Consider the following 57671-nt stretch of genomic DNA (forward strand, 5'->3'; position numbering starts at 1 on the left):
CTTGCTGAACAACCTGCAATTTAAAGGCAATACTGTAATCGCGCTGACTGCGCCTTGTGATACTGTTTTCCTGTTTTTTCATATTAAGTCAACTTAGCTGTCAACTTATTTCAGGACGGGACAATCTAATAAAAAAAGCCTTTTAGCTAATCTGAAAGGCTTTTTTTGCTCGGAATAACTGTTATTTAATTATCCATTCATGAATACCGGTAGCGTTATCTGCGGGTAACTGTAAAACCATCTTGATAGCTGTGGTTTTTACAGGTTCAAAGGTTACTGTATTTAATTTATCTTTTTCATTTGGGTAAGCAGATGAGTGTTTTACTTCTATCCATTCATCGCCTTTCTTGTAAAACAGCTTGTAATTGGCAGGTATGCGACAACCTCCCCAGGGGCCATCATCAAACCAATAAACACCGGATGATGATATGGTGTACTCTTTATCAAAATCATATTGCACAAATTCCGAGGTATTCTTTTTTGGCCACCAGTGCATGTATGGGTAATTAGTGTCCTTTGAGTCTTGGGGCTCATATTGATCCTTTATTGCGTTATACATCCTTGTATTTTTCAGCGATGACGAAACCTTGCTAAGGCTGGCTATGCTGGGTGATGGTTTTGGTTTTACAGCGCTGCTTGTATAAGGGATCCAAACTGTCATCTCGCTCGGGCCACGGTTGGCCCAGGCATAATAAGGTATAGCAGTAACTTCCTGTTCAGTTTTAATCAACGAATCTGAATTAAGCTGGCGCCTTGTACTAACGCCGGTAGTGGTTATTACATCAACACCATTTAAAAGATTGGCATTAAAGCTTGTTTTTACAACGGCGTTTTTATCTATCATAATATTTTGCACCAGGCTATCCTTATTATCAGGTCCTTCAAGGCAATAAATAATAGGGCCTTTTTGAAAAGCAAAGCGGTCGCGGTCATCTTTAACCTGGTTGTTGGCCAATACCTTTTGTACAGGCATCGGCAGCAAAAGAGTGATCTTGTCATCTTTCTTCCAGGTACGATTTATCACAGCATAACCTTTCTCAGTAGTAAAAGATACGGGTTTGCCATTTATCATTAAAGTAACCGGCATTTTTGGGCTATTGTCAAAAGAGTAAAGATCGCCGGAAATCGGTTGCTGTTGCGCCCAGCCGGGGATACGTACCCGCATAGTAAAGTTGCTGCTTTTAGCCGGGGTAATTTTAAGGTCAACTTTACCTTTCCATGGGTAATCTGTAGTTTGTTCAACAGTAACCTTTCCTGCTTTTAGCTGTATGTTGGCAGTGCTGGTCATAAAAAGGTTCACATATAAGTCGTTATTGTTTTTTGCATATACATAACCCGGTACCGAAGGTAAAAACCGGGTCATATTAGATATACAGCAGGCACAGCTAAACCATGCGCTACGCTGATGCTGAAATACAGACGAAAGCGGGTTAGGATAAAAGAAACGGTCGCCGGTTAATGATACGCCCGAAAGGAGACCATTGTACAACGTTTTTTCCAGTATATCTATGTATTTGGCGTCTCCGTGCAATAAAAACATCCGGTTGTTCCAGTAAACATTGCCAATAGAGGCGCAGGTTTCGGCATAAGCCGACATGTTGGGTAGCTGGAAATCTTCTCCAAAAGCTTCGCCATTACCCGTGGCGCCAATGCCGCCTGTTATGTACAGCTTTTTGGTAACTACATCGGCCCATATATCATCAATAGCTGTTAAGTATTTAACATCGCCAGTAAGGGCGGCAATATCGGCCATGCCGGTATACATATAGGCCGCCCGTACGGCATGGCCAACAGCAGCATGCTGGTCAACCACACGCTTATCAGCCTGATTATAGGCTTCGCCTTTTGGTCCCCTAACATCCAGGAAGAATTTAGCCAGGTCGAGGTATTTTTTATTGCCCGTTACGCGGTACATTTTTGAAAGGCCTATCTCCACAATTTGATGACCGGGGTATTCCTCAACTTTACCCGGTCCAAAATCGCGTACCAGTAAATCGGCGTTTTTAATGGCAATATTTAGTAAGGTGCGTTTACCGGTAGCCTGGTAATGTGCTGTTGCTGCTTCAAATAAATGCCCCGAGTTATATAACTCATGGCTTAGCTCTTCTTCTTTTTCCCACCTTTTGCTTCCTATCCAGGGATGCGGTTTTGCTGCTTTAACTGTACGGAAAGTGTATAGGTAGCCATCTTTTTCTTGTGCCGCGCCAATAGTGGTTATCAACGAATCAATGTACTTATCAAGTTTAGGGTTCTTTTTTACCTGCATAGCATACGATGCCCCCTCAATAACTTTGTAAATATCCGTATCATCAAACGGAAACTCACTCAGCTTATCACCTGCTAAACTGCCCGCGGCCCTTAAAAAATTATCAACGCGACCATTAATCTTACATTGCTGAAGTGTATAGGGAATGGTAATGTTAGCATTTACCTCCATTTTGGGTTCCCAAAAATTGTCGTGCACATGTACACTGGTAAACGCTATAGGCTGTATGGGATAATCTTTTTGAGCCAACACCGGGCTGGTAACCGCTAATAAAAGCATAATGGCTACCCCGTTAATTTTTACACTATTTATCATTGTATGTTTTTTGAGCGCTTTTAGGTATGCAGGCAATTAATCATCATGCAATTCAACACTTTAGCATGCTGGATAATTAATAAATGTATTATTTACAATTATAAATAAAAATTAAATAAAAAAGTAGTTATGTAGTATTTATGCTTTGTAAGTTTGGGCGTATGAAAGCTTTTATATTTGATCTTAATGGAACCATGATAGATGATATGTCTTACCATACATCCGCGTGGGAAGATATACTGAATAACGATTTGGGTGGAAACTTCAGCTATGAGCAGGTTAAACAGAACATGTATGGGAAAAATAGTGAAGTATTAGTAAGGATGTTTGGTGAAAACTATTTTTCTGATGAACAGATGACAGCGCTTTCATTTGAAAAAGAACGACGTTATCAAAGCGCGTTTTTACCTAAACTACAATTGCTGCCGGGGCTAAGCGAGTTTTTAGAGACTGCTTATCTGCAAAATATCCCAATGGCCATTGCCTCCGCAGCTATACCATTTAATATCAATTTTGTATTAGATAATCTTAATATACGTAAATATTTTTCGGCTGTTGTAAGTGCAGATGATGTTGAAATAAGTAAACCTCACCCCGAAACTTTTTTGAAGGCTGCCGAATTGCTTGGAATGCCGCCGGCTGAATGTGTGGTTTTTGAAGATGCACCAAAAGGCGCGGAGGCAGCCGCAAACGCGCATATGCAATGTATCGTATTAACAACAACGCACCAAACCGAAGAGTTTTCTTACCTCTCCAATATCTTAAATTTTTCATCGGATTATACGAGTGATTACCTAAAAGACTTGTTAGTATAACAAGCTGTGGCCTTCCCCTATTAGCAATTCGGTGCGTAGTTCTGCATTGCGGTTGTCATTTATATTGTGCCGGTACCCAATTGAGGTGCCGCATTTTATTAATGTAATTTAAACATTCAATTTCGTTATTTTTCTTTACATGAGGTGCCTCTATAATTGAGCAGGGTTTGGCTTTCTGATCTATTCATCCTGTTTTAACCCTATTGTAACAAACCTTTGACCTCGTATGGAAAATATTTTTCAAGTATTTATTTGAAAAAAGAAATAATAAGTGTTAATTAGACAATAATTATAAACCTATTATGGAAACCGCTTATTTGCTCGGAATTGACTACGGGTCAGATTCCGTACGTTCAGTAATTGTTAATGGCCAAAACGGCGAGGAACTTGCTTCATCTGTTTTTTACTACCCACGCTGGCGTGATGGTTTATATTGCAATCCTGCTCTAAACCAGTTCAGGCAGCACCCCTTAGATTACATTGAAGGGCTGGAAGCTACTATAAAAGATTGCATAAGTATTGCCGGAGGTGCAGATATAGCCAAATTGATTAAAGGTATCTCCATAGATACCACGGGCTCTACGCCGGTAGCTGTTGATGCCACGGGCACACCGCTTGCACTTTTGCCGCAATTTAAAACTAACCCCAATGCCATGTTTGTTTTATGGAAGGATCATACCTCCATAAAAGAAGCAGCTGAAATAAATGCGCATGCCGAAAAATTTGATACCAATTATCTTAAATACGTTGGTGGTATTTATTCGTCCGAATGGTTTTGGGCAAAGCTTTTACATGTTTTAAGGGTTGATAATGCTGTCAAAGATGCCATGCACTCGTGGGTAGAACATTGCGATTGGATCCCCTTTCTTTTAACCGGAGGCAAAAATGCGGCAGATATTAAACGTGGGCGCTGCTCTGCGGGGCATAAAGCCCTTTGGGCAGAAGAATTTGGCGGCCTGCCGCCCGATAGTTTCTTTAGCTCGCTTGACCCATTGCTAACCGGCATCACAGAAAAACTTTACACCGAAACCCATACCGCAGATAAAGCCGCGGGCAATTTGAGTGCCGAGTGGGCAGAGCGTTTAGGCCTTAGTACCGATGTTGTTGTGGGTACGGGAGCATTTGATGCACACATGGGTGCCGTTGGCGGGCAAATAGAGCCTTACTTCTTGAGCAAAGTAATGGGTACCTCTACCTGTGATATCCTGGTTGCACCATCGGCCGAGATTGATGGTACGCTGGTTAAAGGTATTTGCGGGCAGGTAAATGGCTCCGTCATCCCCGGAATGGCGGGGCTGGAGGCAGGGCAGTCTGCCTTTGGCGATACTTATGCATGGTTCAAAAGTTTAATATCATGGCCGTTAAATAACCTGCTCGATCAATCGAACGTAATAGATGCCGCTACAGCTGAAGCTTTAAAAGAAGAACTATCAGCATTAATTATACCTGAACTAAGCAGGCAAGCCGCTTTGTTACCTGTTGATGAGGATAATGAACTGGCTATCGACTGGTTTAACGGCCGCCGCACGCCGGATGCCAACCAATCGTTAAAAGGTGCTATAAATGGGTTGAATTTGGGTAGCGATGCCCCGCGTGTTTTTCGTGCTTTAGCAGAAGCTACCTGCTTTGGTGCAAAAAGCATTGTCGATCGTTTTATAAGTGAAGGTATCCCGGTTAAGGGTATTATTGGGATTGGCGGCGTAGCTAAAAAATCGCCTTACGTAATGCAAATGATGGCCGATGTTTTAGGCATGCCTATTCGCATACACCAATTTACACACACCTGTGCTTTAGGCGCGGCTATGTTTGCTGCTGTGGTAGCAGGTATTTACCCAAATGTAGAAGCCGCTATGAAGGCTATGGGCCGCGGTTTTGAAGAAAGTTATGAACCCAACCCGCAACTACATGCTGTTTACCAAAAACGCTATCAGCAATATCAGGAATTTGGTGGTTATATCGCGCAGCAAACAGCTTTAAAAATACAAAGCCAATTACAAAACGCATAATATGAGTCGATATACAAAATTGAAACAAGAGGCTTATGAGGCCAACATGCAACTGCCAAAGTTGCAATTGGTGCTTTTTACCTTCGGTAATGTAAGCGCCGCTGATAGAGAATTGGGTGTATTTGCTATAAAGCCAAGTGGTGTACCTTATGATGAACTATCGCCTGATAAAATGGTGATAGTAGATTTTGATGGTAAAACAATTGAAGGTGACCACCGTCCATCATCAGATACGCAAACGCACGCTGTTTTATACAAACACTGGCCAAAAATTGGGGGTATAGTACATACCCATTCTACCTTTGCAACGGCCTGGGCACAATCACAGCGCTGCATCCCCATATTTGGTACTACCCATGCTGATCATCTTACGGCCGATGTACCATGCGCCCCCCCTATGAGCGATGAAATGATACAAGGGAATTATGAGTACCAAACCGGTTTCCAGATCATTGACCATTTTAAGGAATTGGGCTTAAGCTATGAGGACGTTGAAATGGTATTGGTAGGTAACCATGCCCCATTTACATGGGGAAAAACTGCTGATAAAGCCGTTTATAATAGTGCTGTTTTAGAGAACGTTGCCCACATGGCATACCTTACCGAGCAGATAAACGCTAACTCGCCACGCTTAAAGGATGCCCTCATCAAAAAACATTTCGAACGCAAACATGGCCCAGATTCTTATTATGGACAATAAAATGAAGAAATTATTAGTAGCACTAATTATATGTACTTGCTTTGGCAGCACTTTATCTGCACAAAATATTATAGCCGCTAAGCCACCAATGGGCTGGAACAGTTATAACTGCTTTGGCTCGGCAGTGCACGAAGACGAAGTTAAGGCCAATACCGATTACATGGCCAAAAACCTAAAAGCTTATGGCTGGGAATATATCGTGGTTGATTTTTTATGGGCTTATGATAACCCTCCGGGTAGTAATATTGGCAATCCGTTTCAGATGCGGTTGGGCGATGGGTCTTACGTGCCATGGCTTACAATGGATAAGTGGGGCAGATTGATGCCACAGCCCAATAAATTTCCTTCGGCATTTAAGGGCGAGGGTTTTAAACCGCTGTCAGATTATGTGCATAGCAAAGGTTTAAAGTTTGGTATTCATGTTATGCGTGGCATTCCACGCCAGGCAGTATGGGCTAAATCGCCGGTAAAGGGTACTAATGGTATTACGGCAGATATGGTGGCAGATACTAATTCAACTTGTACCTGGATGAACCACATGTATGGTTTAAACATGAGCAAGCCGGGCGCCCAGGAATACCTTAATTCTATATTGGAACTTTATGCTTCCTGGGGAGTTGACTTTATAAAAGTTGATGACCTTTCGCGCCCTTACAGTGCGCCTGAAGTTGAAGGTTATCAAAAGGCAATAGCCAATTGTGGCAGGCCAATGGTATTGAGCCTGTCGCCCGGAGAAACACCTGTAGCGCAGGCAGCCCATGCCACCAAATATGCCAATATGTGGCGGATGGCCGATGATTTTTGGGATAACTGGAAAGAAATACTGCACATGTTTGATTATGCCAAAAACTGGGAAGGCGTGGGTGGTCCCGGCCATTGGCCCGATTGCGATATGATACAGATAGGTAAGCTCTCTAAACGCGGGCCGGTTGGTCAGGAGCGCTACAGCCGCTTTACCGAAGATGAACAGTATACCCATATGACTTTCTGGAGCATTTACCGCTCGCCCCTTATGATTGGCGGCAACCTGCCCGAAAATCGCGATCTGGAACTTAAATTATTCACAAATGCTGAAGTATTAGCGGTAAATCAGCAAGGCGAAAACCCCAAACAACTTTATAAAAAGGATGGGGCAATGGTTTGGTATTCGCATATACCGGGTAGCAAAGATGTGTATGCAGCGCTTTTTAACATAGGCGATAGCAACCAAAAAGTAAAGATTGACTTTGCCGCACTTGGCCTTAAAGGCAATGTAAAAGTGCGCGATCTGTGGAAAAAACAGGATGTTGGCCGTTTTAAGAAAAGCTATAGCCAGGATATTAATCTGCATGGCGCAATACTGCTCAAACTATCACCGCAATAAAAAATCACTAAATCAATAATTCACTCAATCACTAATTATTACAATGATAGATCTAAAAACCTTTGAAGTATGGTTTATTACAGGTAGCCAAAACTTATATGGCGAGGAAACCCTTAAGCAGGTAGCAACCCACTCGCAACACATTGCCGAAGGGTTAAACAATGCCGGTAACATCCCGGTTCGTGTGGTATATAAGCCTGTGGTAAAATCAACAGACGAGATTTATACTACGCTACAGGAAGCTAATATAACGCCAAACTGTATTGGTATTATTACCTGGATGCATACTTTTTCTCCGGCCAAAATGTGGATAAGGGGTTTAAATATCCTGCAAAAACCAATGCTGCATCTGCATACCCAGTACAACCGGGATATACCATGGAGTTCGATAGACATGGATTTTATGAACCTTAACCAAAGCGCACATGGCGATAGGGAATTTGGTTTTATGGTATCGCGCTTGCGCAAAAACCGCAAGGTAGTGGTTGGCCACTGGCAGGATACCGAGGTATTGAGCCAGATAGAAGGCTGGACGCGCGCGGCTGCAGGCTGGTACGATTGGCAAGGCGCAAAATTTGCCCGTTTTGGCGATAATATGCGTTTTGTAGCTGTAACCGATGGCGATAAAGTGGAGGCTGAATCTAAGTTTGGCTTCTCGGTGAATACATACGGAATTGGCGATTTGGTTGAAGTTATCAATAACATTAGCGAGGCTGATGTTACGGCACTTACTGATGAGTATGAAACCACCTATACAATGGATGCCTCGCTTAAAAAAGGAGGTGACAACTATTCATCAGTTTACGAAGCAGCTAAAATTGAATTAGGCTTGCGTAAGTTTTTGCAGGATGGTGGTTTTAAAGGATTTACTGATACGTTTGAAGACCTGCACGGGATGGTCCAACTACCAGGTATTGCGGCACAGCGCCTGATGGCCGATGGTTATGGCTTTGCCGGCGAGGGCGACTGGAAAACAACTGCGCTGGTACGTGCCTTTAAAGTAATGGGTAGCGGCCTTGCTGGCGGTAATGCCTTTATGGAAGATTACACTTACCATTTTGACCCAGATAACCAATTGGTTTTAGGCTCGCATATGTTAGAAATAGATGCATCATTGGCCAATGGCAAAGCTGCATTGGAAGTGCACCCTTTAGGTATTGGCGGTAAAGCCGATCCTACGCGTTTGGTGTTTAATGTGGCAGCAGGCAATGCGCTTAACGCATCATTAATTGACATGGGTAACCGCTTTCGCCTGCTAATTAACGAGGTTGAAGCTGTTGAGGTGCAAAACGATCTACCTAATCTTCCGGTTGCAAGGGTGCTTTGGAAACCTTTGCCAGATATGAAAACCGGTTGCGCTGCATGGATATATGCAGGCGGGGCTCATCACACGGCCTACAGCCAAAATTTAACAGCCGAACAACTGCAGGATTTTGCAGATATGGCCGGTATAGAATTTTTACGTATTGGAAAAGGCACTACTATAGAACAGTTTCGCAATGAATTACGCTGGAACGAAGTAGCTTACAGATAAATCTTTCAATAAACAGGCAGCATGATGGGAGATGGCTGCCTGTTTTATAAACTCAATTAACCTAAGTTAAAATTAAATTATGAACAAGTTTACAGGCATAGATTACACAATTTTTGTGATCTATTTTATCGTAGTATCCGGCTACGGCTACTGGATTTACAGCCGCAAAAAAATTAAAGGGGTTTCAGACAGCAAAGACTTCTTCCTTGCCGAAGGCTCTTTAACATGGTGGGCCATTGGCGCATCGCTCATCGCTTCAAATATTTCTGCCGAGCAATTTATTGGCACCAGCGGGCAAGGTTTTGCAGTTGGCCTGGCTGTTGCTGCATACGAATGGGTTGCTGCTATTGCACTAATTATTGTGGCCGTATGGTTTATACCGGTGTATCTTAAAAATAAGATATTCACTATGCCGCAATTTCTGCATAACCGTTATAATGAAACGGTGAGCTTTATTATGGCCATTTTTTGGTTGCTGTTGTATGTGCTTGTAAATCTTACCTCGATACTGTATTTGGGTGCGCTTGCCATTAATAGCTTAGCTGGCGGCGGGTATTTACATGAGATTATTATTGCACTGGCCATTTTTGCCTTGTTCATTACACTTGGCGGTATGAAGGTTATTGGTTTTACCGATGTTATACAGGTGTTGGTTTTAGTTATTGGCGGGTTGGCTACCACTTACATTGCTTTAACTTTAGTAAGCAAGCACTTTGGCCTTGGTGAAAGTGCTGTGGCGGGGTTAACCGCAATGCTTAAGGATGCGCCAGACCATTTCCAGATGATAATGGCTAAACCTAAACCCGGTGCATCACAAATAGAGATCAACAAATATTTAGCCTTACCTGGTATTGCCATGTATTTTGCCGGCCAGTGGATAGTTAATTTGAACTATTGGGGTTGCAACCAGTATATTACACAAAGGGCTTTAGGTGCCGATCTTAAAACTGCCCGCACGGGGATCTTGTTTGCCGGATTAATGAAACTGGCAATGCCCATAATAGTTGTGTTGCCCGGTATAGCAGCTTACGTGCTTTACAAGAATGGCGCACTGCAACAAGAAATGACTTCGGGCGGTAATTTTAATGCGGATAATGCTTATTCCGCTATATTGGGCTTTTTACCTACCGGGCTTAAGGGCCTTTCTGTTGCCGCGCTTACTGCAGCAATTGTTGCTTCACTTGCAGGGAAAGCCAATAGCATAAGTACTATTTTTACCCTTGATATTTATAAGAAACACATAGCTAAGGATGCCAGCGAGAAAAAAATGGTTATTGTTGGTAAAATAGTGATCCTGGCTGCTTTAGTGTTTTCTATAATGCTTACCTGGAAAGATCTTTTAGGCATAAGTGGTGAAGGTGGTTTTACCTACATTCAAAAATATACAGGTTACATTAGCCCGGGTATATTTGCCATATTTATTTTAGGTTTCTTTTGGAAAAGAACTACCGGGGCTGCGGCCATTGCAGGTATTTTAACCGGGTTTGGCATGTCGGTACTGTTTAACAACTTTGCACCGGCTTTATTTGGTCACGAAACACTATTGTACACGGCATTTCCTACTGGCGATGCTAAAGGCACCTGGCAAATCCCGTTCCTGATATGCATGGGGCTATCATTCTTCTTTACTGTTTTAGTAATGGTAGTTGTTAGCTTTGCAGGACCTAAGGTTAACCCTAAAGCTTTTGATATTCCCAAAAGCATGTTCAAGGTTGACCGCTCGACACTTGCACTTATCATAGTAACATTATTATTGCTTACTATGCTTTATGTTAAATTTTGGTAGCAGATACTAATAAAGAAAAAGCAAAGATCATTATAAAATGATCGCAAGTACCGAACCAACCCATCTCAGCATTAAAAAATGAGGTGGGTTGGGTTAGGTATAAAATTCAGGAATGATTGAAAATTTGCATAATAGTTTTGCATATTAAGCTGGTAATAAAATGCACCACGCTTAGATCCGGATTTATCCTTTTCATCCTGTTTTATAAGCAGGCCCGTAGCAAGTACCCTTTTGCTGAAATTTCTTTTATCGATAGTAGTGTTATACACACTTTCGTACAGATTTTGTAATTGTGGGATTGTGAATCGTGATGGCAGTAATTCAAACATTATAGGGTGCAGGGCAGCCTTATATCTCAGGCGTCTTTTGGCCATTTCAACCATTTCTTGCTGGTCAAATATTAGCTTGGGTAAACGCTTAAGTGCAAACCACTCGGGATGATACTCGGCGCTTATTTGCGTTTCATATTTGTTAAGATCTATCAATGCAAAATAGGCGGTAGAAATGGTCCTTTCTATCGGGTCACGGTCAGGATCGCTAAAAGTGTGCAACTGTTCAAGATACATGCCGTCGAGCCCTGTTAGCTGTTTCAAAATACGGTTTGATGCCTGGTCTAGGTTTTCATTCCCCTGCACAAACCCGCCCATTAAGCTCCATTTACCTTTCTCTGGCTCAAAGCCACGTTTTATAAGAAGTATTTTTAGGTTTTCTCCGTCAAAGCCAAAAATTATACAATCAACAGCATTAAGACCACGGCTTTGCTTATAGTATCTATTCATTTATAAATGAGGTATTCGTTTTAAACAAATTTAACATTTTTTTTAACTTACTAACGGGTCAATATGCCGGTTTACAACTAAAATACTATTTTTAATTGTTTATTATACAGTTAAAAATAATAGTACTATATTAGCTAATAATAGCAGTCAATCTGTTAACTCTTTCAATAAATAAACCAATTATAATAACCAATACATAGGATTTAAACCCCGATGTTATTTAAGTAGCTAATTATGTGCAAGAAATTTTTTAACGGTACCCTTTTTGCCGCTGGTATTTTTTTTACTGTGGCTTGCAATAACATATCAAAGCCCAAACAAACTTCAGATGTTGCTGATAGCCTGCAGAACATAATACCCGATAGCGCATCCTTTAATGCAAAAGTTGAGAATAAGCAAGTTAAGCTTTACACGTTAAAAAATAAAAACGGCGTTGAGGTTGCTATAACCAATTATGGGGGCCGCCTGGTAAGCTTGCTCGTTCCCGACAGGAAGGGCAAACTTGTTGATGTGATTCTTGGGTATGAAAATTTAAAGAACTACCGTGAGCTTAAAGAAAATTATTTTGGTGCTCTTATAGGCAGGTATGGTAACCGTATTGCAAAGGGAAAATTTACTTTGGATGGTAAGCTATATCAGGTAAATGTTAATGATGGCCCTAATTCCTTACACGGCGGAGCTAATGGTTTTTTTAAACAGGTTTGGGATGTTACAAAAGTAACCGGGCAAACGCTCGAGTTGTCCTATTTGTCAAAAGATGGAGAAGAGGGGTATCCCGGCAACCTTAAAATAATTGTTGCCTACACACTTAAAGACGATAATTCTTTAGAAATAGCCTACCAAGCAACTACTGATAAGACAACGGTAATTAACCTTACAAACCATGCTTATTTTAACTTGAATGGGGCATCAGGCACAAACGGAATTACCAATCATCTTCTGCAAATAAATGCTGATGCTTACACGCCGGTTGATAGCTTGCTTATACCAACCGGGAAAGTTGAAACGGTAAAAGGCAGTGCTTTCGATTTTACTACAGCCAAAGCTATAGGGAAGGATATTGGCTTAAAGGACCAACAACTTGCTTACGGGAAGGGGTACGATCATAACTTTGTACTTAATAAACACCGGGATAATGAAGCTGTTGTCACCTTATTAAGCCCTGTCACGGGCATACAAATGCAGGTTTTTACCACTGAACCGGGCATTCAATTTTATAGCGGAAACTTTTTAAAAGGAGATGACAAAAACGGAAAAGGTGGGGTTGCCTATAAATATCGCTCTGCTTTATGTCTGGAAACGCAGCATTTTCCTGATTCGCCAAACCAGCCGGGTTTCCCTTCAACTGTATTAACCCCGGGAAAGGCTTATAATACTGTTACCACTTATTCATTCACTACTAAATAATAGAAATCCAATCACAATTTAATATAACCATGAAAAGGATAGTTGTACTGTTTGCATTAACATTTGTTTGTTTTGCGGCTGTTTGTCAGGAAGAAAAAGTTTATACCGTAGCCGCCAATCAAATAAAGGCGCAGGTATCGCCAACAATGTATGGGATATTTTTTGAAGATATTAATATGGCTGCCGATGGTGGCGTTTATGCCGAATTGGTGAAGAACCGTTCTTTCGAATTTAATACCGCGCTGGCAGGCTGGCAACAGCAACAAAAAAATGGCGGGGCGGGTAGCATAACGGTAGTGAATAGGAGCGACGAGCGGCCCGAAAATCCTCATATCATCAAAGTAAATGTTACATCTCCTGTTGGATATTTTGGTTTATCTAACGAAGGTTTCCGTGGTATGGGTATTAAAAAGGGCGAAACATACAGTTTTTCTGTTATGGCACGCAACCCATTAAAAAGCAAAACTACCATAGTTGTTGAGCTGCATAGTGCTAAAGGCCAGATTATTGGCAAGGCCCAATTAATACCTGTGGCAATAGGTTGGCAAAAATATAACATAAAGTTCGTAGCAAGCGCTACCGAAAATAAGGCATCTTTATTTGTTTGGCTTAAAGGCAAAGGGGCTATAGATCTCGATATGATCTCACTATTCCCAAGCCATACTTGGAAGAACAGACCGGGCGGCTTGCGGGCAGATCTGGTACAAAAACTGGCCGACCTTAAACCCGGCTTTTTGCGGTTCCCTGGTGGTTGTATAGTAGAAGGCCGTGACCTTGCAAACCGTTATCAGTGGAAAAAAAGCATTGGTGATATTGATAAGCGCGAGAACATTATTAATAGATGGAACACCGAATTCGGCCATCGCCTTACTCCGGATTATTATCAAACATTCGGGTTAGGGTTTATGGAATATTTTTTAACTGCCGAAGATATAGGTGCAACACCTTTACCCATATTAAATTGTGGTATGGCTTGTCAGTTTAATACAGGGCAGTTGGTGGCGATGGATAAGTTAGACCCTTATGTGCAAGACGCTCTGGATCTTATTGAATTTGCAAACGGCGGCTTAGATACCAAATGGGGGAAACTGCGCGCGGAGTTAGGGCATCCAAAACCTTTTAATTTAAAAATGTTGGGTGTAGGCAATGAGCAATGGGGAGAACAATATATTGAAAGGTGGAAAATATTCACCAAAGCTATAAAAGACAAGTATCCGGATATTAAAATAATTTCGAGCGTGGGGCCTTTTGCCGGGGGCAAGGAATTTGATTTGTTAAACAAGACCTTTAGGGAGCTAGATGCAGATATTTTGGATGAGCATTATTATAATGGGCCTAAATGGTTTTTAGAAAATGCAAAGCGCTATGACAACTATGACCGCAAAGGGCCTAAAATATTTGCCGGTGAATATGCGGCACAAAGTGTTACTACAGGTAGCCCTGATAATAAAAATACCCTGGAATGCGCCCTTGCTGAAGCCGCTTTTATGACCGGGCTTGAACGTAATGCTGATGTAGTAACCATGGCTTCGTATGCGCCGTTATTTGCCCATGTAGATGCATGGCAATGGACGCCCGACCTGATATGGTTTGATAACTTACGGTCATACGGTACTCCTAATTATTACGTGCAGCAACTTTTCTCACTAAACAAGGGGACAGATGTTGTACCACTTTTAGAAGGTACCGAAATGATTAGCGGCCGGGATGGTTGTTACGCTACAGCATGTTTGGATAAAAACAAGAAAGAACTGATTATTAAGTTTGTAAACAGCGGGGCCAAAAGTCAGTCGGTAGTATTTAACATTGAAGGAATGGATATTAAAAACCAGGCTACGGTAACTTCATTAGGCAATACAGATAAAACGATTGTAAATTCGTTAGATAAGCCTAAGGCCATAAGTCCTGTTGATAGTACGCTTGCTGTGAATGGTAAGGCCGTAAAACTTACCGTTGAGTCTTACACCTTTAAGGTAATAAAGCTTAAGAGTATATGATTATTCCTGGGTTGCAAATTAGAGAAGGCGTTTTGAAGCATATAATCCTTAGCTGGCTGAACTGATAAGTCAAATGCCAGTTTGCTGAAACGCTGTTTTCATAAACTGACGTTTGGTAAACGCTGCCAAATGTATTAATTGCTAATTTTGCCACAGATAAAAACCTCAAAATGTCTATAACTACCGAATACGAAAGAATTGGAATGCAACAAGCGAGTGATGCTGTTGCCATCACTCTTAAAAAGATGCGTGAGTTTGCCAAACCGGGCATTTCAACCAAGGAACTTGATGAGTACGGCGGCGAATTGCTAACGCAGATGGGCGCGCGTTCTGCCCCTAAGTTAACCTATAGTTTCCCCGGGTATACATGTATTAGTATTAATGAGGAAGCTGCGCATGGCATACCATCAGTGGATAAAATTCTAAAAGAAGGTGACCTGGTAAATATTGATGTATCGGCAGAATTAAACGGCTATTGGGCCGACAATGGTGGCTCGTTTGTATTGGGCGAAGATATCCACGGCCATGGCAGGCTGGTAGAAGCATCGAAAGAGATATTGAAGAAGGCGATAAGCAACATTAAAGGTGGCGTAAAAATATCAGAAATAGGCAGGTTGATAGAAACTGAAGCCAAAAAAGCTGGCTACACGGTAATAAAAAATCTAACCGGGCATGGTGTTGGTCGCAGTTTGCACGAAGAACCCCATGAGATAGCCAACTACTGTGATAGGTATAACACTACGCGTTTCAAAAAGAATTCGGTAGTAGCGATAGAGACATTCATTTCAACACGATCAACATTTGCCGATACACAGGCAGATGGCTGGACGCTAAGCGGTAATAAAGGCGGTTTTGTTGCGCAGCACGAGCATACCATTATGGTAACGGGCGGCGAGCCGGTGATATTTACAGCGCAGAACGGCATTTGGGAGTAAAGTAAACGTGTCAGTAACCCATTGTGTTCATTTTGTCAAACACGTTTTAACGCTTACTTTAGGGGAAATTAATATCGGATGAAAACTTTAACCGAATTTAAAGAGTCATTGAATTTAGAACAGCCGATTAGTGGGCTCTCTGCGCAATTAAAAAGCCTTTGGTATGATGGCAAGGGCGACTGGCATCAAGCGCATGCCCAGGTTGATCATTTAACAGACAAAGAATCGGCGTGGGTGCACGCCTACCTGCACCGTAAAGAAGGTGATATTTGGAATGCTGATTACTGGTATAAAAAAGCACAGCAAGTGCGGCCAAACCTCTCTTTGGAAGAGGAATGGAAGCAGTTGGTATTACAATTACTTTGATTGAATAAGGCATGGCCTCACTGTGGGAGTTTATAACTTTGGACCACTACAGCTGTGGCCCGCATCTACAGTAAATAAAAAGCCTTAAATCTTTCGACTTAAGGCTTCTGAATTAAATGTAGAAGGAACCGGCAAAAGTTCTAACTTTTATGCTGATGTACAGGCAATTGCAGATGCTAAAAATATAATCGATTGCAGTTGAATCTCTAAATCGAAGCTATTGATCAAAACTATTACAAAATTTACGAATTCAATCCAGATCAGCTGCGGCGATAAAGCTAGTTTTTATTTGCCTCAATAAAGTTTATGATATTTTGGTAAGCAGTTTTTTCCTGTTCTTCGATCGTATTAGTAATCATATCTGCTATGCCAGATAGAAAGTCACTGATATCCTGATGGATTTGTTTAGCTATCCGCAACTTTTTAAGCTCTTCGATAGCGTTTGTGGGATCAATACCATCAAGCATCTTTTCACGCTCTTTAACTTGTGTTTTCCAAAATTCAACATATTTAATTCTGTCGGCAGTCTTGAAAATTTTCACGTCCTCGTGCCGGATAGGGAGAATTTTATTTTTGCTATTCCTATCTTTTAAAACATGCAGGACTTCAATCATGCAATTTTCTGATTTGAGGTATTCGTCACTAATGATCAATACAGCAAAATCAGAAGCCCGGATGGACTCCATAAAAGTCGATATGCTATCTTTATAAGTTAATTGATGATCGTCCATCGCGGGAACGTACCCATTAGCTTTTAAAAACGCATAAAGATTATTTGCTGCGACTTTATGATGCCATTGGTATGATATAAAAATGCTTTTGCCACTAGCCTGCAGAATATGATTGTTTTTTAAACCAGTGTATTTGCCATTAGTCAAAATTATACCCGCATTCGTATCTGATCCCAATGCTTGGCTGAGCTTGTATATTTTCTTCGATTTGATTCCATAGGCCGTTTGGTTGTAAGCGATAGTCTGATCAGACTTTTCCACCTTAATGACAAACAATTGTTTTTCCTGATAGGTAACAAATCCACTTTGAACAGAAGGTGCAGGTGATAACTTGGAAATAGCGTTAGCTAAAACAACGTTTACCTGGAAATCGGCGCTTAAACCCTTAACTGATATTTTATTGTTTTTGCTCAGCATACCCAACATGATTATGCCACCGTTTGTATTGGAGAACGCACAAATCAATCGTCCCAATTCACTACTGGAGGGCAATAGTGCCTCATATTTCAAACGGTCGCTCTCCGGTAAGCCTATTTGATTTGTTACATATTCTTCAAACAGCATCTTTAAATTTTAAATTTCTTTATGTTATTTTTCTTTATAATATAACCAAGGCTGACCTGCCATATCTCAATTCCATCATCTACCCACAATTCCGTGTCCGCATAATCCAGGGTGTCTTTTTCCGCACCATAATAAACAATAACCTCTTTTGAGTATGCGGGGCGAAAAACGATCTTTATTGGCCGGCCATGTTTCAACACGCCTGCTAAAACTGTGGGAGCAGTATAAATATCCAAATCGTCAAGGTTGTAGTCGTCACTCAAGGTTTCCAGGTATTGAATAACCCTTGTTCTCGCCCTGTCAATATGGGCATGGGCAAGCACATACATTTCTTTTGACGGGACAGAACGGTGATCGAACAAGGCTTTTAAATCTGTATCGCGCATAGCTTCTTCCCATTCCTCGACATTGGTGATGCCCATAGCCACCAATATTTCCTCAGTGATCGGCAACATTGATCTTTCCGCGCTGACCGCCTGCCCCTCTAAGACTTCTCTGAGTTGCTCTATCGTACGCACATTATATTCTTTCATCAGTGAAAATAGGTTCTTAGCCTGCTCCATATTTTCAAAAAGCATCGGGTTATTTTCCATCGCTGCCGCCACCTGTGATAAATTTGTCGCGCTTTTCATTACTTTGTAAAGGCTTTCTTTATCCTCAATGGTATTCATAAATAATTCGGCGCGTCTTCCATAGGTTTCCGCAAACAACTCCCGACCCTCCTCCGCATGGTTATCAAACCATTCCGACAAAATGCTGATTGCCCTAACCGTATCGTGATCTGTATTGTCCACTTTTTTCAGCTTTTCACTTATTTTTAAGGCGATGTCTTTCTTTTCTTTAAAATGATATTCACCAAAGTCGACACTGTGATGGATGAGAATATCATTCCAGTCTTCTCCTAGTAACTGGAGCACTTCGATCAAATCAGCATCTTCTATTTTGTCAATATAAATCTGATTCTTAAGCAAGAAATTGCCATTTTCGTTTGGTAGGATCGCATGTTTATCGAAAAGTGGCAGGTTCTGCTCGTCACTAATCAGAAAGGCGCCAAGTTCGTTATACCATTCAAAGGTTCTTATTTCATTTAACCCGAGATCCTCACTGAGTTGCCCGATGTTGCGTGTCTTTGCGATGTCCTGCATCAGTTCGTTGACAGATAATCTTTTAATATCATCCCATATCACGTCTATCCATTGATGCAAATCTTCTTTACGGCAAACCGCCTGGGAAAAAAGGTCATAATTAAACTTCCATATCTTTTCCCTTGAATCTTTTGAATAGCTCCTTAGTGGGAACCAAGATTCCTCCAACTTACCGTTTGTGCCATCTTCATGCTCAACGAGCGGCTGACTTAACAGGAATGCTCTTAAAGGCGTCTGAATATTTGTTACATACCAGTTCTTTTCAAAGTACCTTTCGTCTGTTAATGGTAATTGTGAAACCGCAAAATAATATAGCTGCCTGAATGTGGGATTTGCGGAAGCGGACACCAGGGTTTTATAAAGACTAAATGCCTGTTGTAATAAATCCTTATTTTCCAATACTTCAGCGTTCGTATCACCCATGAGCCAGATACCATCCCGTTCCGTCTGAGGATTAAAATGAAAGCTATTGACCACTATGGGGAAATAAAAGTTTTCCGTTCCAATAAGCGGAAAGTCGCAAAATAATTTGGGGATCTTATCCAAGCTCAATACCTCAAATTTGTCGTCCACTTTTTTAACCCTGACGGCGATGGTAACGGTACCATTCGTTGCATAAAGAAGCCTTATAACGGTATCCGTCCCATTTTCTGTTTTCGCAATCACTTTAAACCCATCGGCCGTTTTTGGCTTAACCTTAAACTTGGTATTGACCTTGCGGGTATTGTCTATGATCTCGACAGTATTAATTTCTGGAATAAAAGTCAACACATAGGGAATCAGTTTTATGAATTCGTCAACGCCTGTTTTTGCGATTTCCTTCTGTTCCGATGTAAGCAAATCATAGGAAAAAGAAGTGTTAAACGACTCAGCGTCATACTCATCGATTTCGCCGTTCTCTGTTGAAAGGTGAAATTGACGCCAAGCATTTTCAATTTTGGGTATCAGGACTGTTGTACTTTTGCCGTCCCTGTCCAGCGGGAAATTGAATTTAAAAAACCTGCCTTCTTTTGTTTCTATAATCCCTTTTATTGTAACTACTTTTGAAAGCAGGTGGGTAGTTAGAAACCCTGTCCCAAATTTTCCGGTGCGTGTTGATACCTCGCCTTCTTCTACTTCCTTGGAAGAGATCTGGTTGATCAACCCCCTAATATCCTTTTCGGTAAAATGGTTGCCATTGTGACGGAATTCAATTTTGCTTTTGTCAAAAATAATCTGAACAGAAACATGTCTTTTGGTGTCAGCAACACTATCTTTCGCATTTTGCAGCAGTTCCCAAGCCCAGCGACCAAAATTGGTCTGAACAGTCATTTCCAAATCATGTAGCCGCTTTATAATTTTATCAGCTATGGACCTGTTGCCATCCTCTTTGCGGCCTTCTTCGATTGATTGAATCATTTTATTATATATACCCTATGATATCATCCTTGTAAATAAACAAAAATACAAATAAGTGGAGTGTATTTTAATAACACTCTACCAGCAAGGAAGAGACCTGGCGTTTCGCCAACTAGTTTTCCATTTTTTACTTAATACAATGCGGCCGATATGGCCTCACCTTTATATTAGGCGGTCCTTTTCCCCTCAATTTTCCCGGAGTAGCCCCTTCTTAATTGAAGATTAGGCGGGCGTCGCTATTAAACTGGGCTTTGTATTCATTATCTTTTGTGATCAGCGCCGCCCTTTCCGATTCCGGTAAACTTTGTAAGTGCTTATAAAACTCCGGTTGCTCACTCTTAAGCTTACTGATAATTGATTTTACAATAGGATCAGCTGTAACGCTTTTCTTCAAAATTTGAAAAATAACAAATGCTACGACACCTAAAACAACGGGCAGGGCGAGAAAAAATGGATTCATGGACGATAAGGAGTTAAGCTTGATTGATAATTTAAACGAATAAAAACTCATCTAAAGATAGTTAAGTATTAATATTTTTTGCTTATTCGTGATCAATCATGTATAGGTTATTACATATATTTTTTCTTAAACTTGCATGAACAACCTAATCTATTGTCCGTCTGTGTATTTAGCATGCATTCAAATAAAAAACTATCGCGGTATTTCATCGCTGACGGTTCCTTTTGACCCTAACATAAGTATTATTATAGGTGAAAACGGATGCTGCAAGACAGGGGTCATCGACGCCATCAGATTACTATATAATCTCGGTAACCCACGAAAGGATATCTATCTCGCGAATGATGATTTTTATATCGACAGCAAAACCGGCAATCAAACCAGTCAGATCGTAATCAAATATGTTTTTCGCGGGTTAACCGGCACAGAAAAAGGCGCTTTATATGAATATATAGTGCTTGACCCGGTGGATTCAAAAAATGATTATGCGCAGATCACCTTGATTTACGAGCGCCGTTCGAAAGGATATCCAAAGTTTTCTTACTACACGGGTGCTACCGAGGAACAGAAAGCAGACAGCGGATCTTTTGAGATCTTCCAACATTATTACCTCGGCGCGTTACGCGACAGCACGACTGACCTGCTAAACATTAAAACCAATGTGCTGGGCTCAGTGATCAAGCGTTTGGTAGAGCGAGGCAAAACGGAGGCCGAGTTCCAGAAAATCATTAAAGACGCTAATACTGAACTTCTGAAAAGGCCCGAAGTATTGTCAACCAGAACAGGTGTAAACCTTCATCTTGACGATATTTTTAAAATTTCACAGGATAATCAAATTGGGCTCCGTATAGAGGAATCATCAAAAATCGAAAGTATCGTCAATGTCATCAAGCCTTATTTGCCACATGACAAAAAACTGTTGGAGAATGATGGTTTTCAGCTTTATCAAAACAGCCTTGGGTTTAATAACCTAATCTATATTGCGATCATCCTCGGCGACATCAAAGAGCGGCTGGCGGATAACGCCAACCAGCACTTTGTACTGCTGATTGAAGAACCGGAAGCACATTTGCATCCGCAGCTTCAGTTGAACCTCTATAACTTTCTTAAAAATGCCAGCGCACCGGCTAATTGCCAGTTGTTTATTACCACCCATTCACCAACGCTCACTTCGAAGTCACAGCTAGATAATATCATCGTGCTTAAGGGCTCGGCGGTAAACATCGGGGGATGCTTTAAGGATCGGGCGTCGGAAAATATCGTTGAACAGGTCACAAAAAAAATTACTTTAACAGATGCAGACTTTCTTAAGCGGAAAAAGCAACTTGAACGGTATCTCGATGTCACCAAAAGCCAGTTGTTTTATGCGCGGGGGATCTTATTTGTTGAAGGTATTTCTGAAAAATTACTCATCCGGGCTTTTGCCGACATCCTTGAATCAAAGGTGGATGACCACCGTTGCGAAATTGTGAGTGTCGACGGCCTTTCCTTTTATTCTTTTATCCATCTTTTTAATTCCATCAACCCGGATAAAAAGCTGATGCACAAAGGGTCGGTTATTACTGATGATGACCGGTTGGCGAAAGTGAAAAACACTTTCAAAAACCTAACCGCATCCAGTTACAAAAACCTGGACGGCTTTCATAAAAAGCTCTACGCGGCCGGTATTGGCAATCGCATGGGCAATCTCCGGTCAACGCTACAGGCGCATACCACGGAAGTGAAATTATTCCCTGCGTTTAAAACCCTTGAATATGAAATCGCGCTTGCCAATATTCCAGCCGATAAAAAAGATCTCGCAGAGAACTTTTTTATCAAGTATCTACGGACGATTGAGGGAAGGAAAATGGCGATAATCGACGGGTATGTTAATACCCTACCCAACCCCGGCCTGACCGTTCCCGAACGCCAGAAGATTGCGATCCTGGCATGGAAGGCGCTACCCACAAAGGCGGAATTTGCTCAGAATTTCTCGCTTGCGTTAGATGAAGAGCTTATCAGGGCTGCGGCAGCCGGTGAAAAGGTCAATTTCGTTGTGCCTGACTATATCCGTAAAGCCGTAAAACATGCGATTTGATGATGGAGTTCGAGATCAACGATGATAACAGGCCTTACCTGGAAGCCAGGGGCAAAATAGTCCTTAATGCCTGTCCGGGCAGTGGTAAAACCACGGCGGTTGCCTATAAATTGACCGAACTGAGCAAAGAATGTGCCGCTGCTTACGGTGACTTCGCAGGTATAGCCTGTTTGTCTTTTACAAATGTCGCCAAAGAAGAAATTGCGGAGAAGTTTCACCGCTTGACCGGCAGCCACTTCGACTACCCTCATGAAGTGGCCACATTGGACAGCTTCGTTAACCAATATATCACCCTCCCTTTTTACTACCTCTTAGGAAAACCAACCCAACGCCCGATCATTATGAACGTGGTTTCATTTCTTGATGAGATGAACCTTGGCAATTTCAAGGCGGTATCAAAGCAGCCGCTTACCAAAATCCTCGCGCCGTCCAAACTTAAAATCGAAATGGACGGCACGGTCACATGGAAAGGTACGATACCCAAACCGCAAACGGTCGATGCAGCGACATTTATCCAGTACGGCAAAGCTTTTAAATCATGGCAGATAAACAATGGTTACCTAAACAACGACGACTCCACTTATATCGCTTATAAGCTTTTAAAAAAGCACCCGCAGATTTCCAAAAGCTTGATTGCGCGCTTTCCCTATATGATCATAGACGAAGCGCAGGATACCTCCGAAATACAATATGCTATATTGGATTTGTTAGCGTCCGCGGGTTTATCGAATATCGAGTATGTCGGCGATCCGTATCAAAGTCTTTATGAATTCCGTGAAGCCCGCCCAGATCTCTTTTTAGACCGGTTCCGGGATACCGCGAACTGGCAACCGTTCAGGCTTAAAGATTGCCGCCGCACTTCTCAAAAAATCATCGACACCTATAGCATATTCCGCGATGCAGCTGAAATAAATATAGTATCGACCTGCAAGCATACCAGTGACCACCAGGTAAAAGTCCTGCGCTATGATCCGGCTGACCTTGATGACTTGATAGCCCGTTATGAAACGTTAATTGACCCGGAACTAAAAAATCATATCCTTGTCAGAGGGACTACTCACCTGGAGATGTTCGGTGCTAAGCCATCTTCGGAAGAACCCTGGAAAAACGGCGCGGCAAAAACATTGATAGAGGCTCAAACCTATTTCAACGCGGGCGATACCAAAGGGGCAGTAGGTGCCATCAGAATGTTCCTTGCTGAGATCCAAATCCCGGCTGGCACCCACCGCCAAAAGCGAGACCAGCGGGATCAGCTCAAAATTGATACAGATTTAAATATCCTGTTATTTGATTTTTTGCGGGGCATGCCGTCGTTAAATAATACGTTAAAAGACTGGACCCAAAAGGTCACTGATCATGTTCTGGCTATATTTAAAATCAGCGTCAATTTAGGGCTTAAACAAAAAGGCCAGGCATTTCATCAACAGAACCTTCAATCATTGCTATCACCCGCAACCAATGTACCTTATCCGGTCAGCACCATACATAAAGTAAAAGGCATGACTTTTCAATCGGTCTTATTGGTGCTGAGCGAGGATAGCACGGCTGCCCGATTGTCCTTAAAAGATTTCAGCAAACCCGTTAGTTTGCCAAGCGAAAAGCAACGGATGATTTATGTTGCTTTATCAAGGCCGGAATTACTGGCTTGTATAGCAGTACCTAATGTAATTACCGAAGACGAAATCATCACTGTTTTAGGTAATAATATCGATTTTGTTTAAGGGGAAAGCCTTCGATGATTGTTTGAAGAAGGCAGGACTAACTGAACTGAGTGAGAAGGTAAAGTCCCTGCAATCCAAATAAGGGCAAAACAGACCTGTCATCAGCAGGTCTGTTTTGTTTTAAGATCGAAAGCCTATGTGCGCTACTTCAGATTATTTTTATGGCGAAAGTGTACTTATCTTTGTTAACACCGGATCCGGCTTAACCTAAAATGAGCAAAAAACAGCACAAAAAGAAACCTGCACAACCTGTCGCAGCTGCAACGAAACTGCCAATTGATAACCTGAACGCAATTGCCGATAAGCGTACCGGAGGTGCGATAAATATCAGCGGTATTACTTATCAAACCCTTTATGCCACCTATACCTTGCTCAAAGAATTTGCCGGGGAATATTCGGATGCGGGGGTTCGACTGGAAGGCCTGGAAGATATCGATCTCAACAAAGGCCGGTTAGATTTAAACGGCCAAGAACTCATACAACTAAAGTCTTCGATCAATTCGCTGGATGCGGCGGGTTTTGTAGAAATGGGTGTGCTCAGGAATTTCCTCGAAGTTTACAGGCTCGACAAAGCTTACAAGTACAGGTTCGTTTACAATATGAACATTGCTGCCGGCAACCTGGAAAGCCTGGTAGCCCAGAAATTAAAGGGCAACTCCCTTGATTATTGGCAGCAAAAGATCGGTGCCATTGCCAAAGATATCCCAGATTTCCGGTTGGAGGACTTCCTTGCCAGGGTTTCGTTTGAGAAAGTAACTGCGGAAATGCTGTTCACCCGCTCCGTCAGTTTGCTGCTGGATAAATACAAGGTTAACCCCGGCACAGAACTGCAATACCTGAAAAGTATTTTCTACCTCGCATTAGAATGGTCAAAGGACCGGTCAAGCGTTAATCACCGCATTTTCTGGCAGGCAATGCAACAAGTTACGGACGCTTTTTATAAGGGGCCCATCAACCAGGCCGTCGTTAACGGGTGGATTGTCCCGGTAAAGTTCCTGCCCGATACCAACACCGATGCCGCTGCTTACTTTGATGGCAAGGCTGCTCGGCCGGAACACATTACATCGCAACTCCCGGCCCGGCGTCCAGTGTGGGAACGGCATTTGCAGGAACAACTGGAACGCGTTGATGTCGCTTTGATCAAGTCGTCCAGCGGCCAGGGCAAATCGACGCTGGCCTGGCAGACAGCGTTCAACCTGACGCCAAAATATACAGTTTATCAACTACTCCATGTTCAACTAGCGGAATATACAGAACCCATCGTGGACTTTATCAAAAGCCGGGTACAAATCGGCGAATCGCCGCTGATCGTTCTCGACGGCCTTGATCAGCAGTTACAGCACTGGACGGCGGTTGTCCTCCGGTTAACAGCCTTTCCAGTAAAATTTCTGCTGACCGCAAGGGAAGAGGACTGGTATTCCTTCAGTAACGACCTGTCCAAAATAAATATCCAGATCACCAATATTGCACTGAAAGAAGACGAGGCGAAAAGCATTTATCAGCAGTTGAAGGAAAAGAAAAAAGTCCACGTGGGTAATAAAAATTGGCAAACTTCCTGGGAACAGATCAGGGAAAAAGGCTTACTCATCGAATTTACCTATTTGCTGACCAAGGGGGAAATGATTGCGGAACGACTAACCGCCCAGATCAAAAAACTGAACGCAGAGGGAAGGAACAGCGCGGCGAAAATAGAGATGCTCCGGATGATCGGTTTTGCCGACATACTGGGCATCAGATTGAAAAGTAAAACTTTGCTGAAACATATCCAGGACACGACGGGCATTAGTGGTGACCGGGGCGAATTGCTGAAAGAACTTGAGCTCGAATACTTCGTCAAATTTGGTGAACAATATGTGGAAGGTCTGCACCCGGTGAGGTCTGCGCATTTGGTCAAACTATTACATGAATATGTAGCGGCTGAGGATAGCCTGATGAGCCTGCTCGGCATCATCGGGCCGGAATATTACGCCCAGTTCGCCGTCGGCGCTTTGGACCATGTGAGCGATAAGCAACAATTCCTAAAAAACACCGCTGAAATAATAGCTGGTAAACGCCTGATTGATATGATAGCGGTGATAGACGGATTGATGAAAAGAGAACCTCAACTTTATTGGGAAAAGAATAAGGAAACATTTGATAAAGTATTTGAGAATGGCGGGCTTGAAGTTTTTATAGCGGATACCCTACCGTTCATGCAGCTCAATATGATCGCCAGGCTGCTAGAAAGCTTTGGCGACGAATACAAGAACCCATCGACGCTCCTGGATAACCTCATGGCTTTGAGCAAATACAATTTCCAGGACAGCGACGTTGCTTCGTTTATCCAGCTGCTGGAAATCGCGCTGGGTAAAAAAGAGATCAGCGAACGCGACGGCCTATCGAGATTGCTCAAGTGGATCGATAAAACAGAACACATTAACAAACTAAGCGTCAATATCACAGAAGCTGATCTGCTGAATGCGATGGAAGGCATGGATTTGGCCGCGGCTGATGAACTGTTTTACTACTTAAGGGCGACACAACCGGCGCGTTACAAGAGCTTTGCGACCTTGCATAAAAATAACATCTTCAGCTGGCTGAAAAGAGCCACGGACACTGTAAGCGTGGAAGAGCAGGGCAATAATCTGCATTTACAATACGTACATGATCCCGACAAGGATAAATTAAACGAACAAAGTGTCGCAAGGATCGAAGTTTTCCATTCCTTTTTTCCGGATTATGATGAATACCACACCGACTTGATCTACCTGCCCTTTCCAAACGAGCAAATATTCAAGGTCACTCGGATGGATGCGCATAAGGAGATGCCTGCAAAAAACCTTTTCGATCCATTTGAAGTGCAGATCAATCAGACCTGGTCAAGGACAATTCTCAAAAATTATGAAGCGGAGTCGGTTTATGACTGGCAAAACGAATTTATCGCGCTGCGAAAAACATTACTGGAATTTACCAAGCGCTGTACGCAGTTCGCTGAGTTTTTAATCGAGAATAATGAGGCCAGGAAAAAGCCAGCAGTCCAGCATTTGATACAGGTCAGCAACGAGGCACTGACCATGATCCGCACCCGGAAACGTTTTCCCGACCAGAGTAGTCGCGAGGAAGATGCGTTGTTCAAAAAGCAATACAGAGAAATCGATGAATGGGTACTCGGTAGTCAGAATTTCATCAATCAGTTCTCCCTGCTGGTGTTGAAAGAACCCAACCAACATTTGACCCTTATCAATCTCAGAAAGATGGTATTGAAACTGGCGAATGCGCAGCGGGGTTTTCATGATATCTCCGGTGAAAACAATACTTATTTCACGCTGAACGAACTGGAAAATGAAGAAACAACCTGGTATTGGCGGCTCCGGGCTACCGTTGAATATTTTGAAAAATTCCGGGACACGTCCGTTAACGCTGCCAAAGCCGCGGTGAGCAGCTGGTGGGCAAATGATCAGACCGAAAGGCCGTTGATCTTGCAGGAGGGTTTAAGAATCATCGGCGAAAAAAGCCCTTACAACTTCCTGCCACCCAGCGCGATCAATGAGGACGAGTACGGCAGGACTGCGGCTATCGGCGTCATCGGCTTACCGGAAGATCCGGTGGAAATGGAAAATCAACTGTTCGAAATGATCTGGACACTGGTGCCCTTGTCGAGCCTGGATATCCTCACTTACGATCTGATCATCGTCAGGGAAAGGAAAGCCTCCGGAGGTGTCAGGGTACAGCAAACGTACCTCGAAAAATTGCTTAACCTGAATGATACCGGTGAATTTGAACCCAGCGAATTTGGTAATCCCATTCCTATAAATTTAGAACCGGAGACAGTCGCTCTGCTTCCCGGTGTATTCATGCCGGATATTTCCGGTATGAACCTTACGCAGGATTTTTCAAAAACGATCACCGCGTTATGGCAACTGCAGCAGTACCGGACTTTTCTTGATCCGGCAAAACCGGTGGAACAACAATGGTTCGATGCATTAGAACAGGATTACCGGCATAAAGTTGACCGCTTGCTCAGCCAATTGGAAGAAACAGAAAAAGCCGATTGCGAAACCCTGGCTCCTTTATATGAGCAAATCTTTAACACTAAAGCGCAAGTGCCAACATCATTATTCGTGGATACGTTAATGAAAAAAGTGCTGGACATTAATGAACAGATATTTCAGCAAAATGGAACCAGCGGCAATTAGTATCGCAATAAATATTTAGTTAATTTTAAAAAAGCATTTTATCACACACCTTATCATGTTCGAGCGATTATTCAACCAAAACCGTCCCACCACATTAGTAACCTTTTTAACTCCATCAATAACGAGCCCTGGGACTATTTGTCCGTGCTGCAGATCAAAGCGCACCAGCTTCACCGGGCAACGCAGCAACAGATTTTAGATAATCCGGGCGATGTCGCCATCGGGGTCAACCAGGTCGAAGTCGTATTGGGGCATACTTTTTTTAATTTGTTCGGCAGCCTCGTTATTAAACATCACGACGACGGTGAATTAAGGCTGATGTTTAACCAAACTTCTTTCGACGCCGATCAGGTGGCGGCTTTATACTGGGAACTCAAAACTCATTTTGGCCAGGGCATACACCATCAGCCCAATTTTTCATCGTTCGAGGACCTGCAAAAGATCCGATCGATCGCCCAAAAAAAATATGACGGGCCGAACGATGAAATCTGGCATTACTGGTCTGCCGGACGTTTTGGGTTTGTGCTCAATTACAAGATCGAGCCATTGGGGCAACTGCTGTTTAGCGTAACCAACAGGCCCGAAAAAGTGGCGGATGTCAAAATCCGTGACAAAGGCACCTTACTGCAATTACTCCAACACAATATCACCGAGCTTTTCGGGACAGAAGAAAACTTTTCGATACCCATTATCGAAAACGGCGAGGTTAAATTCACCGATTACGTTTTCCATGTTGACCCACCCGAATTACGGATTTTTAACACCGTTAAAATCAGGGTACTGGGAACCGAGCGTTCCTTAACCAACGTAAAGTCTTTACTCGTCAACTATCAAACCGACAATACCTGGGAAATCAGGGATGTCATCCTCCTCGTTGACGCCCTGTTAAAAATCTACGGGCCGGATGATACCGGTTACGCGGAATTACAACCTCATGAGATCGACAATATCGAACAAGAAAGCTATTGGACCGGGCGCAGCTGGTTGATCAACCAGGATCATGGCCTGCAGGATTTAGGTGACACCTCACAGCAAACCCTTTATTGGATCAATCTAAACATGAATCCGGAGGACGGCCTGAATCTGAGCATTCTCGGCTTCGACCACATGGAGGCTTATCAAAATATCTACTAAGTCAGTTCCTGTTTTTTTATCAATTTCAGCGGAATATCCACCCTCAACACGTACGTTGTGCTGCGCAAATTTTGATAACGTATTTGCCGGCCCCTGCGGCCAGCTGCATCAAATATAATATTTTCAGGGGTGCATGCAGATTATTGTAGATATCACGGTTCCTTCCATACTTTTGATACCCATACGTTTCTTTTTTCGTTAGATATTGAAAAAATAAGTTTATGAAATCAGCTTATTTATATGTTCGTGTAAGCACTGACGAACAAAAAAGAAGAGGCTATTCATTGCCCGAACAGGAAGATCGATTGATCAAATATTGTGAATCGAATAATATCTATGTTAAGGGTATCTATCGAGAGGACTTCTCTGCAAAAGACTTTAACCGGCCAGAATGGAAGAGGCTAGTGTCCGAACTGAGAAAAGGCAGGGCCAGGGAAGAAAACAACATTCTATTCATCAAATGGGACAGGTTCAGCCGTAATATCCAGTATGCATACGAAATGCTGGGCATCCTCAGAAAGCTCAATGTGTCGGCAATGGCCATTGATCAGCAGATAGACCTTTCCGTTCCCGAGAGCTCTGTGATGTTAGCCATCTACCTCTCAGTTCCAGAGGCGGAAAACACGAGGCGTGCCATGAATACCTTGAATGGAATCAGAAAAGCCAAAGAGATGGGCAGGTATCCCAATAAGGCTCCCGTAGGGTATGTGAACATGTCGTCATTGGATGGCCGTAAGATTATAGTGCCAAAACAGCCCGAAGGCGGGATTATAAGATGGGTGTTTCGTCAGCTTGCTAAGAATGTGTATAAGATCGGGGACTTATGCGAGATGGCGGTGAATAAAGGACTAAGAAGTACACGCTCAAATTTCTCCAAACTTATCCGTAACCCTGTTTACTGTGGTCTGATACCACTGAAGCTCGGAAATGGGGAAACAGTGATGATAAAAGGAATACACGAGCCGCTAATACCGGAAACCCTTTTCTATGAGGTACAGGATGTCATTAATACCAAAAGAAAGGTTAGTACTATAAGGGGCGATTTCAGGTCAGCTTTTTTTCTTACTGGTTTCCTAGTCTGTCCGCTATGCCGCAAAAAGCTTACCGGGAGTTTTTCTAAGGGGAATACACGAAAGTATGCCTATTATCACTGTCGGAAAGGGTGTAGAGCAAGAGTTAGAGCGGATAAACTAAACTACAGTTATAGGGATCAGCTCCAGAAATTGGAACTGTCGGAAATGGCAAGTAATTTGTTCGGTACCATTCTTGCAGACTGGAATGTGGATACACAGAAGGTAGAGTTTCTTTATGAAAGGCAGGCGCTTCGACGTCAGTTAGGCGAGCAGGAGATAATGCTTTCCAGAGCGAGGAAACTGTTCGTGGAGAACATATTGAAATATGACGACTATAGCGAGATGAAAAGTGAATTTCGGAGGATTACTGACGGTATAAGGAAGGAACTTTGTAACGTTGCCACCAAACTTAGAACCATCGAAGAACAGCGAAAGCTTGATCTCAGATCCTCGATCGGCATATTTAGAGGCTTTGATAGTCTTGATACGGCCGATAAAAAGCAATTGGTCAGTTTTTTTCCTCCTGAGGACATAGACCTTAAGAAAAGTGAGGTTTCTATTGGCCTTAATGTTGCGCTTTCGAGGATATTGGTTGCAAACAGAATAATGTGAAAAGTAAATGGATTTTACAGATAAGAAGATTTCCAATAGAAAGGCAATTGCGTTGCTTGCTAGAAACGGCATAGAGGTTAATGACGAAGAGGCTACGGTAATAGTGAGTTTTTTATATCTCATGGCCAAGATTCATAACAGAAAAATGGTTTTGAATGATACCGAGATCCTTAAGGAAAAGTCGAACAGGTCGAATAATTCTTTAGCGTTACATTGATAGGCTTTTTAGACCTAAATTTGTTTTGGTATACCTTAACTGGTTGGAAAATGTCGAACTGGTAATGGGAGAGGTGCAACTGATTGAAATTCAGTTTTTTATGGGTGCAAAAAAAGGAAACAACAAAGATATGCTGTTTCCTTATGGTAGCGGGGAGCAGGATCGAACTGCCGACCTTAGGGTTATGAATCCTACGCTCTAACCATCTGAGCTACCCCGCCTTATATATTTACCCTTCTTCATATATATTTCAATGGTTCCTGAAAAAGGTTTGCAAATATAGTAGAAATTCGCTTCCTTTAGAAAAAATGTTCACTTTTACCCCGTAATTGATTTTTGTAACGATTAAACCCCTATGTCTGAAAAGAAAAAATTTAATATTGAGTACGAGATAAAATCGTCTCCAAGAATACTATATACTTTCCTGAACGAGGCCAATGGCCTTACTCAATGGTTTGCCGATGATGTAAGCGTACGCGACCAGATCTATACCTTTACATGGGATGATGAGAAACAAAATGCCAAATTGATAACCCTTAAAGAAAATAAGCTGGTTAGGTTTAAATGGCTTGATGATGAGCCTCAATGCTATTTTGAAATGGAAATTATCCAGGACGAGCTAACAAATGATGTAGCCCTGAGTATAACCGATTTTGCAACCGAGGAAACCATTGCCGAACGCAAACAGATTTGGGACAACCAGATAGATTACCTCATTAGTACGCTGGGCGCATAAGAATTTTTATTTCCGTATTTTTGTATTGTGAAACAGGCTTGCAGGTATAACAATTATTTGCCTGCGTAAACGTTTCATTCCCTGTATACAATTGCCCTGATGAAAAAAATACATCTGTTACTGCTCAAATCATTTATAAGGCCTTTTATAGTCACCTTGTTAATTGTAATGTTTGTGCTGCTGATGTTATTTTTGTTTAAATACATTGATGACCTTATTGGCAAAGGCTTTCAATGGTACATTATCCTCGAACTGATGATGTATAACTCGGCCACCAACGTGGCTATGGCCTTGCCGCTATCCGTATTACTTTCTTCTATCATGACCTATGGCAGCCTTGGCGAAAACTACGAGTTAGTAGCTATAAAATCTGCAGGGATCTCCTTACGCCGGGCTATGTATCCCATGATGGTTGTAGTTTTGGTGCTCAGCGCCGCTGCCTTCTTCTTTTCAGATTATATGTTGCCTGTGGCCAACCTTAAATATTACTCATTGCTATACGATGCCCGCAAGCAAAAATCGGCGGATCTGCTGCCCGAAAATATTTTTAGTAATCGTTTTCCGGGATATTCTATCCGTGTAAAGAGGAAAGACCCGGATGGGCAAACCCTGCACGAAATTATGATCTATCAAACGGGTAAGCTGGAAACTAACCAAACTGTTACTTTTGCAAAATCAGGCTTAATGTATCGCTCTAAGGATGATCTGTACCTGATATTAAAGCTTAGGGATGGAGTAAGGTATGAAGAAGATGCCGGCAGCTCGGGTAATAGTTTGCCACGACAGCGTTTAACCCGCTTCAGGTTTAAAGAAACCGAGCAAAAACTTGATCTATCGGTATTTAAGATTCAACGAACGGATGAGAACGAGTTTCGCAATGCATCAATGATGATGAACCTGCGCCAGCTGCAGCATTATGTAGATTCGGCACACCACGAGGTTGACAGCAATGTAAAAGTTAATTACAACCTGGTAAAAGCTTACATGAAGTATACCACGGTGCCTTTAACATCATCGGTGATAAAAAAACCTATTCCGGCAGATAGTATCAAAATGACCGGGATTAGCGATAAAGTCAATACCCTAAATAATGCATCGAGCGAGGTACATCAAATAATGGATGTTTTAAGAAACCGTGCGGATAGGCATAAAGAAACTTCAAAAAGTATACGCAGATATATAATGGAGTATCAAAAAAAATTTACGTTGGGGGCTGCATGTATCGTGCTGTTTTTAATTGGCGCACCACTTGGCGCTATTATCCGTAAAGGGGGGCTGGGCTTGCCGGTAGTAGTATCGGTAATATTTTTCCTTATCTATTATATTATTGGCACCATAGGCGAAAAATCTGCCAAAGAGGGCGACCTGTCTCCGTTGATAGGGGCGTGGATATCTATTGGGGTTTTATTTCCCATAGGGCTGTTTCTTACTTATAAAGCGGCCACAGATTCTGCACTGTTTGATGTTGATTTATATAAGCGTTTCTTTAAGCGCTTTAGCCTGCGTAAAAGCAAACCCATATAGTTTTACAAAATACCGACCTTAATCATCTAATTATCGTATAAATTTGTTGTAACATCAGCTATTTAAATTCGATAAGCTGATCTCCAAACAAAACAAGAAATGCTAAATACTATACCGGAAGCAATAGAAGCTATAAAAGCAGGTAAAACAATTATTGTGGTGGATGATGAAGACCGTGAGAATGAAGGTGATTTTTTAACTGCTGCCCGTAACGCCACCCCCGAAACTATAAACTTTATGGTACGTTATGGCCGTGGGCTTGTTTGCGCCCCAATAACCAAACAACGCGCACACGAGTTAGAGCTGGAGCCGATGGTTAGCCGCAACACTACGTCGCACGAAACTAATTTTACGGTATCGGTGGATCTGCTTGGCAATGGCTGTACTACAGGGATATCTGCAACAGACCGTTCAAAAACTACTTTAGCCTTAATTGACCCTGCAACTAAAGCTGCAGACTTGGGCAGACCGGGCCACATATTCCCACTGATAGCTAAGGATGGGGGTGTTTTACGTAGAGCAGGGCACACAGAAGCTGCTATAGACCTATCTGTGTTGGCAGGCTTTGAACCGGCTGGCGTTATCTGCGAGATAATGAAGGAAGATGGCGATATGGCCCGATTACCCGAGTTATTGGTGATGGCCAAAGAATTTGACCTTAAAATAGTTTCGATAAAAGACCTTATAGCCTACCGCTTAAATACCGAATCGTTGGTACGTAAAGAGGTATCTGTAAAGATGCCTACCGAGTGGGGTGATTTTGATATGATCGCTTACACGCAATTGGATACCGGCGAAAATCATTTAGCCCTTGTAAAAGGTGAATGGCAGCCGGGCGAGCCTGTATTGGTGCGTGTACATAGTTCATGTGTTACAGGTGATATATTTGGTTCGTGCCGTTGCGATTGTGGCCCACAGCTGCATAAGGCTATGGAGATCATTAGCAAAGAAGGTAAGGGCGTTATTGTTTACATGAATCAGGAAGGCCGTGGTATTGGGCTGGTAAATAAATTAAAAGCATACCATTTACAAGAGAATGGCTTAGATACTGTTGAAGCCAATATAAAATTGGGTTTCCAGATGGACCAACGCGATTATGGTATTGGCGCGCAAATATTACGCAGCCTGGGCATTTCAAAAATGCGCCTGTTAACCAACAACCCTAAAAAACGTGCAGGACTAATTGGCTACGGGCTTGAAGTTGTTGAAAACCTGCCGATAGAGATTGCATCAAACCCGCATAACGAAGCTTACCTGCGCACTAAAAGAGATAAAATGGATCACGCTATAATGCGCGAGCATTAATCATCACCTTCTGTATCTTCGTTGTTATGGTTATCATCTGATGGTTTTGATGGCACCGGGGTTGTAATGGTTGTAGGTGATGGTGCAGGTGCCGGGGTAACAGGTGCCCTGTTGCGGCGGCTCTGCCTGAATATGTTGCGGAAAAATTCGCCAAACGTATCAAAATCACGCTGGTAAACCAAACCAATGCCGTTTACATATTGTATGCCTAATGCATCATTAATGCTATTTAGCGTGGTGCTGTTGAGCGCACGGTAGGAGTATCGGCCCCTTAGGTTACCATCCTTACGTATAAGGTACTGGATTTCGAAATCTTTTGTAAGTGCCCTAAAATCGGTGTTTAATAAATTAGTGCGGTTATTAAAAAGGTCGCTTGTGCCGCTATTAGAGTATAAGCTTCCGTTAATAATTAATCTATCATTCCAAAATTTAAGTGAAGCGCTGGCATCATTAAAAGAACGTATGTTTAAATCAAAATACTTTATGTTTGATTGAGATATAAAGCTATTTAGTTTATTAAAGGCAAATTCGCTCACTGCCTCGCCGGCTGTGCCTAAAACCTGGTTAGTTAAATTACTACCTGTACCAGATGCAAAGCTGCGCCTTACAATAATGCTTAGTGCCTGCTGGCTGCGGTTATTGTTATCGGCAAGATAGGTATTCAGGTCATCCTTTATAGATGGATCTACCGGGAAGTTAAAGTTAAAATCTATATTAGGCTGTAACAGGGATTTAGTGAGGATCAATTCGGCCTGTACAAGCACCTGCTTAGGTTGTGGGGCCTGTAAACCAGCGGCGGTATATAACGGGGCTATATTTGTACGCACCTCGTATATCGCTTTTAAATTGATCTCCGCGTTTGATGGGTTACCCGTCCAGCGGATAGTACCACCCTGGTTCACCACAAAATTTTTGCTGATAAAATCTTTAGCGGTAAATTCAAACTTACCTGATGTGATGAGAAAGTCGCCGAACATTTCAAAATCACCCAAACTATTAATGTTTAGTTTTAAGTTTCTGGCCTGCCCGGTACCTTCTAAAACACCGTAATCAGTACTTATCCTCACTACTGTTTTTTCATCAGCTGTAAGGTCAAAGTTTAGGGTAACGCCATTAAAGGCTTTTACCTTATTAATAACTTGTTTTGTTGTATCGTTATGGTTTACCCATTTTATAAAATCATAATCGGCCGCTGTTGATGAAGTATTTAGCGGGATATTAAAAACCGTACCAGCTTGGGTAGTAGCTTTAATATCAATTTTCATGTTATCTATAGGGCCGGTAAAACTAAATGTGCCGCTTCCATAAGCGGTACCATAATAAAGGTGATTATCTTTAAAAGTAGTGTTCAGGGCCATTATATTATTGGCCTCAAGGGTAATATTTAATGTTGGGTTAGATATTTTATTCAGATCAACTGTGCCATTTGCTTCGCCGGTGCCGCCTTTAATATCTTTCAAAATCATTTTATCGATCTTGATAACACTGTTGCTCACACTTAATTTATCATTTACTGTGTAGGCTGTTTTAAGGTAATTAACCGTAACGCCGGTGTTATCTAAAGAAATATCCCCGTTTAGTTCGGGTTTAGATGGCGACCCGGATAGTTTAAGATTGGCAGATACCCCGCCTTTAATATCTGATACCAGTTCCCTTATAAAGGGTTCAAATATTATAGCCTCCGTATGATCCATTTTTACATCAAAATCAAGCTTGTCCTCGGTTTCTTTACCAAGGGTATAAACACCGGCTATGTTCATGGTTTCTGAACCACGGTTGGTTATATTTAGCTTTACATTGGCCTGTCCGCGTTCGTTATCCAGGTTTGATACAATTTTTATATCACCAACCAGCGTTTTGTTCATAACAAGTGAATCGATACCCAGGTTGGCATCTATCCCCGGTTTTTTAATGATAGACGTTAGCTTAACATCCCCGTTTAACGAGCCCTTTAATAAAACGCCCGATGCTTTGGTTAACTGATTAAGCGTAGCCATGCTAAACTTATCGAACGTTACTTTTAGCTCATCTTTTGGGTTATCAGATATAAAACCGTTTATCCTTACCTTTTGATTGCCGTTTGATAATTCAAAGCCCGATACCTGTGTTTTGCCGTCAAGCAACCGTATTCGCACCTGGTCCTGTATCTTCCAGTTTTCGCGCTCTAATATTACATCAGATGGAAGTATCTTCAATTTAGCCGTAGTATCCCTGCCAAACTCAACCAAGCCATAAAGGTCTAACTGATTGGCCGCGTCTTTATCAGATAATTTAACGTTGAAGTTTAAGCTATCGTTCTTTAAAAAGTTGGTAATGTTTATGTTTTTGATGTAAAGGCTATCTGTAAGGTCAACCCTGTTAAGTGATATGTTAAGCCCCAGGAGATCTTCGGATGTGCTTTCATCAATAATAAAATCATGAAAAACTATTTTACCAAGCTTAATGGTTTTAATATAGCCGTTTAGCGTTGCTGTTTTATTTGTTGAATTGAATTTTCCTATAAAAGTACCCTGTTCCGGAACTTTAAGTTCTGGCATAAATATGGCCGTTAAGGGATCAATGTTTTTAAGCGTTAGGTTAAAATCAAAGTTTTGCGGCTTGGGCGCGGTAATATCTGTTTTTAATGACGGGATATATTTTTTAGCTATAGTTTTAAAGTACGATGGAAGGGTGGCCAGGTCATAACTGCCTTTAATGCTTCCATCTGCAAGATCTGATCTTAGCGAAATTACCCTGGCATCGCCTTTGCCACTGGCTGTTAATGCAAGAGAATCAACTACGTAATTATTCCTTGGGTCTACAACCCGGGTTTTGGTTAGCAAAATACTACCATCCAAATTATCGAGATTATTACCCGAAAAATTGGTGTTTATGTCTGTACTAAATGTGATTGTATCCTTTATGAGTTTTAACTGACGCAACTTTGCATTGCTTACATTGCCCCTTATATCAAATATGGGTAATTTAGGGTTTAGGTTAATTTTTCCGACCAGGTCAAACTTTAGGTTTTTATCGTTTATAGATATTTTACCCGCGGCAATTTTATTAACAAATGTTCCGTTTGTGGCTAAGTTGGTGTAATTATATCCCTTAAATTCAAAATTGGCAATTTTGGCATCACCACGCACATTAAGGTTCTTGATCTCGTCACCACTACCACTTAAGTTTCCAGATAAAGTTGTGCGGCCAACAGTTTTATTATCAATTAAAGTACCTAGGTCAAAGTTATTGGTAGTAACCTTGCCGCTGTAGCTGGGTATGCCGGCCTTGTTTATTTTTAAGTTAATATCAGGGTCAAACCTGCCAAGTTTTGTTTTGAAAGTGCCAAAGGCCACAAAATCATTTTGCACACCTGTAAACCTGCCGGTAAAGTTTACGTTGCCAAATTTGCCCACCACAGCCGGCACTTTAACATTTGGTTTGCCGGTAAAATGACTGTATAAATAATCAAGGTCTTTTTTATTGGTGGCTATCTGCTCAAACTTTAACTGCATAAACGTATTATTCCAGTCGGGCAGGCCGGTAAGGTTAAAATCTCCTTTTACGAAGGTTGCCTGTGCAGCGGTAATGGTTAGGTTTTTCGCCTTTAAGTTATTTACCATACCCCGTACGCGGCCGTCAATTCCCAGCTCGAATGTTGTTTTATCTAACGAACTGGTGAAGTAGGCTATATCTTTTGATGACAGGTGCGACGTTTTAAAATCGGCATCCATGGTTACCCTGTTCTCAAAATTTTCAAAATCATTAAACGATTTGAACCTCATCCTGAAGAAGTTTTTAACGTTAGAGTAAGACGTTTGTATATTCAGGTTTTGAAGCAGGATCTGATTGGTATCTATGGTAGCATTAGAGTTTAGGTTTTTTACAAAAAAACCACTCTTTTCCTGTAGTGTTAAACCACCTATACGGGCTTTAAACAGGTGGTTTTTCAGATCCATATTACGGATAATGGTGCTGAAATGGCTTATATCAACATCATTGAAATTTACTCCCTTTATAAATTCCTTCCTCAGGTTATTCTTATATATGAAGTGAAAGTCGTTGATTGATATTTTCTCGAAAGTAAGCGTCCAGGGTTTGCTTTTTGTCTTTGTGGTATCGCCAGAGTTAAAGTAATCCAGCACAAACTGCAAATTGGTTGTACTGTCTTTTTGCTTTTTTAGGTAGAACGATCCATTATCCAGCTGGATGGATTTAAAATTTATAAACTTTTTTTTGATACTGTTAAAAATAGAGAAACCGCTAAGCTCTACAGATAGCTTTGGGGTGCTTAACAGGGTGTCTTGCTGCTTATCAAGGATATAGAAGCCTTCTAATACTACTGATGAAAAGGGTTTAATGTACAGGCTTTTTACATCGACTTTTGTGTTAAGCTCTTTTGATAAATAAGTTGTAGCTTTTTTTGCAGCCCACGTTTGTACAGGCTTGTACTGAAAAAGCATTAATAATATGCTTATCAGTAACAAAATTATCAATACGATGCTTAACGCTATTTTGAGTACTTTTTTAATAACTTTGCCCTTTAATTAATTAATGATTTAGTGAATTATTGATTTAGCGAATCTTCACCATCCCAATACAATTGTAACAGAGGATAGTTTGTTTTAAAATCAATCACTAATTCACTAATTCGGTAAATCAATAATTATATATCGTGCCTGTAATATTAGGAATCGAATCTTCATGTGATGAAACCTCTGCATCTGTTTGTGTGGATGGCCAGATCTTGAGCAATGTTATTGCCAATCAAACCATTCATGAAGCATATGGAGGTGTTGTTCCTGAGCTTGCCTCAAGGGTTCATCAGCAAAATATTGTTCCCGCTGTACAACAAGCACTATTAAACGCAAAAGTAAGCAAAAATGATATTGATGCAGTAGCTTTTACGCGCGGTCCGGGACTTTTAGGCTCACTTTTAGTAGGTGTTTCGTTTGCTAAAGCATTTGCGCTGGCAAAAAACCTCCCGCTGATAGATATTAACCACATGCAGGCGCATATTCTGGCGCATTTTATAGGCGAAAATAAACCATCGTTCCCGTTTTTATGCCTTACGGTATCGGGAGGTCATACGCAGATAGTTTTGGTTAAAGACTATTTTGATATGGAGGTTATTGGCCAAACACTTGATGATGCAGCCGGCGAGGCTATGGATAAAACCAGTAAGATATTAGGCTTGCCATATCCGGGTGGCCCGCTTATTGACAAGCATGCCCGTACAGGTAATCCTGATGCTTATAAATTCCCAGAACCGCAAATACCTGGTTTTGATTTTAGCTTTAGTGGGGTTAAAACAGCTATACTTTATTTCATAAGGGATAATGTTGCGGCTAATCCTAATTTTATAAAGGAAAATTTGGGTGATATTTGCGCGTCGGTAGAAAAACGGATAGCAACCATTCTGCTAAATAAATTGAAGCGCGCTGCCGAGCAGTATAACATAACGGATATTGCATTAGCTGGTGGGGTATCTGCCAACACCGGTTTACGTGAAGGCCTTACCAAGCTTGGCGCTGAACAAGGCTGGAACGTTTTTATACCTAAGTTTGAATACTGTACCGATAATGCCGCCATGGTTGCTATTGCCGGTTACTATAAATATTTAAAAGGGGAATTTGCCGGGCAGGAAATAGCGCCGCTGGCAAGGATGCCTATGTAGGATAATTAGTGAATTATCGAGTTGGTGAATTAGTGATTGGCTACTCGTTTTTAATTGTTCAAATATTTACAATCACTAATCATTAATTCAATAAAATCAGTAAATGAATATCCCTTCACTTATTTTTTGGGCAGTTTTTGTGCTGCCACTTGTGGCTTTTTTAGTATGGCTTATGCGTCAGGATAAGCGCAAGGGTATAACCGGCCTTGTGGTATTGGCTATTACCGTTATTGGCTGTATTGCATATATGTACTGGAAAACTGGCGGTAAGTAATAAGAATCTTTAAAAATATTCTACAACAAAAAAGCCCCCTAAAGGAGGCTTTAAATATTATCAGGCTTATGGCCTAATATTAGGCTTCTGCCAAACTATCGCCGGTAACGGTTGCCTTAATTTTGGCTTCCAGTTCTTCTGATAATTCCGGGTTATCCAGTATTAATTGTTTGACTGCATCACGGCCCTGGCCTAAGCGGGTTTCGCCGTAGCTGAACCATGAACCTGCTTTTTTGATGATGTTGTATTCAACACCCAGGTCAATTATTTCGCCTGCCTTAGAGATTCCTTCGCCAAACATAATGTCGAACTCGGCTATACGGAAAGGAGGGGCAACTTTATTCTTAACTATCTTAACTTTAACACGGTTACCAGATACTTCATCGGTATCTTTAATTTGTGATATACGGCGTACATCCAAACGTACCGAAGCGTAAAACTTTAACGCGTTACCACCGGTAGTAGTTTCGGGGTTACCAAACATAACGCCAATTTTATCGCGCAGCTGGTTGATGAATATACAGCAGCATCCGGTTTTGCTAATGGTACCGGTAAGCTTACGTAAGGCTTGCGACATTAAACGGGCGTGTAAACCCATTTTAGAGTCGCCCATTTCGCCTTCTATCTCTGCCTTTGGCACTAATGCCGCAACAGAGTCAATTACCAATATATCTATTGCGCCAGAACGGATCAGGTTATCAGCAATCTCTAAAGCCTGCTCACCATTATCCGGTTGTGATATCAAAAGGTTTTCTACATCAACGCCCAGTTTTTTAGCATAAAAGCGGTCGAACGCGTGCTCTGCATCAATAAATGCTGCAATGCCACCTTTCTTTTGTGATTCGGCTATAGCATGTATGGCTAAAGTAGTTTTACCTGACGATTCGGGGCCGTATATTTCTATAACCCTGCCCTTAGGCAAACCGCCCACACCCAAGGCGATATCAAGACCCAGCGAACCGGTTGATATTACTTCGGTAGGTTCAATAACGGAGTCACCCAATTTCATGATGGTGCCTTTTCCGTATGATTTTTCCAGCTTATCTAAAGTAAGCTGTAATGCCTTCAATTTATCTGTATTGCTCATTTTAAACTAATGTGAAACAAATATAAAGTATTATTTATTAATTACTAATATTTTTAGTAATTATTTTTATTTGATTGGTTTACCTGTAAACTTACCTATCTGCTACCTACCAATCAAATATCTTTATCAACACTGCGTTTAGCCAATTCCTTACTAATAGTGTTTAAAGTTTTTTTCTTTTTGGCGTCTTTCGCTTTGCGAATCCTGGCGGCCTCAGCCTTCAATAAAGCGGTTTCGGTATTTTGCTGTTCGTAATATTTGCAGAACCAGGTAAGCGGGCAAACTTCGCATTTAGGGCTGCGGGCTACACAGATGTACCGGCCGTGCAGTATCAGCCAATGGTGGGCAATACCTAAGGTTTCTTTTGGCAGGTGTTCCATTAACTGCTTTTCAACAGCCAGTGGGGTTGTGGCGCGGTTTGTTAGGCCAATACGGTTAGCCACACGAAAAACATGCGTATCTACGGCAATGGCAGGCGCGTCAAATACCACCGAGGCTATTACGTTAGCGGTTTTGCGGCCAACACCGGGTAGTTTTTGCAAGTCGTTAAGGTCAGATGGTACTTCCCCGTTAAAAACTTCTGTCAGCATTTTAGCCATGCCGGCCAGGTGTTTGGCCTTATTATTTGGATAGCTAACACTGCGGATGTAGGTAAATATTTCTTCGGGATTAGAAGCAGCTAATGCAGCTGCATCAGGGAAACGCTGGAAGAGGGCAGGCGTAACCTGGTTAATACGCTTATCGGTACACTGCGCTGATAGTATCACCGCAACCAGTAATTGATACGGGCTGTTGTAATGTAGTTCAGTAACCGCTTCGGGTTGGTTCTTAGAGAAGTAGTCAACAAAATGGCGGTAACGTTCGGCTTTAAGCATTGTTAATTTATTGGTTCAATGGTTCATTGGTACTTGTTTAAAGCGTCGTGCCAATAAATGCAATATTCTTTATTTATTAGGAGATAGGCAAATAGTATTTGCATGGCGGCACGTTTCCTCACCCCGACATCGCTACGCTGGTCGACCCTGCTGCGCAAAGAGGGTTAAAAAAAGAAGCTATACCCTCTTGTCCGCTGTTAAAAAAAACACGATTGAAACAGATGCGATGTTAAAGAAAAGTTTGAATCTCTTTTCCTGCGGAGTTGAATTTACGGGCGTTGTTGACATTGTTTGCAAAAGTAGGTGCCTCCTTTACTCCCTGGGAATGTCGACGTAGTGTTAATGCCTATCCCGCAATCACTTCGCTACTACTGTTCCCGTCCCGCATCAATTTATACAATACCACGATTACCAGAAGGTAAAGCAACAAACTGGGTATTGCTGCCTCCACCCCAAAACTTCCGCCCGTAAGCCACTGGCTGTGCGTTGTCAGTTTAAACGGCATAATGGCTTGGTTGGCATCGGCTTGCGTGGTGGCAATGGCGGTTATTTTACCAACGAAAAAAACATCCCACACTATATGCACTATGGCCGCATACCAAAGCGATTTGCTATACAGGTAGATTAAGGAAAACATGATTCCGGCTATTGTACCGCCAACAACTACAATAAGTATATCGAGCGGCGTAAATGAGGGTAGCATAACAATATGCACTAGCCCGAACATTATTGAGGTGATGAAAACGGATTGCGCTATTGAACAACGGCCGCGGATAATCATAAACAAATGCCCGCGAAACAATGCCTCCTCGGTTATGCCTGCGGAGATAGAGATGGACAACCATGTTATAAATATGCCAAGCTTGTTGGCCAAGGTTAATGGAGTAGTATGCGCAAACGGCACCATTAAATTAAACAAGTAGTAAAATAACCCCACCATAAGCGGTAAAAGAAACGCAATGACTGTCCATTTAAACACTTTGATAAGCACCAAATTGCCATAAATAGCAGCTGGGTCATATGCTTTGATGACTTTTTTAGCGAAAAAATGAAGCGCAATGATGGTTAAGGGCAATCTTAATAAAATTTCACTTACCACAGTTTTGGCAGGCTGGTTGGCTATCCAAAAAGTTAACAACTGCGAAATAACAGCCGCCGTTACAAATATTGCAATACAGGCAAGGGCGAATAAAATGATTTTTACTACGGACAATAAATGTGTGGTTTGCTTTAATGTTGTGTTCATATTTTGTTTAAATATAGTTTATAAATAATTGCATACGTAGCATAGCTATGTAATGGTAGCTGAAAAAGTTATCTCTTTTTCAGTAAGCGAAATAGCAGGGTGTTTAAGAAGTAAAATATGCCCATTAATGCAATAACAACTGCAATAAACCAGTTTCCCAGCAGTTCAATAAGTCCATCGGGTAAATCGCTGGTATATCCAAATGCAAACCAGTGCCCGTTTTGCACGAATAAGCCGGTATGCGTGGGCGAAATCAGTTTGATAATTGCCAACGAGCCAAAGGCCAGTATCAGCAAATAAATGATCCCAATTACAAAAAAACCGGCGCCATTGGCAACGTTAAGGTACAATGCCTGCAAAATGTGCTTCGGGTTAAATGACCTGCCTGCCTGCTGTACTTTTTTATAAGCTATAGCCGGTTGCAATACCAGCTCGGGCGCGCCTAACTTATGAAGGGCGTCAACCAGTATGTCAACCTCGTTGCCGGCAACGCCACAATGGGTTGCTTCATAAACATGGCTGTTTAGCTCCATCAGCAGTTCCTGCTGGTCGGTGGGGGATAGGATGCTTATGCAACTGGTAACGCTGGCGAAGTAATCGTCGTATATTTTTTGTGCGGTTGGGTTTGTAAAAATTATTCTCTTCATTTCTCTATTTTGTGGATGGCGGTCCCTAAAGCCGACCAGATTTTCTTCATTTCGGTTAATGTAGCTTTACCGCTATCAGTTAGTGTATAATACTTGCGTGGTATGCCTGACTCCTGCTCAACCCATTTGGAATCGACAATCCCCTCGGTTTTCAGGCGGTTCAATAGAGGATATAAGGTGCCCTCGGCAACCTCAAGTGTAGTATGAATTTTTATTTCCTGCACCAACTCATAACCGTAGTATTCCTTTTCGTTAAGGATGATGAGGATGATGTAAGATAGCGTTCCCTTCTTTACCTGGGAAAACCAGTTCTGCACAAATTCAGTATTCATTGTACAAATATAGAACATAGTTATACAATGTATGATGCTTTGCTATGTTTTTTCTCAATAGTATATTGAAACAGCCTATTTTGAGAAATAGGCTTCATCGACGATATTATTCAACTCGATACTATCAGCATAATGGGCGTTGATAAAAGGCTCAACCTGCACTATGCCGCGGTAAAGGTATGGGTTGGGGTAGTGGTGGTTTATCATTTATCCGGCCTTATAGATGTATTACTAAATTAGGGAGGAAGTTGGCAAAGTGACTTTAGGGGTAGATGAAGCTTATAAAATAGAAAGGTTCATAAATCAAGCTGCCGGATATTGCTATCTTTTGCAGTATGATTTATGAACCAGTACTTTGCCGTAGTACCAATTAGCGAAGGCTTTTTGAGTAATCGAGGATATGATGGATCGTCTGCAGTTTTGGTTTCTTTTTTAGAAGATCCAAATCTGCACGGATAGAATGATAAAACATCACATCATCCGCCTCCAGATTTTCATGTACCTCTGATTGCTTCACCTGAGCTTTATTAGTGACCGAATTTAAAATTGAAGTAAAGGTTTCACCCATAAGCTGTTGTTTGTTTAATTATAAAAGTAACGAGAATTTTTTAGGATTATTTTATAAAGATGAAAATTAAATGAAATTTTTTTTGAGAGTTAATTTTTCCTTAACCTGCACGGTTTAAATTAATAATATTAACTCATTCAATGGAAATTAATAGGGAGTTTCGCATTTAAACGATAAGACGATGTGCCTTATTGTGTGATTAAGGCCTAATTGAAAAATATATTTAATACCCTTATCCAGAGCTGGGTAACGAATGAAACATTAAGGTAAAAATTGTGGAATGAAGAATTATGGCAAATAAAAAAGCTACCCTGAATTGGTGTAGCTTTTTTATTTTTATCGCCGGCTCTATCTAACAGATGCCAGGTAGGGGGTAGTTAATTTTTCAAGCTCATTTCCTTGCTTTGCATCATTTTACGCAGGTTATTAAGCGCATAACGCATGCGGCCAAGGGCAGTGTTAATGCTTACATCGGTAACATCGGCTATTTCTTTAAAGCTCATATCGCCAAAATGGCGCATAATTAATACCTCTTTTTGTTCGGATGGTAAAAGTTGTATTAAGCTTTTAAGATCTTTATGGGTTTGTTCGCGCACAAGGCGGTCTTCGGCACTTTCATCATAATTACCCAGTACTTCAAAAATATCGAAGTCGTCGCCATTGCTCACCATGGGCGCACGCTTTTCACGGCGGAAATGGTCAATTACCAAGTTATGGCCAATACGGGTCACCCACGGTAAAAACTTGCCTTCCTCGTTATATTTGCCTGCTTTTAGCGTGTTAATAACTTTAATAAACGTATCCTGAAAAATATCTTCGGCAAGGGCTTCGTCCTTAACCAGCAAATAAATAGAAGTGTAAATTTTTGATTGGTATCGCCTAATGAGTTCCACAAGGCCTGCCTCGTCTCCGGCAATATACAGATGGATTAGATCCTGATCACTTTTCAATTGAAAATCCATAGAAAGCTACTAATAAACTAAATTAATTTTTTTGTCGTTATTAAAAGTAGAGTTCTATCTATAGCGTATTCTTTATAGGGTTAAGGAAATATTACCCTCAAATATAATAATCTTAAAAAATAAAAACAAATATTTTTTAATAGGGTATGTTACGTCAATGCCATAATAGCTATATGTCAGTATAATGCAAACTCTTTTATTAATAACCAATTAACCTTCATAATTACTCAAACTCATTTGGATAAAGCTAAATATTTTAGGATTTTTGCAGTCCAAAAGTTCATAGTTAACAAATCACAGTTCGTTGTAAATTATTTAGTTAGACCACTGGTTTTCTGAATGGTTTAATTAAATCAACGAACAAATAATTGCAGGATCTGTAAACAATGGACCACGAACTATCAGTATGATTAAAGAAGCAGAAAAAGATCCGAAAAAACATATTATAATAAAAGGGGCAAGGGTACATAACCTTAAAAATATAGATGTTGCCATCCCTAAAAATAAGCTGGTTGTTATAACCGGTATGTCGGGCTCGGGTAAATCATCCCTTGCTTTTGATACTTTGTATGCCGAGGGACAGCGCCGTTACGTGGAGAGTTTATCATCGTACGCGCGGCAGTTTTTGGGCCGTATGAACAAGCCTGATGTCGACTATATTAAAGGAATAGCCCCGGCAATAGCCATTGAGCAGAAGGTAATTACCAGCAACCCACGTTCAACCGTAGGTACTTCTACCGAGATCTACGATTATCTGAAGTTGCTTTTCTCGCGCATAGGCAAAACTATTTCGCCTGTATCTGGCGGTATTGTAAAAAAAGATTCTGTTACCGATGTTATTAATTTTATTACCTCCCTACCAGATGAAACACAGGTAACTATATTATGCCCGCTGCATCCGCACAATAACCGCAGCATTAAAGAGGAACTGGCTGTTTTAATGCAAAAAGGTTTTGTAAGGGTGGAGTTTGACGGGCAGGTATCGCGTATCGAATCGTTACTGGAAGATGAAAGTATAGACGGTTCATCGATGGTTGTTGATGAAGAAGCTGCACCGGCAAGAGGTAAAAAGACAAAAGTAAAAAAAGGCGAAACCGCGACAGTTGAATCTTCATTGCCGGCTGTTTCTGTTGTGCGTATTGTGATAGACCGGATCAACAAAAACGAGGAAGAAGAAACCATTAGTCGTTTAGCCGATAGTATACAAACCGCATTTTTTGAAGGTAAAGGTGATTGCTATATACGATATAAAGAAGTCTCCCCTATCGGGGGAGATTTAGAGGGGGCTGAAACAGAACGTTTCTTTTGCGATAGGTTTGAGCTGGATAACATCCGCTTTGAAGAACCAACGGCAAACTTTTTCAGCTTTAATAACCCATATGGGGCTTGTAAACGCTGCGAGGGTTATGGTAAGGTAATTGGTATAGATGAAGACTTGGTCATCCCAGACAAAAGCAAAACCATTTACGAGGGTGCCATTGCCCCCTGGCGTGGTGAAAAAATGCGCGAGTGGAACGATGTGCTGGTGAAGAACTCCCTGAAATTTGATTTTCCGATCCATCGACAATACAACCAACTAACCGAAGAGCAACAGAGATTACTTTGGACAGGTAACCAATACTTCCGAGGATTGGATGCTTTCTTCAAGGAGATGGAGGAGCAAACCTACAAGATCCAATACCGTGTGCTGTTATCCCGCTACCGTGGTAAAACTACCTGCCCGGAATGTAAAGGGAGCCGCTTACGTAAGGATGCATCGTACGTGAAAATAGCAGGCAAATCCATTACCGATGTGGTATTGATGCCCTTAGATGGTGCGCTGGAATTTTTTAGTAACCTTAAATTAAACGAAACTGACGTTAAGGTGGGCAAGCGCCTGTTACTGGAAATAACTAACCGTTTAAGCTTTTTAAATGATGTGGGATTAGCCTATTTAACGCTTAACCGTTTATCAAACACGCTATCGGGTGGCGAATCGCAACGTATAAACCTGGCTACCTCATTAGGGAGCAGCCTGGTGGGATCTATATATGTGTTGGATGAACCGAGCATTGGCTTGCACCCACGCGATACCCAGCGTTTGGTAACCGTGCTAAAATCGTTGCGCGATGTGGGTAATACCGTTTTGGTGGTTGAGCACGAAGAAGAGATAATGAAAGCCGCCGACCATATCATTGATATTGGGCCCGAAGCCGGTACACATGGCGGTAATTTAATTTTCACCGGCACTTACGACCAAATTATAACTGACGATACCAGCTTAACAGGTAAATACCTGAGCGGTCGCGAAGAAATAGCTATTCCGAAAAGCCGCCGTAAATGGAGCGATTTTATTGAGATAAAAGGCGCCCGCGAGAATAACCTGAAGCATGCCAACGCCAAGTTCCCGTTAGGGGTGCTTACTGTAGTGACGGGTGTATCGGGCTCGGGTAAAACAAGTTTGGTAAAACGCATTTTGGCGCCAGCCCTGCAAAAAACATTGGGCAATTACAGCGGCGATCAAAGTGGTGCATTTGATAGTATTGAAGGCGATTACGCTAAGATAGAACAGGTAGAACTGGTTGATCAGAACCCGATAGGCCGTTCATCAAGATCAAACCCAGTTACCTATGTTAAGGCCTGGGACGAGATCCGTAACCTGTACGCCGCCTTACCTGTTGCTAAGGCAGCAGGCTTAAAACCCTCGGCATTCTCCTTTAACGTTGAAGGTGGCCGTTGCGATGTCTGCCAGGGCGAGGGTGAAGTGAAGATAGAAATGCAGTTTATGGCAGATATCTTCCTAACCTGCGAGGCTTGTGGCGGTAAACGCTTTAAACAGCATATATTAGACGTTACCTACCAGGATAAAAACGTATCGGAAGTGCTGGAGCTAACCATTGACGAAGCTTTAGAATTCTTTGCTAAAGAACCAAAGATCATCGCCAAAATAAAACCTTTGGTTGATGTTGGTTTGGGTTATGTACAGTTGGGGCAATCGTCAAACACCTTGTCGGGTGGCGAGGCGCAGCGCATTAAGCTGGCATCTTTCCTTGTGAAGGGTAACAATACCCATAAAACACTTTTTATATTTGATGAGCCGACAACAGGGTTGCATTTCGCGGATATTAAGAAGCTGCTGAAATCATTTGATGCGCTGTTAGAGCATGGTAACACCATTATTGTAATAGAACATAACATGGACGTTATTAAATGTGCCGACTGGGTGATAGATATTGGTCCCGAAGGTGGCGACCGTGGCGGTAACGTAGTTTTTGAAGGCCTGCCCGAAGATCTGATAAAAGTTGAGGATAGTTATACCGGAAAGTTCTTGAAAGAGAGGTTTTAAAGGAGCCTCACCTAAATCCTCTCCAAAGGAGAGGACTTTAAATAGTAAGCGATGGGTTTTAAACTCATCGCTTTTTTATGCGATACTGCGGTTTCCGTGGAGGGAATGTCATATTTATCTATTAATACATAGAAATGTTTCTATGTATTAATGTTTTTATACCTTTGGCTGATAATGATTGTGAGCCGCGGCTTATCGTCAGCTAAAATAATGGACAATAAAAAGATAGAAAAAATTTCCCGGGCACTGAGCGATGCAAGCCGCATTGCCATTTTGCAGGAATTTAAGAAGAAAAAGGATTGCCTGTATTGCGCGGAGATCAATGATCTGCTGGATATGACCCAGCCTTCTGTTTCGCACCATATAAAACAATTGGTAGATGCCGATCTGCTATTACCAAAAAAAGAGGGGCGGAACCTAAAGTACGTGCTTAACCAGCAGGTGCTTAGCGATTACATAGCCAGCCTCAACGAATTAAAAGACTAACATCTATTTAAAGGATCAACATAAATATTTATCGACTAATACATAGAAACATTCAAATATATAAATCAACCTATGAAAAAATCTATCTACATAATGGCTTTGGGCGCCTTTGGCATTATCACCACAGAATTTGGCGTTATTGGCATATTACCGCAATTGGTAAAAGAGTTTAATATTTCAATTGACACCGCGGGCTTGTTACTGAGTATGTTTGCCTTAACTGTAGCTGTAGCCGGCCCCTTCACCAATATGCTTATGGCAAAGGTGAACCGTAAAACAGCTATGTGTTTGGTACTGGCCATATTTGTGGTTTCCAATCTTATTTCGGCAGTTGCGCCTAATTTTACCGTGTTGATGGCGGCCCGTATTTTGCCCGCTTTCTTACATCCGGTGTTTTGGGCTGTATCTATGACAGCCGCTTCTAAACAGGCGGGGCCAAAGGATGCGCCTAAAGCTATAGCTATTGTAATGGCAGGCCTAAGTGTAGCCACTGTAATAGGAGTGCCGCTTACTACCTATATTGCCAATTTGTTTAGTTGGCAGGCATCATTTGTGCTGTCCGCTTTTATTAACCTGATCGCGTTTGGTGCGCTGGCTATTTACTCGCCGTCGATGCCGGTTGATGAACAGACTGCAAACCCTAAAAATCAGCTGAAAATATTGAGCAGCACCCAATTATGGGTGAAATTTTTAATATGCGTTATAATACTTGCGGGCATGTTTGCCACCTATGGGTACCTGGCCGAATACTTGGCTAAAGTGTCACATATGAGCGGCACGCAGATCAGCGTTATGCTACTGGTATTTGGCGGCGCAGGTATACTAGGTAACTGGCTTACAGGTATTTTGCTGAGCAAAAATATTCAATTGACCAGCCGGGTGTTTTTATTATTGCTGGTAGTAATGCATATCCTGGCTTACCAGTTTGGCGGTGGCTTTCTCTCCATGGTGTTCATCCTTTCGGTTTGGGGATTGATACATACTGGTGGGTTTTTGGTAGCCAACCTTTTGGTTATTAATGGTATACACGGCCCTTCGCTTGATTTTGTGAATAGCCTGCTGCCATCCTTTTTTAATGCCGGTATTACTTTAGGAACCTTATTAGGTGGTTTTATTATTGTTCGGTTTGGCATTCATGAGGTTATTTGGGTAACGGTGCCGCTGCTTTTATTAGCACTGGGCCTCAGCTTTATTACCGGGACTAAGAAGCAACCGGTAGTTGAAAAAGTAGCTGAACCCGAACCGAAAACTGAAGAGTTGGTTTGTGAATAATAAGAACAAAAAAACGCCCTTTTTCGACCCTTTTTCGCCTTTATTTCGGCCTGGTTTGGGCACTGGAAAGAGCGAATAGGTATATAGCTATAAACATTAAAAATATTTGATAAATAATTGAAAATTTAGGGCATGTTCCATTTTGTTTTGCATAAAAACATGTTGGATTAAAACGTGCGGCGTGGAGATTTCATCGCCATGCCGCGCATTGTAAATGCCGGACAGAGTTAAGCACTCGTCACAGACGAGCGCAAGAGGAATGATTGGAATTATACCGCAAGCTAATCACTGCCGCAGCCGCTACAACCAGAACCTGAACACCCCGAACAGCCGCTATCGCCTCCGCTGTCATGGCCGCCATGGTGACCGCCATGATGTGAAGTGAAACCGTCCCCATTGCAGCCGCTGCCGGCAGTACCGCAGCCACTGTTACCGTTGCCATCATTATTACCCTTGCCCCTATTGGGGTTCGACTCCCATCTGTATACGCCAATAACCACAATTGCAGCAATGCCCAGCATTAATAATGGGGCCACCATACTTTCTGATGCTTGTATAAAAGTAGTGCATGCAATTAATAGCATAACCAATGTAAGGCCGTATACAGATAATCGGGGTTTCTTGATGAGCCAGTATCTGCCAATATTCACACGCTGAAAGTTGATGTCGCTAAAGCGGGTATGGTTATCCTGCCAGATATCTGCAGGTGGCTGTTCGCCGAATTTTTGGGTATAAAGTTTATGCGATGAGGTGTAAAATCCGTTAAACTTTGTTGCTTCCTGCTTGCCGCCTTTGGTTGGGTTGTGATGGATCTCGCGGTTAAGGGTGTTCTTGCAAAGTTCTGTCCAGTAGGAGCGGGTAAACGTTAAATGCAAATGCCAGGCCTGGTCAACCGGGTCTGAAGGTGTAACGCCCTGCTCCGAAATACAACATAGAAAAATGAACTTCTTATATTCGGATATAACACGTTTGGCGTATGTTAAAGTCCAGCCATTCTCGCGTGCCAGCCTTGCTGAGAATTTAAAATCGGCCACGGGTTCATCCAGTTCAAAATCCTGAATCTTTTGCCAAAGCGTTTGTTCGATAGGTGTCATCGATAAGGTATAAGTCAACTAAAGATAAGGAAAAAGCAATGACGTAGTGGGGGAAATATCCAATAAAAAAGCTTCCCCAATTGGGATTCGTCACAGACGAGCGCAAGAGGGTAAACATTCTATTTTAATTGCAATTCGATGCACTTGTTTTTCGTATCAAAGGAGATCCATTTTAATGAATTTTCATCAGGCAGGCAATCAGATAATGGCAAACCCTCCTTGCATTTCTTGATGGAACGTTTGCCTAATTTGATGGTCATCTGGTATTTCTCATTTTCAGTCATTACTATCCATGCTTCTGTTTCAATCTTCTGCGTACTAAACACGTTTTCGCGCTGTAGTTGCCTATCCTCAAATGGCATCAATACACCATCGCACCATATCTTACTTATTTCCGGATCGGGCGCATTTTCGAATGCTCTTGTCAAATGATATTCAAGTTCGTAACAGAAATTCTGATTGAAGGATTGCTTAATAGTTGTTTCAAATTCCTTAAACTCATCGGCTTGTTCTTTTACAAAGGCTAAATAACTTTTATTCTTGTAAACAAACCACTCCTGCCGCAAGTCAGGATAATATTGTAGTAAATTATTGAAATTCGCAAATGACTTTTTTCGGGATAAAGCATCCATAAATTTATTTTGCGTTGGGATATGGGTTATCTCGTCAGTAAAGTCCGCCATGATTTTAAATGCCTGGCTACTGTTCATTGCTTCAAATTCAAAGTAATCACCCGGATTGGATTTTATCTTAACAACAAGATCTTCCCAGTCATCCTCAAAACCTGAGAATTCCAGATCTTTGGGATATGACTCTATTTCGCCGGTTACTTTGTTATAAAAACACTGCATCCCCATTTCAAGTTCGCCTGCAATTTCCTTTAGCATATCATTTGTAAGAGAATCTTTCATGTTGCAGTAAAGTATGGTTATAAATTATTGAACAAAAATTACAAAAAAGAACAGCTTTATCAAGCTCATATGTGGGATGAAACATTAACCCAGCGCAATGACGTGGTTGAAAAACAGGTCACAAAAAAAAAGCCTCCCCAATCGGGAAGGCTTAATCTAAAATCGTACTTCTAAGATCTAAAATTATTTTTCACTAATCTTTTTGCTCTAAAATAATTGTATAACCCTGAAAAAGGGAGAGGGCCATCTCCTCTACCCAGGCTTGATATATTAAAGTATATATCGTTATCATTAAACACGCAAGTAATTAGTAGGCTAAGACCGATAAATCTTGGTTCACGATAATAGGTTACAAGATTATCTCCTTCTACGGTTTTATTTAGCCGTTTAAATTTTCGAGTTATTACTGCATGCAGCTCCACTTTATTGTTAGCAGCATATCCGCCTTTAACTTTGACTAATACATTTGAAAAATAAATATTTGTAAAAAGCCAAAAGGCAATTATGGTTAATATTACAGATGTAAAGAACAAGGAAGTATTTTGCGATAAGTTATCCGTTGCGTTTTTTGAAAAAATGTAACCTATAAAAAGGGTAATCCCAGCAGCAAACAACGAAAAAAAATAATCAAAGATATAACTAAAAGTAACCTTGTATGTAAGCCTTTGTCTACGGATACTTTTAACAATATTAAGTGGATAGAGAGTAGTATTCACTATTATAAGATAATCAATTAACGATCAAAGGTATAAAGATGCATGAAAGTTTCCACAAAAAAAGCCTCCCCGTTTGGGAAGGCTTAATCTAAAATCGTACTCCTAAGATCTAAAATTAAGAGATCATTTGCCTGCGGATGATGTTTAACGCGCCGCCTGCTTTAAACCACTCTATCTGCTGTGCATTATAGGTGTGGTTTACCGGGAACGACTCTGTTGTACCATCTATATGATGTAGCACTACGGTTAACTGTTTGCCGGGGGCAAAGGTTGTTAAACCGGTAATGTCAATGATATCGTCCTCTTGTATTTTCTCGTAATCGTTTGTATCTGCAAAGGTGATACCCAGCATACCTTGTTTCTTAAGGTTGGTTTCGTGGATACGGGCAAATGATTTTACCAATATGGCACGTACACCTAAGTGGCGGGGCTCCATAGCCGCGTGCTCACGTGATGAACCTTCGCCGTAGTTTTCGTCGCCAACAACAATAGAACCAATGCCATGCGCTTTGTAATCGCGCTGAGTGGCAGGTACTGGTCCGTATTCGCCTGTCAGTTCGTTTTTAACGCTATCTGCAGTGTTATTAAAGTAGTTGATAGCACCTATCAGCATATTGTTTGATATGTTGTCCAGGTGGCCACGGAACTTCAACCATGGGCCTGCCATAGAAATATGGTCGGTAGTACATTTACCACGGGCTTTTATCAATAATTTTAAGCCGGTAATATCAGTGCCTTCCCAAGGGGTAAATGGCTCTAATAACTGTAAACGTGATGATCTTGGATCAACTATTACCTCTACCTGGCTACCATCTTCGGCAGGTGCCTGGTAACCGGCATCTTCAACAGCATAGCCTTTAATCGGCATCTCAATACCTTGTGGCTCGTCAAATTTAACCAGCTCGCCGTTTTTGTTTATTAAGCTATCGGTAAGCGGGTTAAAGGTAAGGTCGCCGGCAATAGCAAACGCTGTAACTATCTCCGGAGAGGCCACAAAAGCGTGCGTATTAGGGTTACCATCCTGGCGTTTAGCAAAGTTACGGTTAAACGATGTGATGATAGAGTTTTTGCGTGTAGGGTCGTCTGTATGACGTGCCCACTGGCCAATACATGGGCCGCAAGCATTAGCTAAAACTACGCCGCCCATGCTCTCGAAAGTACCTAAGTAACCATCGCGCTCAACGGTGTAACGCACCAACTCCGAACCCGGTGTAATGGTGAACTCTGCCCTGGTAACTAAATTTTTATCGATAGCCTGTTGTGCGATAGATGCAGAACGGGTGATATCTTCGTATGATGAGTTGGTACAAGAACCAATCAACCCAACCTCTAAAATTGCAGGCCAGTTGTTTTCTTTAACCGCTTGCGCGAATTTAGAGATAGGCCATGCCAGATCAGGAGTGAACGGACCGTTAACGTGTGGCTCAAGCTCAGATAAGTTGATCTCGATAACCTGGTCAAAGTATCGCTCAGGGTTAGCGTAAACCTCGTCATCGCCGGTTAGGTGTTGTGCAACAGCGTTAGCCAGTTCAGCAACTTCGGCACGTTGCGTGCCATTTAGGTAAGCGGCAATTTTTTCGTCGTAACCAAAAATAGAAGTGGTTGCGCCAATTTCGGCACCCATGTTACATATGGTACCTTTACCTGTAGCAGAAAGGGAACGAGCACCTTCGCCAAAATATTCAACAATAGCACCGGTACCACCTTTTACGGTTAGGATACCTGCTACTTTCAAAATAACGTCTTTAGCTGATGTCCAACCAGAAAGTTTACCGGTTAATTTAACACCAATTAGTTTAGGGAATTTTAGCTCCCAAGGCAAACCTGCCATAACATCACAGGCATCGGCACCACCAACACCAATGGCAACCATACCCAAACCACCTGCATTAGGTGTGTGCGAATCGGTACCTATCATCATACCACCCGGGAACGCGTAGTTCTCTAAAACAACCTGGTGAATGATACCAGCACCGGCTTTCCAGAAACCGATACCATATTTATCAGATACAGATGAAAGGAAATCATAAACTTCGCGGTTAATATCAACCGCAGTATTTAAATCGGCAACAGCGCCAACTTTAGCCTGTATTAAGTGATCGCAATGTACGGTTGATGGTACCGCAACCTGCGGGCGACCAGCCTGCATAAACTGCAATAACGCCATTTGCGCGGTAGCATCTTGCATGGCCACGCGGTCTGGTGCAAAATCAACGTAGTCGGTACCGCGTTCAAAAGCTCTTTTAGCATCACCTTCGGATAGGTGGGCGTATAATATTTTTTCAGTTAAAGTAAGATGTTTACCGGTCGCTTTACGGGCAGCATCCACACGGGTGCTGTAACGATCGTAAACCTTTTTGATCATATCTAAATCAAAAGCCATAATGTTTGATTTTTAGTGTAGTAAAAGATGTTTAAGCCCTGTTTAGGGCTATGCGGCGAATTTACAAAATATAAACTTTATTCACAGTCAGTGCTTTGTACAATTGCTATTTGGATATATTCTAAATAACGCATTCGGAGTTGGCAGTTCTGAGTTTGCAGTTTGCATCGAGAAATTTGCCAACTGCCAACTGCCAACTGCCAACTGCCAACTGCCAACTGTTCTACTTCCCACTCACTTCAATCACCTTATCGCTACTCCCATTACTGGTAACAATATAAACCTTTCCATCTGGCGATATAGCCACATCGCGCATACGGCCATATTTACTTTTATAAAAGGTATTTACATTTTCTACACCGGTACCGGCACTGTTCAGTTTTATTTGCAGCAATTCAGAATCTTTAAGCACCGCTAATAGTAACGAGCCTTTCCATTGAGGGATGGCATCCTTGTTATAATAGTCGAGACCGGATGGGGCAATAGTGGGCGACCAGGCCTGTATAGGTTCAGCTACATTGTTTGCTGAGCAAAAGGTTTTCTCGTCGGATGCATTGCAAAATCCCTCTACATTGGGCCAGCCAAAGTTGCGGTCTTTTTGTATAATGTTGATCTCGTCATCGGTAGTGTTGCCATGCTCTGAACTGTACAAGCGATCGCCAACAAATACCAGGCCCTGTGGGTTACGGTGCCCAA

42 protein-coding genes and 1 tRNA gene (1 of these 43 running past the window's edge) are annotated in these 57671 nt (G+C 41.8%); 23 read left to right on the forward strand and 20 right to left on the reverse strand.

Annotated elements, in window-relative coordinates; all coding sequences use genetic code 11:
• Positions 1 to 181 precede the first annotated feature (181 nt).
• Positions 182 to 2581 carry a glycoside hydrolase family 127 protein gene (locus NPE20_RS19015; RefSeq protein WP_256540282.1) on the reverse strand — a complete coding sequence of 800 codons (2400 nt, stop codon included), beginning with the start codon at positions 2579 to 2581 and terminating at the stop codon, positions 182 to 184.
• A gap of 161 nt (positions 2582 to 2742) precedes the next feature.
• On the opposite strand from NPE20_RS19015, the gene NPE20_RS19020 reads away from it, so the two are divergent.
• The 6 genes from NPE20_RS19020 (at position 2743) to NPE20_RS19045 (ending at position 10785) form a co-directional block, all read left to right on the forward strand.
• Positions 2743 to 3396: an HAD family hydrolase gene (locus tag NPE20_RS19020; protein WP_256540283.1), complete on the forward strand. Its 654-nt coding sequence runs from the start codon at positions 2743 to 2745 to the stop codon at positions 3394 to 3396.
• Positions 3397 to 3698: 302 nt separating this feature from the next.
• Positions 3699 to 5402 (forward strand): ribulokinase, encoded by a 1704-nt coding sequence (locus NPE20_RS19025; RefSeq protein ID WP_256540284.1) that lies wholly within the window; start codon positions 3699 to 3701, stop codon positions 5400 to 5402.
• Position 5403: 1 nt separating this feature from the next.
• Entirely contained in the window at positions 5404 to 6102 is a 699-nt protein-coding gene (locus tag NPE20_RS19030; RefSeq protein ID WP_256540285.1) for an L-ribulose-5-phosphate 4-epimerase, read from the forward strand.
• Position 6103: 1 nt separating this feature from the next.
• Positions 6104 to 7465, forward strand: coding sequence for a glycoside hydrolase family 27 protein (locus NPE20_RS19035; protein ID WP_256540286.1), 1362 nt, complete (start codon positions 6104 to 6106; stop codon positions 7463 to 7465).
• Positions 7466 to 7508: 43 nt separating this feature from the next.
• On the forward strand, positions 7509 to 8999 hold the full coding sequence (gene araA, locus NPE20_RS19040; RefSeq protein ID WP_256540287.1) for an L-arabinose isomerase: 1491 nt from the start codon (positions 7509 to 7511) through the stop codon (positions 8997 to 8999).
• A 79-nt stretch (positions 9000 to 9078) separates the two neighbouring features.
• On the forward strand, positions 9079 to 10785 hold the full coding sequence (locus NPE20_RS19045) for a sodium:solute symporter family transporter (RefSeq protein ID WP_256540288.1): 1707 nt from the start codon (positions 9079 to 9081) through the stop codon (positions 10783 to 10785).
• 71 nt (positions 10786 to 10856) lie between these two features.
• Here NPE20_RS19045 and NPE20_RS19050 read toward each other — a convergent pair whose 3' ends face one another.
• On the reverse strand, positions 10857 to 11564 hold the full coding sequence (locus NPE20_RS19050; RefSeq protein ID WP_256540289.1) for an NUDIX hydrolase: 708 nt from the start codon (positions 11562 to 11564) through the stop codon (positions 10857 to 10859).
• A 234-nt stretch (positions 11565 to 11798) separates the two neighbouring features.
• Between NPE20_RS19050 and NPE20_RS19055 the strand changes: the two genes are divergently transcribed.
• The 4 genes from NPE20_RS19055 to NPE20_RS19070 all read left to right on the forward strand — a co-directional run bounded on the left by NPE20_RS19055 (position 11799) and on the right by NPE20_RS19070 (position 16269).
• Complete coding sequence (locus NPE20_RS19055) at positions 11799 to 12971, forward strand: aldose epimerase family protein (RefSeq protein WP_256540290.1); 1173 nt, start codon at positions 11799 to 11801, stop codon at positions 12969 to 12971.
• A gap of 29 nt (positions 12972 to 13000) precedes the next feature.
• A complete protein-coding gene (locus NPE20_RS19060) occupies positions 13001 to 14968 on the forward strand; it encodes an alpha-L-arabinofuranosidase family protein (RefSeq protein ID WP_256540291.1) in 1968 nt (655 codons plus the stop codon).
• Between the two features lie 170 nt (positions 14969 to 15138).
• Positions 15139 to 15903, forward strand: coding sequence for a type I methionyl aminopeptidase (gene map / locus NPE20_RS19065; protein ID WP_256540292.1), 765 nt, complete (start codon positions 15139 to 15141; stop codon positions 15901 to 15903).
• 78 nt (positions 15904 to 15981) lie between these two features.
• A complete protein-coding gene (locus NPE20_RS19070; protein ID WP_256540293.1) occupies positions 15982 to 16269 on the forward strand; it encodes a hypothetical protein in 288 nt (95 codons plus the stop codon).
• A gap of 278 nt (positions 16270 to 16547) precedes the next feature.
• Here NPE20_RS19070 and NPE20_RS19075 read toward each other — a convergent pair whose 3' ends face one another.
• The 3 genes from NPE20_RS19075 to NPE20_RS19085 all read right to left on the reverse strand — a co-directional run bounded on the left by NPE20_RS19075 (position 16548) and on the right by NPE20_RS19085 (position 20567).
• Positions 16548 to 17564, reverse strand: a complete 1017-nt coding sequence (locus NPE20_RS19075; protein ID WP_256540294.1) for a TIR domain-containing protein — start codon at positions 17562 to 17564, stop codon at positions 16548 to 16550.
• Between the two features lie 2 nt (positions 17565 to 17566).
• Complete coding sequence (locus NPE20_RS19080; RefSeq protein WP_256540295.1) at positions 17567 to 20107, reverse strand: sacsin N-terminal ATP-binding-like domain-containing protein; 2541 nt, start codon at positions 20105 to 20107, stop codon at positions 17567 to 17569.
• 211 nt (positions 20108 to 20318) lie between these two features.
• A complete protein-coding gene (locus tag NPE20_RS19085) occupies positions 20319 to 20567 on the reverse strand; it encodes a hypothetical protein (protein WP_256540296.1) in 249 nt (82 codons plus the stop codon).
• 136 nt (positions 20568 to 20703) lie between these two features.
• Between NPE20_RS19085 and NPE20_RS19090 the strand changes: the two genes are divergently transcribed.
• The 5 genes from NPE20_RS19090 to NPE20_RS19110 all read left to right on the forward strand — a co-directional run bounded on the left by NPE20_RS19090 (position 20704) and on the right by NPE20_RS19110 (position 31359).
• On the forward strand, positions 20704 to 22644 hold the full coding sequence (locus tag NPE20_RS19090) for an ATP-dependent nuclease (protein WP_256540297.1): 1941 nt from the start codon (positions 20704 to 20706) through the stop codon (positions 22642 to 22644).
• Positions 22644 to 24365 carry a UvrD-helicase domain-containing protein gene (locus tag NPE20_RS19095; RefSeq protein ID WP_256540298.1) on the forward strand — a complete coding sequence of 574 codons (1722 nt, stop codon included), beginning with the start codon at positions 22644 to 22646 and terminating at the stop codon, positions 24363 to 24365. The genes NPE20_RS19090 and NPE20_RS19095 overlap by 1 nt, the downstream gene beginning before the upstream one ends.
• Before the next feature lie 212 nt (positions 24366 to 24577).
• Entirely contained in the window at positions 24578 to 28540 is a 3963-nt protein-coding gene (locus NPE20_RS19100) for a P-loop NTPase (protein WP_256540299.1), read from the forward strand.
• A gap of 144 nt (positions 28541 to 28684) precedes the next feature.
• Positions 28685 to 29674 (forward strand): hypothetical protein, encoded by a 990-nt coding sequence (locus NPE20_RS19105; protein ID WP_256540300.1) that lies wholly within the window; start codon positions 28685 to 28687, stop codon positions 29672 to 29674.
• A gap of 221 nt (positions 29675 to 29895) precedes the next feature.
• On the forward strand, positions 29896 to 31359 hold the full coding sequence (locus NPE20_RS19110; protein WP_256540301.1) for a recombinase family protein: 1464 nt from the start codon (positions 29896 to 29898) through the stop codon (positions 31357 to 31359).
• A 361-nt stretch (positions 31360 to 31720) separates the two neighbouring features.
• On the opposite strand, the gene NPE20_RS19115 is transcribed toward NPE20_RS19110, so the two are convergent.
• A tRNA-Met gene (locus NPE20_RS19115) sits at positions 31721 to 31797 on the reverse strand.
• A 134-nt stretch (positions 31798 to 31931) separates the two neighbouring features.
• On the opposite strand from NPE20_RS19115, the gene NPE20_RS19120 reads away from it, so the two are divergent.
• From NPE20_RS19120 to NPE20_RS19130, 3 genes are all read left to right on the forward strand, one after another.
• Entirely contained in the window at positions 31932 to 32312 is a 381-nt protein-coding gene (locus NPE20_RS19120) for an START-like domain-containing protein (RefSeq protein WP_256540302.1), read from the forward strand.
• A 99-nt stretch (positions 32313 to 32411) separates the two neighbouring features.
• On the forward strand, positions 32412 to 33836 hold the full coding sequence (locus NPE20_RS19125; protein ID WP_256540303.1) for an LptF/LptG family permease: 1425 nt from the start codon (positions 32412 to 32414) through the stop codon (positions 33834 to 33836).
• Positions 33837 to 33935: 99 nt separating this feature from the next.
• The gene (locus tag NPE20_RS19130) at positions 33936 to 35141 is read left to right on the forward strand and encodes a bifunctional 3,4-dihydroxy-2-butanone-4-phosphate synthase/GTP cyclohydrolase II (protein WP_256540304.1); all 1206 of its coding nucleotides are present in this window, start codon (positions 33936 to 33938) and stop codon (positions 35139 to 35141) included.
• On the opposite strand, the gene NPE20_RS19135 is transcribed toward NPE20_RS19130, so the two are convergent.
• Positions 35138 to 39583 carry a translocation/assembly module TamB domain-containing protein gene (locus tag NPE20_RS19135; RefSeq protein ID WP_256540305.1) on the reverse strand — a complete coding sequence of 1482 codons (4446 nt, stop codon included), beginning with the start codon at positions 39581 to 39583 and terminating at the stop codon, positions 35138 to 35140. The genes NPE20_RS19130 and NPE20_RS19135 overlap by 4 nt on opposite strands.
• 212 nt (positions 39584 to 39795) lie before the next feature.
• On the opposite strand from NPE20_RS19135, the gene tsaD reads away from it, so the two are divergent.
• Together tsaD and NPE20_RS19145 are read left to right on the forward strand one after the other, a co-directional pair.
• Positions 39796 to 40797 carry a tRNA (adenosine(37)-N6)-threonylcarbamoyltransferase complex transferase subunit TsaD gene (tsaD, locus tag NPE20_RS19140; RefSeq protein ID WP_256540306.1) on the forward strand — a complete coding sequence of 334 codons (1002 nt, stop codon included), beginning with the start codon at positions 39796 to 39798 and terminating at the stop codon, positions 40795 to 40797.
• Between the two features lie 103 nt (positions 40798 to 40900).
• Entirely contained in the window at positions 40901 to 41071 is a 171-nt protein-coding gene (locus NPE20_RS19145; protein ID WP_256540307.1) for a hypothetical protein, read from the forward strand.
• A gap of 79 nt (positions 41072 to 41150) precedes the next feature.
• On the opposite strand, the gene recA is transcribed toward NPE20_RS19145, so the two are convergent.
• The 8 genes from recA to NPE20_RS19185 form a co-directional block, all read right to left on the reverse strand.
• Entirely contained in the window at positions 41151 to 42158 is a 1008-nt protein-coding gene (recA, locus tag NPE20_RS19150) for a recombinase RecA (protein ID WP_256540308.1), read from the reverse strand.
• A gap of 113 nt (positions 42159 to 42271) precedes the next feature.
• Positions 42272 to 43033 (reverse strand): endonuclease III, encoded by a 762-nt coding sequence (nth, locus tag NPE20_RS19155; protein ID WP_256540309.1) that lies wholly within the window; start codon positions 43031 to 43033, stop codon positions 42272 to 42274.
• A gap of 346 nt (positions 43034 to 43379) precedes the next feature.
• Positions 43380 to 44279, reverse strand: a complete 900-nt coding sequence (locus NPE20_RS19160; protein WP_256540310.1) for a CPBP family intramembrane glutamic endopeptidase — start codon at positions 44277 to 44279, stop codon at positions 43380 to 43382.
• 68 nt (positions 44280 to 44347) lie between these two features.
• Positions 44348 to 44926: a hypothetical protein gene (locus NPE20_RS19165; protein WP_256540311.1), complete on the reverse strand. Its 579-nt coding sequence runs from the start codon at positions 44924 to 44926 to the stop codon at positions 44348 to 44350.
• Entirely contained in the window at positions 44923 to 45258 is a 336-nt protein-coding gene (locus tag NPE20_RS19170; protein WP_256540312.1) for a PadR family transcriptional regulator, read from the reverse strand. The genes NPE20_RS19165 and NPE20_RS19170 overlap by 4 nt, the downstream gene beginning before the upstream one ends.
• A gap of 75 nt (positions 45259 to 45333) precedes the next feature.
• Positions 45334 to 45465 carry a hypothetical protein gene (locus NPE20_RS19175; protein ID WP_256540313.1) on the reverse strand — a complete coding sequence of 44 codons (132 nt, stop codon included), beginning with the start codon at positions 45463 to 45465 and terminating at the stop codon, positions 45334 to 45336.
• A 163-nt stretch (positions 45466 to 45628) separates the two neighbouring features.
• Complete coding sequence (locus NPE20_RS19180; RefSeq protein WP_256540314.1) at positions 45629 to 45826, reverse strand: hypothetical protein; 198 nt, start codon at positions 45824 to 45826, stop codon at positions 45629 to 45631.
• Positions 45827 to 46203: 377 nt separating this feature from the next.
• Positions 46204 to 46788 (reverse strand): RNA polymerase sigma factor, encoded by a 585-nt coding sequence (locus NPE20_RS19185; RefSeq protein WP_256540315.1) that lies wholly within the window; start codon positions 46786 to 46788, stop codon positions 46204 to 46206.
• A gap of 406 nt (positions 46789 to 47194) precedes the next feature.
• On the opposite strand from NPE20_RS19185, the gene uvrA reads away from it, so the two are divergent.
• The 3 genes from uvrA (at position 47195) to NPE20_RS19200 (ending at position 51871) form a co-directional block, all read left to right on the forward strand.
• Entirely contained in the window at positions 47195 to 50113 is a 2919-nt protein-coding gene (gene uvrA / locus NPE20_RS19190; RefSeq protein WP_256540316.1) for an excinuclease ABC subunit UvrA, read from the forward strand.
• 150 nt (positions 50114 to 50263) lie between these two features.
• A complete protein-coding gene (locus NPE20_RS19195; RefSeq protein WP_256540317.1) occupies positions 50264 to 50599 on the forward strand; it encodes an ArsR/SmtB family transcription factor in 336 nt (111 codons plus the stop codon).
• A 72-nt stretch (positions 50600 to 50671) separates the two neighbouring features.
• The gene (locus NPE20_RS19200) at positions 50672 to 51871 is read left to right on the forward strand and encodes an MFS transporter (RefSeq protein WP_256540318.1); all 1200 of its coding nucleotides are present in this window, start codon (positions 50672 to 50674) and stop codon (positions 51869 to 51871) included.
• A gap of 281 nt (positions 51872 to 52152) precedes the next feature.
• Here the strand turns inward: NPE20_RS19200 and NPE20_RS19205 are convergent, their stop codons facing one another.
• The 5 genes from NPE20_RS19205 to NPE20_RS19225 form a co-directional block, all read right to left on the reverse strand.
• Complete coding sequence (locus NPE20_RS19205; protein ID WP_256540319.1) at positions 52153 to 52965, reverse strand: glycine-rich domain-containing protein; 813 nt, start codon at positions 52963 to 52965, stop codon at positions 52153 to 52155.
• A 119-nt stretch (positions 52966 to 53084) separates the two neighbouring features.
• Entirely contained in the window at positions 53085 to 53876 is a 792-nt protein-coding gene (locus NPE20_RS19210) for a UPF0158 family protein (RefSeq protein WP_256540320.1), read from the reverse strand.
• A gap of 170 nt (positions 53877 to 54046) precedes the next feature.
• Positions 54047 to 54592, reverse strand: coding sequence for a hypothetical protein (locus NPE20_RS19215; RefSeq protein WP_256540321.1), 546 nt, complete (start codon positions 54590 to 54592; stop codon positions 54047 to 54049).
• Between the two features lie 115 nt (positions 54593 to 54707).
• A complete protein-coding gene (locus NPE20_RS19220) occupies positions 54708 to 56975 on the reverse strand; it encodes an aconitate hydratase (RefSeq protein ID WP_256540322.1) in 2268 nt (755 codons plus the stop codon).
• 223 nt (positions 56976 to 57198) lie between these two features.
• Positions 57199 to 57671: the 3' portion of a PQQ-dependent sugar dehydrogenase gene (locus NPE20_RS19225; protein ID WP_256540323.1), read on the reverse strand. Its footprint extends 643 nt past the window's final position; 473 of the gene's 1116 nt are visible here — the last part of the coding sequence; its start codon lies off the right edge, out of view; it ends in the stop codon at positions 57199 to 57201.

Origin of the sequence: Mucilaginibacter aquariorum (assembly GCF_024498135.1) — a bacterium.
GTDB lineage: Bacteria > Bacteroidota > Bacteroidia > Sphingobacteriales > Sphingobacteriaceae > Mucilaginibacter > Mucilaginibacter aquariorum.

Coding starts and splice junctions, on each gene's coding strand:
- NPE20_RS19080 (WP_256540295.1), bottom strand. CDS start 20,107: ATGATTCAATCAATCGAAGAAGGCCGCAAAGAGGATGGCAACAGGTCC.
- recA (WP_256540308.1), bottom strand. CDS start 42,158: ATGAGCAATACAGATAAATTGAAGGCATTACAGCTTACTTTAGATAAG.
- NPE20_RS19145 (WP_256540307.1), top strand. CDS start 40,901: ATGAATATCCCTTCACTTATTTTTTGGGCAGTTTTTGTGCTGCCACTT.
- NPE20_RS19200 (WP_256540318.1), top strand. CDS start 50,672: ATGAAAAAATCTATCTACATAATGGCTTTGGGCGCCTTTGGCATTATC.
- NPE20_RS19075 (WP_256540294.1), bottom strand. CDS start 17,564: ATGCTGTTTGAAGAATATGTAACAAATCAAATAGGCTTACCGGAGAGC.
- NPE20_RS19090 (WP_256540297.1), top strand. CDS start 20,704: ATGAACAACCTAATCTATTGTCCGTCTGTGTATTTAGCATGCATTCAA.
- NPE20_RS19125 (WP_256540303.1), top strand. CDS start 32,412: ATGAAAAAAATACATCTGTTACTGCTCAAATCATTTATAAGGCCTTTT.
- NPE20_RS19050 (WP_256540289.1), bottom strand. CDS start 11,564: ATGAATAGATACTATAAGCAAAGCCGTGGTCTTAATGCTGTTGATTGT.
- NPE20_RS19085 (WP_256540296.1), bottom strand. CDS start 20,567: ATGAATCCATTTTTTCTCGCCCTGCCCGTTGTTTTAGGTGTCGTAGCA.
- NPE20_RS19060 (WP_256540291.1), top strand. CDS start 13,001: ATGAAAAGGATAGTTGTACTGTTTGCATTAACATTTGTTTGTTTTGCG.
- NPE20_RS19055 (WP_256540290.1), top strand. CDS start 11,799: ATGTGCAAGAAATTTTTTAACGGTACCCTTTTTGCCGCTGGTATTTTT.
- NPE20_RS19180 (WP_256540314.1), bottom strand. CDS start 45,826: ATGGGTGAAACCTTTACTTCAATTTTAAATTCGGTCACTAATAAAGCT.
- NPE20_RS19205 (WP_256540319.1), bottom strand. CDS start 52,965: ATGACACCTATCGAACAAACGCTTTGGCAAAAGATTCAGGATTTTGAA.
- NPE20_RS19185 (WP_256540315.1), bottom strand. CDS start 46,788: ATGGATTTTCAATTGAAAAGTGATCAGGATCTAATCCATCTGTATATT.
- nth (WP_256540309.1), bottom strand. CDS start 43,033: ATGCTTAAAGCCGAACGTTACCGCCATTTTGTTGACTACTTCTCTAAG.
- map (WP_256540292.1), top strand. CDS start 15,139: ATGTCTATAACTACCGAATACGAAAGAATTGGAATGCAACAAGCGAGT.
- NPE20_RS19175 (WP_256540313.1), bottom strand. CDS start 45,465: ATGATAAACCACCACTACCCCAACCCATACCTTTACCGCGGCATAGTG.
- NPE20_RS19095 (WP_256540298.1), top strand. CDS start 22,644: ATGATGGAGTTCGAGATCAACGATGATAACAGGCCTTACCTGGAAGCC.
- NPE20_RS19015 (WP_256540282.1), bottom strand. CDS start 2,581: ATGATAAATAGTGTAAAAATTAACGGGGTAGCCATTATGCTTTTATTA.
- araA (WP_256540287.1), top strand. CDS start 7,509: ATGATAGATCTAAAAACCTTTGAAGTATGGTTTATTACAGGTAGCCAA.
- NPE20_RS19220 (WP_256540322.1), bottom strand. CDS start 56,975: ATGGCTTTTGATTTAGATATGATCAAAAAGGTTTACGATCGTTACAGC.
- NPE20_RS19110 (WP_256540301.1), top strand. CDS start 29,896: ATGAAATCAGCTTATTTATATGTTCGTGTAAGCACTGACGAACAAAAA.
- NPE20_RS19020 (WP_256540283.1), top strand. CDS start 2,743: ATGAAAGCTTTTATATTTGATCTTAATGGAACCATGATAGATGATATG.
- NPE20_RS19170 (WP_256540312.1), bottom strand. CDS start 45,258: ATGAATACTGAATTTGTGCAGAACTGGTTTTCCCAGGTAAAGAAGGGA.
- NPE20_RS19135 (WP_256540305.1), bottom strand. CDS start 39,583: ATGCTTTTTCAGTACAAGCCTGTACAAACGTGGGCTGCAAAAAAAGCT.
- NPE20_RS19195 (WP_256540317.1), top strand. CDS start 50,264: ATGTTTTTATACCTTTGGCTGATAATGATTGTGAGCCGCGGCTTATCG.
- NPE20_RS19210 (WP_256540320.1), bottom strand. CDS start 53,876: ATGAAAGATTCTCTTACAAATGATATGCTAAAGGAAATTGCAGGCGAA.
- NPE20_RS19130 (WP_256540304.1), top strand. CDS start 33,936: ATGCTAAATACTATACCGGAAGCAATAGAAGCTATAAAAGCAGGTAAA.
- NPE20_RS19100 (WP_256540299.1), top strand. CDS start 24,578: ATGAGCAAAAAACAGCACAAAAAGAAACCTGCACAACCTGTCGCAGCT.
- NPE20_RS19045 (WP_256540288.1), top strand. CDS start 9,079: ATGAACAAGTTTACAGGCATAGATTACACAATTTTTGTGATCTATTTT.
- NPE20_RS19165 (WP_256540311.1), bottom strand. CDS start 44,926: ATGAAGAGAATAATTTTTACAAACCCAACCGCACAAAAAATATACGAC.
- NPE20_RS19070 (WP_256540293.1), top strand. CDS start 15,982: ATGAAAACTTTAACCGAATTTAAAGAGTCATTGAATTTAGAACAGCCG.
- NPE20_RS19025 (WP_256540284.1), top strand. CDS start 3,699: ATGGAAACCGCTTATTTGCTCGGAATTGACTACGGGTCAGATTCCGTA.
- NPE20_RS19035 (WP_256540286.1), top strand. CDS start 6,104: ATGAAGAAATTATTAGTAGCACTAATTATATGTACTTGCTTTGGCAGC.
- NPE20_RS19120 (WP_256540302.1), top strand. CDS start 31,932: ATGTCTGAAAAGAAAAAATTTAATATTGAGTACGAGATAAAATCGTCT.
- NPE20_RS19030 (WP_256540285.1), top strand. CDS start 5,404: ATGAGTCGATATACAAAATTGAAACAAGAGGCTTATGAGGCCAACATG.
- uvrA (WP_256540316.1), top strand. CDS start 47,195: ATGATTAAAGAAGCAGAAAAAGATCCGAAAAAACATATTATAATAAAA.
- NPE20_RS19160 (WP_256540310.1), bottom strand. CDS start 44,279: ATGAACACAACATTAAAGCAAACCACACATTTATTGTCCGTAGTAAAA.